The 57,671-nt window shown below is 60.0% G+C and carries 49 protein-coding genes and 1 pseudogene (1 of these 50 running past the window's edge); 14 read left to right on the top strand and 36 right to left on the bottom strand.

Annotated elements, in window-relative coordinates; all coding sequences use genetic code 11:
• Positions 1–76 precede the first annotated feature (76 nt).
• From L904_RS16920 to L904_RS16930, 3 genes are all read right to left on the bottom strand, one after another.
• Positions 77–1,003 carry a methylenetetrahydrofolate reductase gene (locus L904_RS16920; protein WP_245285039.1) on the bottom strand — a complete coding sequence of 309 codons (927 nt, stop codon included), beginning with the start codon at positions 1,001–1,003 and terminating at the stop codon, positions 77–79.
• Between the two features lie 177 nt (positions 1,004–1,180).
• The gene (locus tag L904_RS16925) at positions 1,181–2,578 is read right to left on the bottom strand and encodes an aminomethyl transferase family protein (protein WP_233283576.1); all 1,398 of its coding nucleotides are present in this window, start codon (positions 2,576–2,578) and stop codon (positions 1,181–1,183) included.
• Between the two features lie 152 nt (positions 2,579–2,730).
• Positions 2,731–3,924 (bottom strand): ABC transporter substrate-binding protein, encoded by a 1,194-nt coding sequence (locus L904_RS16930; RefSeq protein WP_035263486.1) that lies wholly within the window; start codon positions 3,922–3,924, stop codon positions 2,731–2,733.
• Between the two features lie 198 nt (positions 3,925–4,122).
• Here L904_RS16930 and L904_RS16935 point away from each other — a divergent pair, with 198 nt between their 5' ends.
• Complete coding sequence (locus tag L904_RS16935; protein WP_051671897.1) at positions 4,123–4,743, top strand: TetR/AcrR family transcriptional regulator; 621 nt, start codon at positions 4,123–4,125, stop codon at positions 4,741–4,743.
• Between the two features lie 48 nt (positions 4,744–4,791).
• Here L904_RS16935 and L904_RS16940 read toward each other — a convergent pair whose 3' ends face one another.
• The 9 genes from L904_RS16940 to L904_RS28175 all read right to left on the bottom strand — a co-directional run bounded on the left by L904_RS16940 (position 4,792) and on the right by L904_RS28175 (position 13,715).
• Positions 4,792–5,493 (bottom strand): ABC transporter ATP-binding protein, encoded by a 702-nt coding sequence (locus tag L904_RS16940; RefSeq protein WP_035263453.1) that lies wholly within the window; start codon positions 5,491–5,493, stop codon positions 4,792–4,794.
• On the bottom strand, positions 5,493–6,242 hold the full coding sequence (locus L904_RS16945; protein WP_035263454.1) for an ABC transporter ATP-binding protein: 750 nt from the start codon (positions 6,240–6,242) through the stop codon (positions 5,493–5,495). The genes L904_RS16940 and L904_RS16945 overlap by 1 nt, the downstream gene beginning before the upstream one ends.
• A complete protein-coding gene (locus L904_RS16950; protein WP_059762618.1) occupies positions 6,239–7,249 on the bottom strand; it encodes a branched-chain amino acid ABC transporter permease in 1,011 nt (336 codons plus the stop codon). The genes L904_RS16945 and L904_RS16950 overlap by 4 nt, the downstream gene beginning before the upstream one ends.
• 4 nt (positions 7,250–7,253) lie before the next feature.
• Positions 7,254–8,168 carry a branched-chain amino acid ABC transporter permease gene (locus L904_RS16955; protein ID WP_035263488.1) on the bottom strand — a complete coding sequence of 305 codons (915 nt, stop codon included), beginning with the start codon at positions 8,166–8,168 and terminating at the stop codon, positions 7,254–7,256.
• 44 nt (positions 8,169–8,212) lie between these two features.
• Positions 8,213–9,397 carry an ABC transporter substrate-binding protein gene (locus tag L904_RS16960; RefSeq protein ID WP_035263458.1) on the bottom strand — a complete coding sequence of 395 codons (1,185 nt, stop codon included), beginning with the start codon at positions 9,395–9,397 and terminating at the stop codon, positions 8,213–8,215.
• 32 nt (positions 9,398–9,429) lie between these two features.
• A complete protein-coding gene (gene maiA, locus L904_RS16965) occupies positions 9,430–10,080 on the bottom strand; it encodes a maleylacetoacetate isomerase (protein WP_035263460.1) in 651 nt (216 codons plus the stop codon).
• On the bottom strand, positions 10,077–10,805 hold the full coding sequence (locus tag L904_RS16970; protein ID WP_035263462.1) for a fumarylacetoacetate hydrolase family protein: 729 nt from the start codon (positions 10,803–10,805) through the stop codon (positions 10,077–10,079). Before L904_RS16970 ends, maiA begins: the two co-directional genes overlap by 4 nt.
• Before the next feature lie 88 nt (positions 10,806–10,893).
• Positions 10,894–12,561 (bottom strand): benzoate-CoA ligase family protein, encoded by a 1,668-nt coding sequence (locus tag L904_RS28170; protein WP_051671898.1) that lies wholly within the window; start codon positions 12,559–12,561, stop codon positions 10,894–10,896.
• A gap of 11 nt (positions 12,562–12,572) precedes the next feature.
• Positions 12,573–13,715, bottom strand: coding sequence for an FAD-dependent monooxygenase (locus L904_RS28175; RefSeq protein ID WP_035263492.1), 1,143 nt, complete (start codon positions 13,713–13,715; stop codon positions 12,573–12,575).
• Between the two features lie 82 nt (positions 13,716–13,797).
• Between L904_RS28175 and L904_RS16985 the strand changes: the two genes are divergently transcribed.
• Together L904_RS16985 and L904_RS16990 are read left to right on the top strand one after the other, a co-directional pair.
• Positions 13,798–14,199, top strand: coding sequence for a thioesterase family protein (locus L904_RS16985; RefSeq protein WP_035263464.1), 402 nt, complete (start codon positions 13,798–13,800; stop codon positions 14,197–14,199).
• Positions 14,196–15,026, top strand: coding sequence for an IclR family transcriptional regulator (locus L904_RS16990; RefSeq protein ID WP_035263466.1), 831 nt, complete (start codon positions 14,196–14,198; stop codon positions 15,024–15,026). The genes L904_RS16985 and L904_RS16990 overlap by 4 nt, the downstream gene beginning before the upstream one ends.
• 76 nt (positions 15,027–15,102) lie before the next feature.
• Here the strand turns inward: L904_RS16990 and L904_RS16995 are convergent, their stop codons facing one another.
• The 12 genes from L904_RS16995 to L904_RS17055 form a co-directional block, all read right to left on the bottom strand.
• Positions 15,103–15,888, bottom strand: a complete 786-nt coding sequence (locus tag L904_RS16995) for a maleylpyruvate isomerase family mycothiol-dependent enzyme (protein WP_051671899.1) — start codon at positions 15,886–15,888, stop codon at positions 15,103–15,105.
• Between the two features lie 22 nt (positions 15,889–15,910).
• Entirely contained in the window at positions 15,911–16,978 is a 1,068-nt protein-coding gene (locus tag L904_RS17000; RefSeq protein ID WP_051671900.1) for a cupin domain-containing protein, read from the bottom strand.
• A gap of 322 nt (positions 16,979–17,300) precedes the next feature.
• A complete protein-coding gene (gene cysG / locus L904_RS17005) occupies positions 17,301–18,758 on the bottom strand; it encodes a siroheme synthase CysG (protein ID WP_035263469.1) in 1,458 nt (485 codons plus the stop codon).
• Positions 18,730–21,378 (bottom strand): nitrate reductase, encoded by a 2,649-nt coding sequence (locus tag L904_RS17010; protein WP_035263471.1) that lies wholly within the window; start codon positions 21,376–21,378, stop codon positions 18,730–18,732. Before L904_RS17010 ends, cysG begins: the two co-directional genes overlap by 29 nt.
• Before the next feature lie 214 nt (positions 21,379–21,592).
• Positions 21,593–21,928: a nitrite reductase small subunit NirD gene (gene nirD, locus L904_RS17020; protein WP_035263475.1), complete on the bottom strand. Its 336-nt coding sequence runs from the start codon at positions 21,926–21,928 to the stop codon at positions 21,593–21,595.
• Between the two features lie 5 nt (positions 21,929–21,933).
• Positions 21,934–24,381 carry a nitrite reductase large subunit NirB gene (gene nirB / locus L904_RS17025; protein ID WP_035263477.1) on the bottom strand — a complete coding sequence of 816 codons (2,448 nt, stop codon included), beginning with the start codon at positions 24,379–24,381 and terminating at the stop codon, positions 21,934–21,936.
• Between the two features lie 5 nt (positions 24,382–24,386).
• Positions 24,387–25,184: an ABC transporter ATP-binding protein gene (locus L904_RS17030; protein ID WP_035263479.1), complete on the bottom strand. Its 798-nt coding sequence runs from the start codon at positions 25,182–25,184 to the stop codon at positions 24,387–24,389.
• A 14-nt stretch (positions 25,185–25,198) separates the two neighbouring features.
• Positions 25,199–26,092: a nitrate ABC transporter permease gene (ntrB, locus tag L904_RS17035; RefSeq protein WP_035263481.1), complete on the bottom strand. Its 894-nt coding sequence runs from the start codon at positions 26,090–26,092 to the stop codon at positions 25,199–25,201.
• A 115-nt stretch (positions 26,093–26,207) separates the two neighbouring features.
• On the bottom strand, positions 26,208–27,500 hold the full coding sequence (locus L904_RS17040) for a CmpA/NrtA family ABC transporter substrate-binding protein (RefSeq protein WP_035263483.1): 1,293 nt from the start codon (positions 27,498–27,500) through the stop codon (positions 26,208–26,210).
• A gap of 380 nt (positions 27,501–27,880) precedes the next feature.
• Positions 27,881–29,167 carry a CmpA/NrtA family ABC transporter substrate-binding protein gene (locus tag L904_RS17045; protein ID WP_059758325.1) on the bottom strand — a complete coding sequence of 429 codons (1,287 nt, stop codon included), beginning with the start codon at positions 29,165–29,167 and terminating at the stop codon, positions 27,881–27,883.
• A gap of 34 nt (positions 29,168–29,201) precedes the next feature.
• Positions 29,202–29,789, bottom strand: a complete 588-nt coding sequence (locus tag L904_RS17050; RefSeq protein WP_035260459.1) for an ANTAR domain-containing response regulator — start codon at positions 29,787–29,789, stop codon at positions 29,202–29,204.
• Positions 29,790–29,890: 101 nt separating this feature from the next.
• On the bottom strand, positions 29,891–30,556 hold the full coding sequence (locus tag L904_RS17055) for a GntR family transcriptional regulator (protein WP_035260455.1): 666 nt from the start codon (positions 30,554–30,556) through the stop codon (positions 29,891–29,893).
• 266 nt (positions 30,557–30,822) lie between these two features.
• On the opposite strand from L904_RS17055, the gene L904_RS17060 reads away from it, so the two are divergent.
• The 6 genes and pseudogenes from L904_RS17060 to amyA all read left to right on the top strand — a co-directional run bounded on the left by L904_RS17060 (position 30,823) and on the right by amyA (position 38,684).
• On the top strand, positions 30,823–32,064 hold the full coding sequence (locus tag L904_RS17060) for an NRAMP family divalent metal transporter (RefSeq protein ID WP_035260452.1): 1,242 nt from the start codon (positions 30,823–30,825) through the stop codon (positions 32,062–32,064).
• 133 nt (positions 32,065–32,197) lie between these two features.
• A pseudogene (locus L904_RS17065) lies at positions 32,198–32,805 on the top strand (LamB/YcsF family protein); the annotation flags it as partial.
• Positions 32,806–32,921: 116 nt separating this feature from the next.
• On the top strand, positions 32,922–33,731 hold the full coding sequence (locus tag L904_RS17070) for a putative hydro-lyase (RefSeq protein WP_035260448.1): 810 nt from the start codon (positions 32,922–32,924) through the stop codon (positions 33,729–33,731).
• 7 nt (positions 33,732–33,738) lie between these two features.
• Positions 33,739–35,334 carry a 5-oxoprolinase/urea amidolyase family protein gene (locus tag L904_RS17075; RefSeq protein ID WP_035260446.1) on the top strand — a complete coding sequence of 532 codons (1,596 nt, stop codon included), beginning with the start codon at positions 33,739–33,741 and terminating at the stop codon, positions 35,332–35,334.
• Between the two features lie 17 nt (positions 35,335–35,351).
• Positions 35,352–37,085, top strand: a complete 1,734-nt coding sequence (locus tag L904_RS17080) for a biotin carboxylase N-terminal domain-containing protein (protein ID WP_059762615.1) — start codon at positions 35,352–35,354, stop codon at positions 37,083–37,085.
• A 111-nt stretch (positions 37,086–37,196) separates the two neighbouring features.
• Positions 37,197–38,684, top strand: a complete 1,488-nt coding sequence (gene amyA / locus L904_RS17085) for an alpha-amylase (RefSeq protein WP_035259975.1) — start codon at positions 37,197–37,199, stop codon at positions 38,682–38,684.
• A 30-nt stretch (positions 38,685–38,714) separates the two neighbouring features.
• On the opposite strand, the gene soxR is transcribed toward amyA, so the two are convergent.
• Complete coding sequence (soxR, locus tag L904_RS17090; protein ID WP_003519761.1) at positions 38,715–39,170, bottom strand: redox-sensitive transcriptional activator SoxR; 456 nt, start codon at positions 39,168–39,170, stop codon at positions 38,715–38,717.
• A 159-nt stretch (positions 39,171–39,329) separates the two neighbouring features.
• The gene (locus L904_RS17095) at positions 39,330–41,438 is read right to left on the bottom strand and encodes a TonB-dependent siderophore receptor (protein WP_059762614.1); all 2,109 of its coding nucleotides are present in this window, start codon (positions 41,436–41,438) and stop codon (positions 39,330–39,332) included.
• Between the two features lie 147 nt (positions 41,439–41,585).
• Here L904_RS17095 and L904_RS17100 point away from each other — a divergent pair, with 147 nt between their 5' ends.
• Positions 41,586–43,055, top strand: a complete 1,470-nt coding sequence (locus L904_RS17100) for a glycosyl transferase family protein (RefSeq protein ID WP_035260547.1) — start codon at positions 41,586–41,588, stop codon at positions 43,053–43,055.
• A 7-nt stretch (positions 43,056–43,062) separates the two neighbouring features.
• Here L904_RS17100 and L904_RS17105 read toward each other — a convergent pair whose 3' ends face one another.
• The 6 genes from L904_RS17105 to repA all read right to left on the bottom strand — a co-directional run bounded on the left by L904_RS17105 (position 43,063) and on the right by repA (position 49,017).
• Positions 43,063–44,262, bottom strand: a complete 1,200-nt coding sequence (locus tag L904_RS17105; protein ID WP_035260549.1) for a low temperature requirement protein A — start codon at positions 44,260–44,262, stop codon at positions 43,063–43,065.
• Positions 44,263–44,308: 46 nt separating this feature from the next.
• Positions 44,309–44,593, bottom strand: a complete 285-nt coding sequence (locus tag L904_RS17110) for a hypothetical protein (protein WP_035260558.1) — start codon at positions 44,591–44,593, stop codon at positions 44,309–44,311.
• Between the two features lie 67 nt (positions 44,594–44,660).
• Positions 44,661–44,873, bottom strand: a complete 213-nt coding sequence (locus L904_RS17115; protein ID WP_035260560.1) for a hypothetical protein — start codon at positions 44,871–44,873, stop codon at positions 44,661–44,663.
• A gap of 456 nt (positions 44,874–45,329) precedes the next feature.
• Positions 45,330–46,607: a plasmid replication protein RepC gene (gene repC, locus L904_RS17120; protein WP_080707229.1), complete on the bottom strand. Its 1,278-nt coding sequence runs from the start codon at positions 46,605–46,607 to the stop codon at positions 45,330–45,332.
• A 185-nt stretch (positions 46,608–46,792) separates the two neighbouring features.
• On the bottom strand, positions 46,793–47,806 hold the full coding sequence (repB, locus tag L904_RS17125; RefSeq protein WP_035260553.1) for a plasmid partitioning protein RepB: 1,014 nt from the start codon (positions 47,804–47,806) through the stop codon (positions 46,793–46,795).
• Positions 47,803–49,017: a plasmid partitioning protein RepA gene (repA, locus tag L904_RS17130; RefSeq protein ID WP_026363408.1), complete on the bottom strand. Its 1,215-nt coding sequence runs from the start codon at positions 49,015–49,017 to the stop codon at positions 47,803–47,805. The genes repB and repA overlap by 4 nt, the downstream gene beginning before the upstream one ends.
• Before the next feature lie 434 nt (positions 49,018–49,451).
• Between repA and L904_RS17135 the strand changes: the two genes are divergently transcribed.
• The 4 genes from L904_RS17135 to L904_RS17150 all read left to right on the top strand — a co-directional run bounded on the left by L904_RS17135 (position 49,452) and on the right by L904_RS17150 (position 54,265).
• Positions 49,452–50,837, top strand: coding sequence for an FAD/NAD(P)-binding protein (locus L904_RS17135; protein WP_020809624.1), 1,386 nt, complete (start codon positions 49,452–49,454; stop codon positions 50,835–50,837).
• Between the two features lie 362 nt (positions 50,838–51,199).
• Entirely contained in the window at positions 51,200–51,595 is a 396-nt protein-coding gene (locus tag L904_RS17140; RefSeq protein ID WP_020809625.1) for a RidA family protein, read from the top strand.
• 31 nt (positions 51,596–51,626) lie between these two features.
• Positions 51,627–52,715, top strand: coding sequence for a D-TA family PLP-dependent enzyme (locus L904_RS17145; protein ID WP_031233684.1), 1,089 nt, complete (start codon positions 51,627–51,629; stop codon positions 52,713–52,715).
• A 71-nt stretch (positions 52,716–52,786) separates the two neighbouring features.
• Positions 52,787–54,265, top strand: coding sequence for a M81 family metallopeptidase (locus L904_RS17150; protein ID WP_020809627.1), 1,479 nt, complete (start codon positions 52,787–52,789; stop codon positions 54,263–54,265).
• 57 nt (positions 54,266–54,322) lie between these two features.
• Here the strand turns inward: L904_RS17150 and L904_RS17155 are convergent, their stop codons facing one another.
• From L904_RS17155 to hutH, 4 genes are all read right to left on the bottom strand, one after another.
• A complete protein-coding gene (locus tag L904_RS17155; RefSeq protein ID WP_020809628.1) occupies positions 54,323–54,892 on the bottom strand; it encodes a HutD family protein in 570 nt (189 codons plus the stop codon).
• A gap of 63 nt (positions 54,893–54,955) precedes the next feature.
• Positions 54,956–56,629: a urocanate hydratase gene (gene hutU, locus L904_RS17160; protein WP_020809629.1), complete on the bottom strand. Its 1,674-nt coding sequence runs from the start codon at positions 56,627–56,629 to the stop codon at positions 54,956–54,958.
• Between the two features lie 11 nt (positions 56,630–56,640).
• Positions 56,641–57,444, bottom strand: a complete 804-nt coding sequence (gene hutG / locus L904_RS17165; RefSeq protein ID WP_020809630.1) for an N-formylglutamate deformylase — start codon at positions 57,442–57,444, stop codon at positions 56,641–56,643.
• A gap of 210 nt (positions 57,445–57,654) precedes the next feature.
• Positions 57,655–57,671, bottom strand: the end of a protein-coding gene (hutH, locus tag L904_RS17175; protein ID WP_020809631.1) for a histidine ammonia-lyase. The gene runs 1,528 nt beyond the window's last position; 17 of the gene's 1,545 nt are visible here — the last part of the coding sequence; its start codon lies beyond the right edge, outside the window; it ends in the stop codon at positions 57,655–57,657.

A 57,671-nucleotide genomic window follows, 5' to 3' on the forward strand; every position in this document is an offset into this window, starting at 1 on the left:
CGGTCAGAACATAGGATGTCATTCGTTTTTCCGTTGTGAAGCAGGTTCATTGGATTGTGTGAGGAATCTCTGCAGATCAGGTCGCGACACGCGCCTCCTCGCTCAACTGGCCGTTCATCCAGTCGGCACCGGCAGCGATACCGCCGAGCGGAAAGACGTGTATCTGCGCAATGCGGCTTTGTGGATGGGCCGCCTTATAATCTGCTATATCCGTCAGGACTTCCGCCGGTTCGTAAGGCTTCAGAAGCTGGCTGAGGTCGAGTGCGCGCCTTTGCAGCACGGCAAGCGATGGGCCAACGCCGCAGGCAATCGCAAATCTGATCAACGTCTGCAATTTGGTCGGGCCGGCAATGCCGACATGGATCGGCAAGCCAATACCGGCTGCGGCTATGCGCTCCGCCCAGGCGACCACGGGGCGGGCGGCGAAGGCGAATTGTGTCACGATGGCCATGTCCGCATCCGTGCGCTCGCAATAGCGCTGTTTGAGGGCCAAGGCTTTATCGACGATGCGGGTGGAACCGTCCCTGTCAATCGCTCCATTGCCCTCCGGATGCCCGGCGACATGCAGCCGCCTGAAACCGTGACGGTCGAACAGGCCGGTCTCGAGAAGCTGGATGGAGCTGTCGAAATCTCCCGCCGGCGTGGTAACACCGCCGCCGAGAAGCAGGGCCTCCTCCACACCGGCCTCATTTTTATAGCGCGTGATCCATTCTTCCAGCGTCGCCACATCCGCAATCAGGCGGGATGGAAAATGCGGCATGACCGGAAAGCCGTCCTCGCGAAGACGCCTTGCCGTCGCCACCATGTCATCGATCGGCGTTCCCTCTATATGGGCGATGTAAACCCGCGTACCGGCCGGCAGCAAAGCCTTGAAATCATCGATCTTTGCCGCCGTTCTCGGCATCACTTCAATGGAATATCCGGAAACGATATCCTTCAGATGGGCCGTATCGGAAGATTTCTCCCCGCGTCTGCCTTTCAACAGGTCCAGTAGTGCCACCATGTGTCCTCCGGTAGGTCTGAAGAGAATGCGGCAGGCTTGCCGGACCTGCCAGCACATACCGAACTCCATGAATTATTGAAATATTTTGATACCCAGCGACCTCTTTCATCGGGCACGCCGCAACGAAAGAGGTCACGATTTCAAGGTCCACACAGGCGCGGGCGGAACTGCCCGGGGCTAGATCACCGCACGCAGCTTTTCCTGCGCCGCCTTGGAGTATGGAATGGACGAAACCCTCGCCCTGATCGTCGTTTGCGCGTGGCGTTCGACATGCGGCTTGCGCGAACCGCCGTTCACCTCGCCCCATGTCAGCACGACCTCGGTGCCGACATCCGCATAGGCCTCGTCTATGCCGCAAAGCGAGATCATGTCGCGCTCATTGATGTTGTAACCGCAATATTGCGACATGCCGATCAGCCTGCCATCTTTCGCACGGACTTCATCGGCCTGCGGCCAGCCGAAATAGGCGGTCGGCATATCGATCGCCTTGTAGATCGGGCCATCCCCCAGCTGAGAGGCGAATATCTTGAGAACATCTTCCTTGTTCCATTGCAGCGCGCGCTTGACCCGGCGCGGCTGCTTGAGCTGCGCTTCCAGCGCCTCCCGGCCGATAAAATCGTGGTCGAATTTCACCAGCCGCTCATAACCGAGCGCCCAGGGCGTCCAGTAATAATCCTCGATATTGCTGGTGTAGAGGCTGCCGCCGAGCTGCATATTCGCTTCCCAGCTGTCGGCCGGAAGCCATTCGCGGTAGGAACGCAGTTCCTCGCCAGAATAGATGCCGGGCAGCGGATAGGGTATCCAGCCATCCTCGAGCGGCGTGCTGTAATAGGTTCGGGTGCCGGCTTGAAGCAGGCCGTATTTTTCGCCCGCCTTGAGGATAGCGTCGCGGACGATATCCATCTCCGCAAAAGCGCCGGATATTTCCGCGCCGGCATGGCCCGCCATGCCATGGCGCAGCACATGCACCCTGCATCCGGCAATGGTGACATAGGCCGTATGGAAGAACTTGATTTCCGGCCAACCGCCTTCGCAGATTTCTTCAAGAATATCGCGGGCGTTCGGCCCTTCGATCTGGAAACGATATTTCGTGCGTTTGCCGTCCGGGCTGTAGGGTGTGGTCGGATCGAAACGGAATTCGACATTATAACCGCCGGTCTCGCCATTATAGCGAACCCAGTTCAGAACCGGCATGCCGCTGATGAGTTCGAAACCCTCATCCTCGCCGTAATAGTTCAGGATGCAATCGCCGATATGATGGCCGCGCGGCGTGCAGGCGATATATTGCTTGGCGCGACCGGTGGAGAGATTGGCGAACGAGCAGGGGGAAAGGTCGCTCAGAAGCTTTTGCGCGTCCGGACCTTTCACATAAAGAACCGGCATATGATGCGATTGGTTGAAGAGAACGGCGCTTTCACGCCAGGCCCTCTGCTCTTCGCGCCAGTTGCTATATTCCGGCGCGATCAGCGTCGCAAAAAGGCTGGTCCGCGATTTGTGATACTGGGAAATCGTATCGTTGTAGAAATAGTCGACCAGGTTCTGTTTGGAATCGATCAGTTCTTGCAGATTTTTCATGGTATCAGCCTTCCTGTTCATGATGCTTGATAGGGTTGCCACGCAAGTGCAGACGGTTCTTACGCAGGCGGGAAAATTGCGTAGGCTGCGCCGCTCCGACCCGGACCGGTTCCACGGCCGGGGCGGTTTCAGTCATACTGGAATGCCGGCGATTACTTCACGGCGGGCATGTCGCAGGCGGAGACGTAAGGGTCCTCGCCCCGCTCCATTGCGATCCGCGGCGCACCCATGCGCCATTTGCCTTCCGGCCCCGCTTCCACCTCAAGGGCGTAATAATTATCGAGCGGCATATGGTTCCTGCCAAAAGTCAGCTTGCCGCGAACGGACTTGAAATCCGCCGCCTCCAGCGCGGTGCGAAGGGCGGCCTTGTTCTCAAGGTCTCCCTTGGCGGTTTCCACGGCGGATTTGATAAGCTGGATGGCGTCATAGGCGGCGGCGGCATAATTCGAGGGATCCCGCCCGTATTTCTGCCGGAAGTCGGCGACGAAACGCCGGTTTTCGGGCGTATCGAGATCGGGATACCAATAATCCGTTAACACGGAGCCGAGCGCACCCGTCGCATTGCCTTTCTGAAGCGCCGGCAGGGCGATCTGGTCGAGCGTATAGACGGTATAGAGCTTTACCTTGCCCTTGAGGCCGGATTGCTCGAACTGGGTCATGAAAGCGGCAGAACGACCGGGATAGAAAGCAAAGAGCGCTTCCGCGCCGCTCGCGGCCACCTTGCTGAACTCGGCGGAGAAATCGAGCTGCGGATCGTCACCCCATTTGGTGAAATCCTGGCCGACGACCTTGCCCTTGAACGTATTTAGCAGACCTTTGACGACATCCTGCCCGGCGGCGTAATTCGGCGCCATGGTATAGATCGCCTTTACGCCACGCTTGTTGAGTTCTTCACCGAGCGCCATGGACATCACGTCGCCCTGCCCGCGCATGCTGTAAAAATTCGGATTGCACAGCTTTCCGGCCATGTCGGACGGCGCCGCATTCGTGCTGATGACGATCGTGCCGGAATCGAGCGCGCTTTTGCGCGAGGCAAGCAGAACATTCGACCAGATATAGCCGGTGATGAAATCGACCTTGTCCTGGCGCACGAGCTTCTCGGTCTTCTGGCGGCCGACATCGGGCTTCAGGGTATCGTCCTCGACCACGAGTGCGATGGGCCTGCCGGCGATCTTGCCGCCCGCATGATCGACCGACAGCCGGATCGCATCTTCGACATCCCGCCCGATGACGGCAGCCGGCGTCGTCAGCGTGGTAACGAGGCCGATCCTGATCGGCTGCTCCGCGGATAATGGCTCTGTGAGGCTGAATAGGGCGGCAACGGCCGCGAGATATTTGATTGTCATTTTCCCCTCCATGCCGGCTCCTCTCCGGCTTCATTTACATACCGCTTAATCGGTATGTTTTCAATAAAAAGATTCTCTGCTATGGAAAGTTTCGTCTATTGAATACGGGAATAGCTCCGGAATTTGCGACGGAGCAGAGTGCGAAGATGGCGAAAGCAAGAGCCCTGCAGGGGCACAACAGGATAGTGGCATCAGGCAATGCAGAAAAAGCGACGCACACAGGCTGAACGAAGCGCCGAAACGAAGGAGAAAATCCTGCAGGCGACGATCGACCTGCTCTTCGAACAGGGCAATGCACGGCTGACGACGGCGCTGGTCGATGAGCGGGCTGGCGTCTCGAGCGGTGCGCGGGTGCATCATTATCCCGCCAAGATCGATCTGGTCGTGGCCGCGACCGGTCATACTTACGAGCTTGCCGCACAGCTCGGCCGCCAGCGGGCGCTTTCTGCGCGCAACTCGCCGGAACCTCTCCGGGAATATGTGAAGGATTGCCTGTCGATCTATTTCGACTGGCCGTTCATCGCCGCGCTCGAGGTCGTCATCGCCGCGCGGACCGACGAGGTGTTGATGGAACGCCTGCGCCCGGTTCTCGAAAATTTCCATGGCGCCATGAAGGCGACATGGATCGAGACATTCGTGGCGACCGGTTACACACCGTCCGAAGCGGAAGAGGAACTCGCTTTGACGCTCAATCTCATCCGGGGAATGGCCGTCAATAAAATCTGGAAAAGCGGCGATGCGGCCTATGCGCCATTGCTGGATGCCTGGTGCGCAGACCGCGCCGCGCGACGCAAAACCGCGGCGGCGCTCAAGGGATAATTATGGACCATTCGCATTGAGATGGCCGGAAGCGAATGCCGAAACGGATCAGACGCTCAGATATTGCTTGACCGTTTCTTCCTCGGCACGCAGCTTCTCCGGTGCGCCCGTCCAGACCACGCGTCCCTTCTCAACCACATAAAACCTGTCGGCGACGCCGAGCAGCCGCTTGATGTGTTTGTCGATGACGACGATAGATTGTCCCAACTCCCGCAGGCGGGCGATGCAGTGCCATATCTGGTCGCGCACGACGGGTGCCAGTCCCTCCGTCGCCTCATCGAGAATAAGCAGCCGTGGGTTGGTCATCAGCGCCCGGCCGATTGCCAGCATCTGCTGCTCTCCTCCGGAGAGAAGATTGGCATAGGAACCGTTTCGCTCGGAAAGCCCCGGAAAAAGCTCATATATGCGCTCCACCGTCCAGCATTGCGGCTCCGCCCGGCGGTTGGCGGCCGCCACCTTCAGATTTTCATGCACGGTGAGATTTGGAAAAACCTGCCGCCCCTCCGGCACCAGGCCCAACCCCGTCCGGGCGACGCGGGCGGTCGAAAGGCCATCGAGCCGTTTGCCCTCGAACTCAATCACGCCGTCCCATGCCGGCAGCAGCCCCATCAGCGCCCGCACGGTGGTCGTCTTGCCCATGCCGTTGCGGCCCATGAGGCAGACCACCTCGCCGGCATCGACCTCGAAGGACATGTCGAACAGAATCTGGCTGCGGTCGTAACCGCTCTTCAAATTGCGGACTTTCAGCATCAGGCATCCTCCCCGAGATAGGCTTCCCGGACCCGCGTATCGTTGCGGATGTCTTCGGGCGTGCCAACGGCGACGATCTCGCCGCGCACAAGCACGGTCACCCGGTCGGCCAGTTCGAACACGGCCTCCATGTCATGCTCGACCAGAAGTATGGTGATGAGGCCTTTGAGACCGGCAAGGAACCGCGTCATCGCCCGGCTTTCCTCCGAGCCAAGCCCGGCCATCGGTTCGTCGAGCAGAACAAGGGCCGGATTGCCGGCAAGCGCGATGGCAAGCTCCAGCATGCGCTGCTCGCCATGGCTGAGATCGGCCACTTTTCGCGACATATCCATGCCATTCAGGCCGATGAGCGCGAGCATCTGCGCCGCACGCGCCTGCAAATCCGCATTGCGGTCGACCCGCCGCCAGAAGCGGAATGCATGGCCATCGCTTGCCAGAAGCGCCAGGATGAGGTTTTCCCCCACGCTCAAATCCCGCACCAGTGTCGTGATCTGGAACGACCGCGCCATGCCGAGCCTCGCCCGCTCATGCGAGGGGCGGTTGGTGACATCGACGCCGTTGATGAGCACGGCGCCGGACGTCGGCAGGATTTCTCCGAAAAGCTGGCTGATCAGCGTCGTCTTGCCCGCCCCGTTGGGGCCGATCACCGCATGAAGCTCGCCCTTGGCGAGTGACATGGAGAGATTGCGGGTGGCGTGCAGGCCGCCGAAAAATTTTTGCAGATTGCGAACCTCAAGCACCGCGTTCATGCGCGCCTCCCCGAACAGATGAGACCGACGAGGCCACCCTTGGCGAAAAGCACGACGGCGATCAGGAACAGACCGAACCAGAAGTGCCAGTAGACCGTCAATCCGCCGAGAAATTCCTCGATCAGGAGAAAGACCAGCGCCCCGACGACGGGACCGGCCACCGTGGACACGCCGCCGACGATGACCATGAAGATAAGCTCGGCGGAACTTGTCCAGCTCATCGATTCCGGTGTCACGAAACTCGTGAAATTCGCATCGAGGAAGCCGGCAAGGCCGCAGATCACGCCAGCGGCGATATAAGCGGCGAGGCGATAACGATAGGGATCGAACCCGACCGCCCTCACCCGCCGTTCATTGCCCTTCGCCGCCTTCAGGAGCAGGCCGAAATCGGATTGCCGGATACGGGCGAAACCCAGCATCACAAGCGCCAGCACCGCCAGCACGACGTAATAAAGGACGGACCTGTCACCGAGATCGACCACCGTGCCGAAGCTGCTCGGATAATTGATCGTCAGCCCGTCATCGCCGCCGAACTGCCTGAGGCCGATCATGGTGAAATAGACCATCTGCGCGAAGGCGAGCGTGATCATGATGAAATGAACACCGCGCGTTCTAAGCGCGACGAGGCCGGTCAGACAGGCGAAGAGCCCGCTGACGCCTACCGTGACCAGCAACTGGATGACACCGTTGTCAATGTCGAAATCGGCGAGGATGCCGACGGAGTAAGCGCCGATGCCGAGAAAGGCCGCGTGACCGAGACTGACCAGCCCGCCGAGGCCGATGATGAAATTGAGGCTGACGGCGGCAATGCCGAGGATCATCGCCCGCAGCAGGACTTCCACCCAGAAATCGTGGCCGAGCGCCGAAAGCACTGATGGCGCCACCGCCAGCAGGAGAAGGACGGCAATCGCCGTCAGCAGATCGCGATCCACCGTTCTGCCCGATGCGGTCTCCCGCTTTGAAGCCGGCTGCACCGATTGAGCGATTACCGAAGTGGTTTCTGTCATCACATCACCTGCTTGCTGGCGGGAAGAGGCCCTCGGGCCGGAATATCAACACCAGAGTCATGGTGAGATAGATCAGGATGGAGGCGAGCGACGGCCCCGCCGAAGAGGCGACTTCCGGCGGAAACACCGCATTCAGCAGCGACGGCAGATAGGCCCGCCCGAGCGTATCAATCAGCCCGACGCCCAGAGAGGCGATAAAGGCGCCGATGATCGAACCGATGCCGCCGATGATGATCACCACCAGCGCCAATATGACGATCTGGTTGCCCATGCCGATAGAAGCACCGGTGATGGGGGCCACCATGATACCGCCGATGCCGGCCAGAACCGCACCGATGGCGAACACCAATGCGAAGACCATGCGCGTTTCTATGCCGAGCGCCCGTGCCATTTCCTCATTGGAGGCGGAGGCCCGCACCATCATTCCGACCCGTGTGCGGGTGATGACCTGCCAGAGCGCAATCGCCACGAGAGCCGCGACGACAACGATAAAGAGGCGGTAGGACGGCAGGGTGACGCCGCCAAGCGCGATCTGCCCGCTGAGCCAGGCCGGCAGGGGAACCGACAGTCCTTCCGGCCCCCAGAGATATTTCACCGCCGTATCCGCGCAGAGCACAAGGCCGAATGTCGCCAGAACCTGGTCGAGATGATCGCGCTTGTAGAAATGCCGGGCAATCAGCCATTCGGCAATAAAACCGGCCGCCAGCGTCGCCGGCAGGGCGATGAGCATGCCAAGCACAAAGGAATCGAGCGCAATGGCGACGGTGGCACAGATATAAGCGCCGATCATGTAAAAAACGCCATGCGCCAGATTGATGAAGTCCATGATGCCGAAGACCAGTGACAGGCCGGCGGCCAGCAGAAACAGGATCAGCCCGAGCTGAACCCCGTTCAGAAGTTGATTGGCAAACAGGATAATATCCATTTTCTCCTCCCAGAGCCGTACCGCCGAACGATGTTTTCTCACCCCTCGTTGCGGCAGGCTTCCACATAGGGATCGGTCAGGTCTTTCATTTCGAGACCGTCCGACCTGAGGCTCCAGACACCGTTCGCATCCGGTGCCACTTCAAGGCTGAGATAGCGATCGATGGGGAAATGATTGCGGGCAAGCTTGTAGCGGCCACGCACGGAGTCGTAGTCAGCCTTGGCGAGCGCCGCACGCACCGCATCGGTCGCGGAGATATCGCCGCCCGCCTGCTCCACCGCCGCTTTGACATAGGGGATAAGATCATAGGCGGCCGCCGCGTAATTCGAAGGCACGCGGTTATATTTCGCCTTGAAATCGGCAACGAAGCGCTGGTTGGCGGGCGTTGCAAGATCCGGCGACCAGTAATCCGCCGAGCTTGACCCCAGAACCGCATCGATCTTCGCTTCCTGAAGCTTCGGCAGCGCGATCTGGTCCATGGTATAGACGCTGTAAAGCTTGACCTTCTTGCTCAGCCCCGATTGTTCGAACTGGCGCGCGAAAATCGCGGCGCGGCCGGGATAGAAGGCGAAAAGCGCGTCCGCGCCCGATGCCGCCACCTTTGCGAATTCCGCCGAAAAATCGAGCTGCGGATCATCGCCCCATTTGGTGAAGTCGCGACCAGCCACTTCCCCGCCAAAGCTGCTTTCCACCCCGGCGGCCATGTCCTTGCCGGCGGTATAGTTGGGCGCCATCACGTAGAGCTTCTTCACGCCGCGCTCGTTCATGACCTTGCCGAGCGCAATCGGCACCATGTCGTTCTGGCCGCGCAGCGAAAAGAAATTGGGGCTGCAAAGCTTGCCGGCAAGCTCGGAAGGCCCGGCATTGGTGCTGATCAGAAACTTGCCGGAATCGAGCACCGATTTGCGCGCCGCCATCAGCACGTTGGACCAGATGAAACCCGCGACGATATCGACGCCGTCCTGGCGCACCAGCTTCTCCGCCTTCTGGCGGCCGAGTTCCGGCTTCAGCCCGTCATCTTCGAAAACGACCTCGATCGGATGGCCGGCGATCTTGCCGCCGGAATGTTCGACCGCGAGCTTGACGGCATCGACCATATCGTTGCCGATGGATGCGGCGGGCGTGGTCAGCGTGGTGATGAAGCCGATCTTGATCGGCTCCTGTGCGCCCGCCGTTCCGCTCATGAGCAAGGCGGACAGGGCCGCTGCTGCGATACGTTTCATTGTGTTCTCCCTCCCTGAAAACATCTGTTTCGTTATTCGTTATCCGGCTGATTGGCCGGCGCCGCCTTGCGGAACGCCTCCAGTTCCGAAAGCGCCTGCCCAATCCTGCCGATATGCGGATAGGCCTCCATATCCACATCGAAACGCCTGTTGTTGACGAGCTGCGCCGCAAGGCAGATATCCGCCAGCGTCACGCTGTCGCCGTGGCAGAACCGGCCGGTTTCCGGCTCTGTCGCAAGCCGGCGCTCCAGCGCCGCGAAGGTCTCGGCCACCCAATGCCGGAACCACGCGGCCTGCGCTTTTTCGTCAGCGCCGAAATGCTCCTTGAGATAGGCCAGCACCCTGAGATTATTGATCGGATGAATGTCGAGGGCGATCATCTGCGCAAGGCTGCGCACACGCTGACGCCCTTCGGCATCCCTCGGCAGCAAAGCCGGCTCCGGAATTTTCTCCTCCAGAAATTCGATGATCGCGAGCGACTGCGTATAGGTTTCGCCATCGGTCCAGGTGAGCGCCGGCACGAGGCCCTGCGGATTGAGCCTGAGAAAACGGTCGGACCGCTGCTCGCCCTTGCGCAGGTGGAACGCTTCGTAATCATAGTCCACACCCTTGAGCGTCAGCGCGATCCTGACGCGATAGGAGGTAGAGCTTCTGAAATAATTATGCAGGATCGGCCGGTTCATGCGGCTTTCCCCGCGCGCCGGGCGGCGGATGCGGGCTCCACGATCTCGATGGCGATCTCGCCCAGCCCGTCGATACCGCCGGTCACCCTGTCTCCCGGCACAATCGCGCCGACACCCGCAGGCGTTCCCGTCATGATGATATCGCCGCGCTTCAGCGACATGGAGCGCGACAGGATGGAAACGATTTCCGGCACATCCCAGATCAGCTCGGCAATATCGGCTTCCTGCCGGCTCGCACCGTTGACCGCAAGCCAGATCCGCCCCTGCGACGGATGCCCCACTTGCGCGGCGCGGCGGAGGGGCGCGATGGGTGCGGAGAGATCGAAGGCCTTGCCCCAATCCCAGGGCCGTCCCTTGTCGCGCGCCGCCAGTTGCAGATCGCGGCGGGTAAGGTCGATGCCCACGCCATAACCCCAGACCATATCGAGGGCCGCTTCCTGCGGCACATCCACGCAATCCTGACCGATCGCCACGACAAGCTCGATCTCGTAGTGAAAATCCTCGGTCTCGGGCGGATAGGGTATCGTGCTGCCAGTATCCACCACCGCGTCCGCCGGCTTGGTGAAAAAGAACGGCGGTTCGCGATCCGGGTCCTTGCCCATCTCACGGGCATGGGCGGCGTAGTTTCGGCCGACGCAGAATATGCGCCGCACCGGGAAACGGCTCTCGCTGTCATGGATGGCAATGGATGCCGGTGCCGGGGGATCGAATTCGAAATCGCTCATGGGTTTTCCAATCTGTCCTTTATCCGGGTCTGAAAGCCGTAAAAGCGGCGTCAGACCATCTCGTGGTCCTGTCGGGGCCAGCGTGTCCTCAATGGACGCGCTCAGCGCTCAGATCGATTTTCCGCAAGGTCTGCCGATCGATCTTGCCGGTTCCCGTCTTCGGCAATTCCTGGAAGAAAATGACGCTGCGGGGATATTTGTAGGGCAGCAGCGTCTTCTTGACGTGTTGCTTGAGCGTCTCGGCGGCGCTCGCCTCATCCGCATCCGGCTGTTCTAGAACGACAAAAGCCTGAAGCGTCATCCGCCGGTCGGCCATTTCCACCGCCAGCACCGCGCATTCGCGCACCATCGGGTGGTCAGCGAGGCAAAGCTCCACTTCCAGCGGATAGACCCACTGGCCCGAAACCTTGACGAACTCATCGGCGCGGCCGAGGAAATAATAGAACCCGTCCGCATCGCGTTTCATGCGGTCGGAGGTGTAGATCCAGCCATCGCCGCGCATGGTTTCAGCGGTTTTGTCGGGTCGGTTCCAGTAAAACGGCGCGTTGGAATCGCCGCGCACCCATAGGACACCGCTTTCGCCATCCGGCACCCCATTGCCATCGGGATCGCGCAGCGAAATCTCGTAACCCGGCACACGCAGCCCGGCAGCGCCCGGCCGCCGCGCCTCTTTCGTGTTCGAAAGATAGATATGCAGCACCTCGGTGGAACCGAGACCTTCGACAATGTCGTGACCCGACAGTGCCCGCCAGGCTTCCGCCACCTCATTGGCCAGCACTTCCGCCGCCGAAAGGCAGAGTTTCAGGCTGGAAAGATCGGCTCCGGCCGCCTCCGGCGCATTGATGAGCGACGTATATAGCGTCGGCAGCCCGAAGAAATGCGTCGGCCGATAACGTCGGATCGCATCGAAGACCACATCGGCCTTCGGTTGCCCCGGAACGAGAACGCTGGTCGCCCCGACCGAAAAGGGAAAGGTCAGCGAATTGCCGAGACCATAAGCGAAGAAAATCTTCGGAACCGAAAAGCAGATATCGTCGGGCGAGATATCGAGCACATGATGCCCGAAGGATTGCGCCGTGAAAGCCATGTCGTGCTGTAGATGGACGATGCCCTTCGGACGCCCGGTGGAACCGGAGGAATATTGCCAGAAGGCCATATCGTCACGCCGCGTCGGCGCCGCTTCAAGCTCCGTGCCGGCATCGGCGAGGAATGTCTTCGCTTCGACCGCCGGCACCGGGCAAGCGGCCGGAACCGGACCGTTCGTGACGACCACCTTTTCCAGCAGCGTATCGGTGCAGGCGACAGTGTCGAAACGGGAAGCGAAAGCGGCATCGACGATGGCGATACGTGCAGAGGAATCCTGCAGATAGAAATTCAAGAGGTCGGGCGGCGTCAGCGTGTTGATGAGCAGCGGCACGAGGCCGGCCCGAAGCGCACCGAACAAAGCCGCCGGACAGGCGGGCGTGTCATCGAGAAACAGCAGCACCCTTTCGCCATGGCCAAGACCGGCTTCAATCAAGGCATTGCCGAAACGGCAGGCGTCGGCGCAGAGTTCGGCATAGCTGCGGGTTCCGGCTGGGCCAATCACGGCCGGATGGTCACCTCGGCCCCTTTCCAGATTATCGAAAAGGATAGCGCTGGCATTGTAGATTTCCGGCACGGAAAAGCCGATTTCGAGACTGCCGGCGGCATTGCGCGGCACCCCGTCTTCTGGCGGCTGCGGCAGGGTTTCGTAAAGCTTGGCCTGAACGGTCATATCTTCCTCCTTCAGGCGGCCGGGCGCGGACGCGAGGCGTCGTAGCGCTGCATGAAACGCGGGGACATCGACCGCAGCCGCTCATCGTCGATGCGGCCGGAACGGGTGATGTAGCTATGGGCGAAATCGACCGGCGAAAGGCGCATATGTTTTGGAACATCCGCATACCAGCCGGCGCTTTCACGCGCGGCCCGCACCAGCTTTTCCACCACCGGCTGCCTCTCGGCCTGATAGTGCTCAAGGGCATCGCGCACATCGCCAGAATGCGCCTCGAGCGCCTTTACCAGCGCCAGAACATCCTCGAGCGCCAGCCGGGTACCGGATCCGATGGAGTAATGCGCGGTGTGCAAGGCGTCGCCGATCAACACCATGTTGCGATGCGACCAGCGCCCGTTCCATATCCACGGGAAATTGCGCCAGGTGGACTTGTTGGCGACTAGCCCGTGGCCATCGAGCGTTTCGGCGAAAATCGCCTCGCAGCGCGCCTTGCTGTCTTCGGGGCCGAGCCGATCGAAGCCGGCTTTCAGCCAACTTTCACGATCGCACTCGACGATGAAAGTGCTCATGGTCGGTGAATAACGATAGTGGTGGGCATTGAAAGCGCCGAATTCTGTCTCGACAAAAGTCTGTGTCAGCGTTTCGAAGCGCTTGGTGGTGCCGAACCAGACGAATTTCTCATCGAGATAGGTAAGCGACGTCTGGAAATCGCCTTCAAAGGCGCGGCGCACCAGCGAATTGACGCCATCGGCGGCAACGACAAGGTCGTAACCATCGAGTTCCGACACCGACTGCACTGTCGTTGAAAACGAAAGCTCCACACCTGCAGCGCGCGCCCTTTCCGTCAGCAGCAGGATAAGGTCGAGGCGGCCAATGGCCGAAAACCCTACGCCATCCAGCGCGACACTCTCACCACGATGGACGAGGGTGATATCCGACCAGGTCTCCATGCGGGCCGTGACAAGGTCCGCCGTTTCCGGATCGTCGGTACGCAGGAAATCCATGGCCTTTGCCGAAAACACGACACCGAATCCGAAAGTCGCACCTTCCGGATTGTGCTCGAACACCTTCACGACGTCGGCCGGATGCCGCCTTTTCCACAGACCGGCGAAATAAAGCCCTCCTGGCCCGCCGCCGATAACAGCCACCCGCTTCATGCGCATCCTCCCTCACGCAATTGCTTTTCATCAATCTAGCGGATATTACGTATAGTGCAATAGGTTTTATGGAGTGCAACGAATGAAAACCTTCGAAACGGAAATCACGGTGGAATGGGGGGATTGCGACGAGGCGGGCATCGTTTTTTATCCGAACTATTTCTATTGGCTGGATTGCACCTTCCAAAGGCTGCTGCGTTCGCAAAATCTGGGGCAACGGCAGAACAGGGCGGAATTCGGTGCGGTGACGCCGCTGGTGGATGTCGGCCTGCAGTTCAAGGCGCCGGCCCGCTATGACGATACACTTCGCATCGAGGCCACCATCGTGGAATGGCAGGAACGCAGGTTCCGCATCGCCTACCGCATTTTTTCCGGTGAAAAGATCATCGCGGAGGGTTATGAGGTTCGGGCATGGGCGACCATGACGGATAATGGTCTCAAGGGCGCGCCCATATCCGAGGAATTCAGGAGGCGACTGCAATGAACGGAGAGGACGATGTCGACAACGAGGCTTCGGGCAACGGCAATGCCCGCGGCGGCATTCAGGCTCTCGATGCGGCGCTGACCGTGCTGCATGCGCTTGCCGATTTCGAAGGGCCTGCCGCATTGATCGACATCGCCCGGGCGGTATCCATGCCGTCCAGCAAGGTGCATCGTTATCTCGCCAGTTTCATCCATGCCGGTTTTGTCCGGCAGACCCAGCGATCCGGCCGTTACGAGCTGGGGCCGTTTGCGGCTTCTCTCGGCATTGCCGCGCTCGGCCGCAGCGATTTTGTCAATCAGGCCGCCGATGCGCTGCCGGACCTCGTGGAACAGACGGGCCTGACGGTGCTGCTTACCGTATGGGGCAGCCAGGGCGCGACCGTGATCCGCTGGTGCCGGGCGCCGAGCCCGATGGTGACATCCTTCGGCCTCGGCAGCAGCCTGCCGCTTCTCACCTCATCGAGCGGCCGGGTCTTTCTCGCCTTTCTACCGCGCCATGTCACCGCCGCCCGGCTTTATCTCGAGGTCGAACGCGCGATGGATGCGGGTCTCTCCTGGCCCGACCTCGATCTTAGCGGCGCAAGCATCGACCGGCTGGCGGAGACAATTCGCGCCGATGGTTTTGCCAGCGTCGACGGCCGCTACGTCCCCGGCCTTCGGGCGGTGGCGGCGCCCGTCATCAACTGGCAGGGCGAGGCGGAAGCCGCCGTTACCCTGATCAGCAACTCCGAGCAGATCCTGTCGGCGGATAATCCGGCCGTGCGCCAGCTGCTTGATTTTACAACAGCCATCTCCAGCCGGCGGCAATGGCCTTCATCGAAGGCCTAAAGCGCGTCGCGTTTAATCTCTTTGTTTTATGCATGTCGTTATCCCGAAACCGCTGCACGCTTTCGGGCGACATGTATTAAGGCTTCTCCGGCCAGAAGGGCGGATCTGCAATTTCGCGGTCGAAAACGAGGCTGCGGCGCGGGCCGCGTCCCGTCAGCCAGCGAAGCAGGTCGGCGGCTGGCCCGCTGACCGTGTTTTTGCCGGAGCCGATGATGGTGGACCCCACCCCGTCCGTCGGCTTCAGCATCAATGAGAACGGCTGGCCGCGCATGTCCAGCGCCTGCGCCGCCTCTCGAAGAAGGCGATCCACCACTTCGGACGGAACATCCAGCAGGGAGGCCCCATTGTCGAGATCGACGGCGCGGAGCCATATTTCCCTAGTCCGCAGCCAGGGTGTCTGAGCGATCTCGACAAGACCGCCATTCAGCGGCTCCACCTGCGCCCGCCACCCCACCTCATCGAGATCGCGCCACTCGACATCCAGATGCACCTGCGAATGTTTGAAAAGATAGCGCAGCGCATGGGCCGGCAGGCTTGCGCCGAAGGCGATATCCTCGTTCTGCGCTTCCGGCTCTTCCAGCATTTCCCCTCGCCGCCCAAGGCGCGCCGCCTCGACCAATCGGGCAAGCGCCCGTGCCTGAAAACCGACATGGGCGATCACGTGTCGCCTGGTCCAGCCGGGAACGAGCGAAGGAAGAGCGAGTTCGCCATCGGAGAGTTCGTTCAGTTTTCTCGCGAAATAAGCGGTCCCCAGCCGTGCATATCGCAATTCGGCGGCCGGCGCCGCAGACGAATCGTAACGGGCGCCAGCCCCCAGACGTTGGCGCAATTCCAAACGGGCATCGGTGAGATCAGAAGACATCGTCCATCCCCTCCCGGTCGCGTCACCGGTCCCGCTCTTCCACATGGGTGCGGGCGAAATGAAGCCGCTCCATGATCGGCGCGTCCGAAAAACGGAAAAGATCGAACTGGCTTTCCGCCCGCAGTGACCATTGCACCCAGGACGGCACGACGAACATATCGCCCTTTTCGAGCCTGTGTTCCTTGCCGTTGAGCACGACGGAGCCCCTGCCATCGAATACCTGAAAAACCGATGAGCCCACCTCGCGCCGGCCGGGCGTGACGGCACCTTCCCGCAGGCGATGAAATTCCGCCCGGATGGTTGGCATGACGTCACCGCCGGTGGTGGGGTTGATGTAGCGCACCGCCGCGTGCCCCGGCCCCATGGTGGCCGGCTGCCCCTCCTCCTCCAGCAGAAGCTGCTCTGTCAGGGCGCGGTCGGTATGTTCCCAGCGATAGGCGCCGATCGGCGAGGATACGGTTGCCGCAAGGCCGGAAAGCGGCCGCAGGCCCGGGTGACACCAGAGCCTTTCGCCGCGCGAAAATTTCGGCGTCGCATAGTCGGTGACGCGGTCCGACCCGAATTCGAAAAAGCCGACATCGTTCTGGTAGGAAAAGGGGATGTCGAGCCCGTCGATCCAGGCCATGGGGTGGTCGGTATCGTTGTGATGGCCATGAAAATGCCAGCCCGGCGTCAGCAGAAAATCACCCCGGCTCATCCGCACCGGGTCGCCATTCACCACGGTCCAGACCCCTTCGCCTTCGACGACGAAGCGGAAGGCATTCTGTGCGTGGCGATGTTCGGGCGCCGTCTCACGCGGGCCGAGATACTGGATCGCGGCCCAGAGCGTGGGACTGATATAGGCCCTGCCGCCAAGACCCGGATTGGCAAGCCCGATCGCCCGCCGCTCCCCGCCACGCCCGACCGGAACGAGATCGCCCGACCGTTTCGCAAGCGGATAGAGCCTGGACCACTTCCAGACATGCGCCACGGCCTTGGGATTGGGCACCACCGGCATCAGGTCGTCTATCTGAGTCCAGAGCGGTTTTAGATGTTCCGCTTCGAAATCCGCATAAAGCTGGCGAAGTTCCGGCGTGTCGTCCGGCACCATCATGTTGCTTTTCGTCTCGCTCTGCACGGTTTCGTTCCTCCCTGTCGTCTTCTGCGGCGGCGCTTCAGGTCGGGAGCATCGCCTCATCCCAGTATAGCCATCGCCCTATCCACTTCTTATTACGTACAGTAAAATATATTGCACTGAATGCAACATCAAAAAGCATTGCACGAAAACCTCCATGGCCAGAACCATGGAGGACCGCGATATCGATCTGTGATTTGGATGGCTTTGCCCGGACCGCGCGAAGAGGCGGACGAGCTTTTACGGCATCGTGCCACGATGCCCGTAGGCTAGAACGGGGTTTTGCGCCCTGCCTGTCTTAGATTGCGGTTCGTGCAGGCTGCCATTCAAGAGCTTTCGAGGATGCGGCGCTGAACACATCGCCGATACCGATCAGCACAGGTTCGTTCACGCCCAGTCTCTCAACGGCGGCACCGAGTTCCATCAGGGGGCCGCACCAACGCTGCTCATTCGCACGGCTGACGGAAATCATGACCGCAACGGGCGTTGAAGCGGGCATGCCGTGAGCGAGCAGGCAAGCCTCTATGCTGGCTGCGGTTCGCCCGCCCATATAAAAAACGGTGGTCACGGAGGGGTTCGACAGGGATTGCCAGTCGATATTCTCCGGCAGCTTTCCCTGCCTGGAATGGCCGGTGATGAAGCGTACCGACTGGGCATGGTCGCGATGGGTCAGGGAAACACCCAGGCGCGAGGCCATGGCGCTTGCGGCGGTAATGCCGGGCACGATCTCGACCGGGATATTTTCAGCCTCCAGCGCGGCGATCTCCTCGCCGGCGCGCCCGAAAATCATCGGATCGCCGGATTTCAACCGCACCACCCGTTTGCCGGCCTTGGCGAGACGGATCATCATGTCATTGATGTCTTCCTGCCTGCAGCTTTCCCGGCCGCCGCGCTTGCCGACCAGCATGCGCTTCGCCTCCCGCCGCGCCAGTTCCAGCACCTCGGCTGAAACGAGATCATCGAACAGGATGACATCGGCCGCCTGCAAAGCGCGCACCGCTTTCAGCGTCAGCAGTTCGGCATCGCCCGGTCCGGCACCCACAAGCGTTACAAGGCCGCGCCCCGATCCTGCCCGCGCAGCCTGCATTCCGATATCCGCAAGCAGCCGTTCCTCGCTGCCCTCACCCAGCCTTTCGGTAAAAGCCCGATCGACGAATTTTTCCCAGAAAGAACGCCGCGACGCACCGGGAGCGAGCCGCAAATTGACGCGCTCTCGGATTGTCTGGGCAAGCGCGCCCCAGTCCTTCAGCGAAAGCGGCAACAAGGTTTCGATGCGCCGGCGGATGGCCTGCGCCAGAATGGGTGCTGCGCCATCGGTGGAGATCGACACCACCACCGGCGAGCGATTGACGATGGAGCCGAACTGGAACTGGCAGAATTCCGGCTTGTCGATGACATTGACGGGAACGCCGGCCGCCCTTGCGGCATCGTAGAAGCTCTCGGCTTCCGCATCGCTCTCGCAATCCGCCAGCGCCAGTTCCGCGCCCTCGAAGATATCCGGACCCCACGGACGGTCATGCCATCTCAGCATCGGGCTTTTTGCGACAAGCGCTGCAAAGCTTTCCGAAAGCTCGCTTGCCTCGCAATAAAGATGCAATTCCGCCCCGCAGGCGAGCAGCAGTTCCGCTTTCCAGGCGGCTCCATCCGATCCGCCCGCCAGCACCACGCGCTTGCCCTCAAGCCCCCAGAAGACCGGCAACTTGGCTAATCTTTCCATGCGGGCCGGTTCATTCCGCTGCGGTTTTAAGGCATCCATCGATGATCCCCCTGATTTCAGCGCGGCAGGAGCCGCAATTGGTTCCGGCATTCAACGCCTTGCCGATGGCTTCGACGCTGTGGCAGCCTTCGCGGATGGCGGCTGTGATCTGGTTCACCCCGACGTTAAAGCAGGAGCAGACGGTGGCGCCCGGATCGGCGCGGCCGGCGCCGGGGCGACCGGCAACCAGCGCAAAACGCATGCGCAGATCCTCATGACGTTCGGTCAATTGCGAGATCGCCCAGTTGCGGGCAACGGCAACCGGCTGCCTGGCGATGAACAGCGCCGCCAGCAGGATATCGCCGTCGAAGAAGGCGAGGCGCAGGTCACCCGTCTGCCGGTCGCTGTAACCCAGCGGCTCAACCCTGGCCTCGATGCCGAAGACCTGCCGCGCCCAGAGTGTCCAGTCCTGCGGCTCCTCGGCAAAGGCAAGCTCCATACGATAGCCGCCATCCGCTTTGGCCGTGGCCCAGTAAGCACAGTCCGGCGCATCCGGCCGGATGCGGGAGATGGCGAAACCATAGGCCTTCGCTTCGAACCGCCTTGCCCTTACCGCCACATTTTTCGAAGCGGGCTGACCGGAATGCGGGTCCGTCACCGGGGCAACCACGACATCGATGCGCGCCTGCGAGGCGAACTGGTCGTTCCAGTGCATCGGCGCAAACACCGAGCCGCGCGCCTGCCTTTCGCTCACCAGCGCCCGCAGCAGAACCTTGCCATGGGGACTTTCCAGCTCCACCAGATCGGCGCTTTCTATTCCCAGCGCCTGCGCATCGCGCGGGTGAAGCTCGGCGAAGGGTTCGGCGATATGGGCAGTAAGGCGCGCACTTTTGCCGGTGCGGGTCATGGTGTGCCATTGATCGCGGATACGGCCGGTATTCAGTGTCAGCGGATAATCCGCCGATGTCCTGCCGGTCTCCGGCAGGGCGGTGGCGATGAACCGCGCCTTGCCATCGGCATGGTAAAACCGGCCATCCGCGAAAAAGCGGGTAACGACAGCATCGCCCGACCCAGCCTTCGGCCATTGAAAGGGCGTCATCGCATCATAGGAATTCCGTTCGACACCGCTGATATCGAAATCGCGACTGCCCACATTCTCGAAACCGGAAAGAGCGGCATGTTCGGCAAAAATCTCCGATGGCTGGCCATAGGCGAAGGCCGTGCCGAAACCCATGCGCCGGCCCACTTCCGCCATTTGCCACCAGTCCGCTTTCGCTTCGCCGGGCGCATCGAGAAAACCGCGCTGACGGGAAATGCGCCGCTCGGAATTGGTGACGGTGCCGTCCTTTTCACCCCAGCCAAGCGATGGCAGAAGCACATGGGCATGGCGGGCCGTATCGGTACTCGCCATGACATCGGACACCACGACGAAAGGACAGGCCTTGATGGCCGCCTCGACGGCGCCGGCATCCGGCATGGAAACCACCGGATTGGTCGCCATGATCCACAGCGCCTTGATGCGGCCGTCAGCCACCGCCCTGAACATGTCCACCGCCTTCAGGCCGGGTTTTTCCGCAATGGCGGGCGCGGCCCAGAAACGCCGCACGCGGTCGCGATCCTCGGCATTTTCGATAGCCATATGGGCGGCCAGCATATTGGCCAGCCCGCCGACCTCGCGCCCGCCCATGGCGTTCGGCTGGCCAGTTAGCGAAAACGGCCCCATGCCCGGTCTGCCGATGCGACCCGTGGCGAGGTGGCAGTTGATGATCGCGTTGACCTTGTCCGTGCCGCTTTGCGACTGGTTGACGCCCTGACTGTAACAGGTGACGGTTTTTTCGGTGCGTTCGAACAATTCGTAAAAGGAAATCAGTTCGGCGACTGTCAGGCCGGTGGCCTCGGTGATCTCCGGCAGGCTATGCGCGCTTGCTGCCTGCATCGCAGCATCAAAACCAACCGTGTGACTTTCCACATAACTGCGATCGATTGCAGGACTATCGGAAAGATGCGCCAGCAGACCGGTAAACAGCGCCACATCTCCATCCGGGCGGATGGCGAGGTGCATATCGGCAATATCGGCGCTCATCGTCCGGCGCGGATCGATGACAACAACTTTCATAGCCGGCCGCGCCGCCTTTGCGGCGGCAAGGCGCTGATAAAGTACCGGATGGCACCAGGCGAGATTGGAACCCGTGAGGATCACCAGATCGGCAAGCTCCATATCCTCATAGGTGCCCGGCACCGTATCGGCCCCGAAGGCGCGGCGATGGCCGGCGACGGAAGACGACATGCAGAGCCTTGAATTGGTATCGATATTGGCCGAGCCGATGAAACCCTTCATCAGCTTGTTGGCGAGGTAATAATCCTCGGTCAGCAATTGGCCGGAGACGTAAAAGGCGACCGAATCCGGGCCGTGTTCGGCGATGGCTTGAGAGAACCGGGAAGCGACGAGATCGAGTGCTTCGTCCCATGCCGCCCGCCTGCCGGCGATTTCGGGGTGGAGCAGGCGACCGTCGAGATCGATGGTTTCGGCCAGAGCCGAACCTTTGGAACACAGCCGGCCAAAATTGGCGGGGTGATCTTGATCACCCCTGACGGACACCGCGCCATCGTCGTTGACGGTGGCGATGACGCCGCAGCCGACGCCGCAATAGGGACAGGTGGTTTTTGTTTCAGTGGGCATGGGTTTGCCCTCTCGGTGCGTGGCGTTTACCCCCCTCTGTCCTGCCGGACATCTCCCCCTCAAGGAGGGAGATCGACAAGCGGAAGGCTTGCCGCTTCATCTCTGCGACCGGCGACGCAAGCCGTGAATAGAAATTCGCGCCGCGAGTGATCTCCCCCCTTGAGGGGGAGATGTCCGGCAGGACAGAGGGGGGTAACGCCACCGCCATCGCAATTCACTCCGCCGCAATCATCAAGGTTTTGAGCGCTATCGAAAGCCTCCCATCCAGATTGCGCACCGGAATAGTCCGCACCTCGCCCTCATCCGCCCCCAGCGCCTTGCCGGTTTCCAGCGAAATGACCCAATTATGCAGCGGACACGTCACCGAAGCCCCATGCACGATGCCCTGGCTCAGCGGTCCGCCCTTGTGCGGGCAATGGTCCTCAATCGCGAAGACCTGATTTTCCGCCGTGCGGAACACGGCGATCTTGCCCATCGGCGTTTTTACGCAACGCGCGCCGCGCAGGGGAATGTCGGAGATATCGCCAATATCGATCCAGTTGCTGTCCATCGTTCTCACTCCGCCGCCTCACTGAAACCGATTGCCGCCATGGGCCTGAATTCGTGCTTGTCGTGGCCGGATACGCGTTCCGACCAGGGATCGACCTGCGCGAATTTCTGGCTGAAGACGAAGCGGTCGAAATAGGCCTTGCGCTTTTCCGCATCGTCCATGATCTGGCGGCGGATTTCGTCGTAACCGATGCGCTTTGCCCATTTGTAGATACGCTCGAGATAGCGCGCCTGTTCGCGATACATCTGCGTCAGCGCCACGATATGTTCCAGCGCCTCATCCTCGGCTTTGACGAGACCCAGAACTTCCGTGCCCTTGATATCGAGACCGGCGGCACCGGCAAAATGGATCTCGAAACCGGAATCGACGCAGATGACGCCGATATCCTTGCAGGTGGCCTCCGCGCAGTTGCGCGGACAGCCCGAGACGGCGAGCTTGAGCTTGGCCGGTGTCCATGAGCCCCACATGAATTTTTCGATGCGGATGCCAAGTCCGGTGGAATCCTGCGTGCCGAAGCGGCACCATTGCTGGCCGACGCAGGTTTTGACCGTGCGCAAACCTTTGGCGTAGGCCTGGCCGGAAATGAAACCGGCCTTGCCCAGATCGGCCCAGACCGCCGGCAGATCCTCCTTCTCGATGCCGAGAAGGTCGATGCGCTGGCCGCCTGTCACCTTCACCATCGGGATTTCGAATTTGTCGACCACATCCGCAATAGCCCTCAGTTCGGAGGAAGAGGTAACGCCGCCCCACATGCGCGGCACGACGGAATAGGTGCCGTCCTTCTGGATATTGGCGTGGACGCGCTCATTGATGAAACGCGACTGGTAATCGTCGGCATATTCATCCGGCCAGTCGCAGACGAGGTAATAATTGAGGGCCGGCCGGCACTTGGCGCAGCCGCAGGAGGTCTTCCATTCCAGTTCCTGCATCACGGCGGGAATGGTCTTCAGCCCCTTCGCCTTGATGAGACGGCGCACATCGTCGTGGCCGAGATCGGTGCATTTGCACATGGGCTGCACGGCAGCGGGGTTATAGCTGTCGCCGAGCGTTATCGTCATCAGCTGCTCGACAAGGCCGGTGCAATTGCCGCAGGAGGCCGACGCCTTCGTGTGGGCGCGCACATCGTCCAGCGATGTCAGCCCCTTGGAGGTGATTGCCGAGGTGATCTTGCCCTTGCAGACGCCGTTGCAGCCGCAGATTTCCGCATCATCCGGCAAGGCTGCAACGGCCGCCATAGGGTCCAGCGGCGACCCTCCCTGATAGGCCTGGCCGAAGATCAGGGTTTCGCGCATGGCGGAAATATCGGTCGATTTCTTCATCAGATCGAAGAACCACGAGCCGTCCGCCGTCTCGCCGTAAAGCACCGCGCCGATGATGCGGTTTTCCTTGAGGATCAGGCGCTTGTAGACGCCGGCGGTGGCATCGCGCAGCACGATTTCCTCGCGGTCGTCGCCTTCGGCGAAATCGCCGGCGGAAAACAGGTTGATGCCGGTGACCTTCAGCTTGGTATTGGTGACGGAGCCGTGATATTCGGCCGAACCGCCGCACAGCCGGTCCGCCAGCACCCGCGCCGATTCATAAAGCGGCGCGACCAGTCCGTAGCACATGCCGCGATGTTCGGCGCATTCGCCAAGCGCGTAGATCGAGGCGTCCGACGTCATCATGCCGTCATCCACCACGATGCCACGATTGACAGCGATGCCGGCCTCCTTGGCAAGACCCGAGGCAGGACGGATGCCGACCGCCATCACCACCATGTCGCCCGTGATGACCCGACCATCTTCCAGCTCGATGCCCTCGACCTTCTCCTCACCCAGAATGCATTTGGTATTGGCCTTGGTGATGATGTCGATGCCGCGCTCATTGAGCGCTTTTTCCAGAAGATAGGCCGCTGCCGGATCGAGCTGACGCTCCATGATCGTCGGCATCAGGTGGATGACGGTGACATCCATGCCCTGGCGCTTGAGGCCATAAGCGGCTTCCAGCCCGAGAAGACCGGCGCCGATGACGATGGCGCGGCCCTTGCCCTCGGCGATCGCCAGCATCTTCGTCACATCGTCGAGATCGCGGTAGGCGAGCACGCCTGGCAATTGATGGCCGGGGACGGGAATGATAAAGGGCAACGAACCGGTGGCGATCACCAGCTTGTCGTAGGAAACCGTGATGCCGTTTTCGCTGGTCACGGTCTTTCTGTCGCGGTCGATGCCGGTGACCTTCGCGCCCTTGTGCAGCGTGACATTGTTAGCCGCATACCATTCGTCATTGTGGATGACGATGTCTTCATAGCTCTTTTCGCCAGAAAGCACCGGCGAGAGCATGATGCGGTCGTAATTGACGCGCGGCTCGGCGTTGAAAATGGTGACGTCGTAAAGGCCGGGAGCGGTTTCGAACAGGTTTTCCAGCATGCGCCCCGGCGCCATGCCATTGCCGATGATGACGAGTTTTTGCGTCATGGGCGTTACTCCGCAGCTTCGACGAAGCGGTGACGTTCGTAGAGGAACTTCAGCACGGCCTCGCGGCATTTGAGGTAGGTCTTATCGGATGCGAGCTCGATGCGGTTGCGCGGGCGTGCCAGCGGCACCTCCAGCACTTCGCCGATATGGGCGGCGGGACCGTTGGTCATCATCACGATACGGTCGGAGAGCAGCACCGCCTCGTCGACATCATGGGTGATCATGACCATGGTGTTGCCGAGCCGGGCGTGGATTTCCATCACCGCATCCTGGAGATGGGCGCGGGTCAGCGCGTCCAGCGCACCGAAGGGCTCGTCCAGCAGCAGGATCTTCGGCTCCATGGCAAGTGCGCGGGCAATGCCGACACGCTGCTTCATGCCGCCGGAAATTTCGGAAGGCTTCTTGTCCTTGGCATGGGCCATCTGCACGAGATCGAGATTGCGCATGACCCAGTCATGCCGCTCGGCCCGCGTCTTGCTATTGCGGAAGACCTTCTCGACGGCGAGGTTGACGTTTTCATAAACCGAAAGCCAGGGCAGCAGGCTGTGGTTCTGGAAAACGACGGCACGCTCCGGACCCGGCTCGTTGACCTCGCGGTTTTCGAGCAGAACGGCGCCGGCAGACACTTTCGTCAATCCGGCGATGAGATTGAGCATGGTGGATTTGCCGCAACCGGAATGGCCGATGACGGAGACGAATTCGCCTTTTTCGATGGTGAGGTTGATGCCTTTCAGCACCTCGGCGCGCGAACCGCCCTTGTCGAAATATTTGTCGATGTGATCGAGCTTCAGATAAGCGTTCATAATGGTTCGCCCTTTCAGTTCGCCGCAGCGCCGCGGGTGATGACCTTGCCGAGCGCCGCCACCAGCTTGTCGAGCACGAAGCCGACGACGCCGATGTAGACGAGCGCCACGATGATGTCGGGCAGGCGCGAAGAGTTCCACGCATCCCAGATGAAGAAACCGATACCGACGCCGCCGGTCAGCATTTCCGCCGCGACGATTGCGAGCCAAGAAAGGCCGACACCGATACGCAGGCCGGTGAAGATGTAGGGTGCCGCCGAAGGCAGCATGATCTTGAAGAAGAATTCCAGCTGGTTGAGCCGCAGCACCTGCGCCACGTTGCGGTAATCCTGCGGAATATTGCGCACGCCGACTGCGGTATTGATGATGACCGGCCAAATGGAGGTGATGAAGATCACGAAAATGGCCGAAGGATTGCTGTCCTGAAAGGCGGCCAGCGAAAGCGGCAGCCAGGCAAGCGGCGGTACGGTGCGCAGCACCTGGAAGATCGGATCGAGACCGCGCATGGCCCAGACCGACTGACCGATGACAGCGCCGAGAATGATGCCGGCAATGGCGGCGAGGCCGAAACCGTAAGCCACACGCTCCAGCGAGACCAGAACGCGCCAGCCAAGGCCGATATCCTGCGAACCGTTATGGAAGAACGGCGATACGATGAGATCGTAGCTCTCCTCGAAAACCTGGCTCGGGGGCGGCAGCGATGAGCCGGGGGCGGAACAGAGCAATTGCCAGACGCCCAGCAGAATGGCGAGAACGATGAACGGCGGTACGATGTTGCGGGCCGCCGCCGCACCCCATTTGCGCAGATCGATCCGCGGCGACTGTTTCGGCGCAAGCGACACGACGTTTGCCTTCTGCGCTACCGGCTGCTGCGGCTCTTCGTTGAATTTTCGGGCCAATGCGGACATGGGCGTTTCCTCTTGATTTCGGTTGCGGTCTGGGGTTCGCCCCTCATCCGGTCTTCAGTCGCGCCGGTTGGGCAGCGCATCTGGCAGATGAGGGGCGACACCCCGGGTCTCCTCCTCAGGAGGCCGCCTTGATGGACAGGCTTTCGAGATAGGCCGACGGATTTTCCGGGTCGAAGACCTTGCCGTCGAAGAAGGTTTCCTTGCCACGCGAGGTGGAGGCGGGAAGATCGGCGACGCCGAGATCCTTGGCCGCCGCGCGCCAGATATCCTCGCGGTTCACCTTCTCCACCAGCGCCTTCACATCCGTATCGGGCGCGAATTTGCCCCAGCGGATATTTTCCGCGATGAACCAGCTGTCGTGGCTGCGGAAGGGATAGGAGGCATGGTCCTGCCAGAACTTCATCTGCAGGCCGGTATTTTCGAGCACACGCCCGTTGCCGTAATTGATATTGCCCTTCAGGCGACCAAGCACGTCCTTCGGCGGCACGTTGAACCATTGGCGTTTGCCGAGGATGGTGGACATTTCTTCCTTGTTCGCCATTTCATCGCACCATTGCTGCGCCTCCATCACGGCCATCAGCAGCGCCTTGGTGGCGTTGGGGTTCTTCTCCACCCAGTCCGCACGCATGCCGAGCGCCTTTTCCGGATGGCCCTTCCAGAGTTCGCCAGTGGTACAGGCGGTGAAACCGATGCCCTGATTGACGAGCTGCTCGTTCCAGGGTTCGCCCACACAGAAGACGTCCATATTGCCGACCTTCATATTGGCGACCATCTGCGGCGGCGGAACGACGATGGTGGAGACGTCCTTGTCCGGATCGATGCCGCCGGCGGCAAGCCAGTAGCGAATCCAGAGATCATGCGTGCCGCCGGGGAAGGTCATGGCGGCCTTGATTTCCTTGCCTTCGGCCTTCTTTTTCTCGAAAGCCGCCTTCAGCTTGGAGGCATCCAGCTGAACGCCGGTTTCGGCATATTCCTTGGCGACGGAAATGCCCTGACTGTCGAGGTTGAGGCGGGCGAGGATGGTCATCGGCACCGGCACATTGTTCTGGGTCACCTTGCCGGTATGCATGAGATAGGGCATCGGCGTCAGGATGTGTGCGCCATCGATGCCGTTCGATGCGCCGCCAAGCACGAGATTGTCGCGCGTCGCACCCCAGGAGGCCTGTTTCAGAACCTCGACATCCGGCATGCCGTGTTTGGCGAACAGGCCCTTTTCCGCCGCAATGATGAGCGGGGCGGCATCGGTGAGCGCGATAAAACCGATTTTCGCGCCTTTCACTTCTGGCTCAGCGGTGGCTGCGAAAGCACCGGACGGAAAGGCCACGCGCACGGCGCTGACAAGGGCGGCGGTGGCTGTCGTCTTCAGTATCGTGCGGCGGCTGACATCGCCGGAGAATATCTTTTTCATTCGCATGTTCCCCTTATTGGGCCACCTCGGCGGGTGACGTTTTCGCTTGCGAAAAAACCTGAAAATAAAAAAACGCCGCTCGGTGCTTGCGCCTGCGGAACGGGAGGTGTTCCGGGCAGCAAAACCTTGCGACGTCTGTGTCTTGTGAAAGCGCCTATGCCGCGCCTTGCTTGCCCCGATCGCCGTTGACCGGTGCAAAAAACAAGAAGCAAGAGGCGTGCCAGTTTATAAAAGAAAGATTATATTATTGAAAATAAAAGAGTATTTTTGAAAATCGATCTACTGATTAAATTTTAACCAGCGCGTTTTCTGTCTTCCATTTGTGCAAAGAGAAGAATCCTGCGCTTGAAATTTGCGCAGCCTGTAAAGCATGACGCCGCTTACGTCTCGCCTGAAGTCGGAGAAAACGGTGCGGCGGTGCGCACGGAAAAGGCGTTTACGTAGCCTGTAATGTCGGCGGGATCGAATACGAGGCCATCCACGAAACGGTCCTGCTCTTCCTGCCCTTCGATGCGGATATCGGCATCATCAGGTGCATTGGCGTCGCCCAGCGCCGCCCGATAAATATCCGGCCGGTAGGCAGACAGGGCGGCCTCCACACCGGCCTGTGAAAACTCGGCCTGCCCCCAGCGGATCATCTGGCTGTAAATCCACAATGCCTGGCTCTGGCGCGGATAATTGGCGTGACCGCCGTGGAAGATGAAATAATTGTCGATCACCCGGCGGTTGCCCTGGCTGTCGATACTGAATTCACCAGCAAGCACACGGCGGATGATGCCTTCCGGTGCGCCGATATAGCGGGGATCGGCAAGGGCTGCGCTGAGATCATCGTGATTTTCGGCAAGGTCGCACCAGCGCGCGGCGGCATCGAGCGCCGTCAGCAGCCGTCCGACCGTTTCCTGCTGGTTTTCCGCCCAGTCGGGTCGCATGCCGATGACCTTTTCCGGTGCGGAAGGCCACAAATCCTGCTTGGCCGCAACGATGCGACCGACACCGCGCTCGGCGGCGACGATGTTCCACGGCGCTCCGACGCAGAAACCGTCAATGGCCCCTGCGGCAAGCGCATCCGAGGTCAATGGCGGCGGCACCACCACAAGCTTGACATCGTGATCGGGGTGAATGCCGCCGGCGGCAAGCCAGTAGCGAAACTCGTAATTATGCGATGAAAACGGATAGGTCATGCCAAGCGTCGGCGGCGGTTCGCCGCGGGCGCGCATATCATCGAGCACCCGCTTCAACGCCTCGGCATTTTCGAGCGCTCCCGCCGTTTCGGAAAGCCCGGTCAAAGCCTTCATCCGTGCAAACAGCCGGGTCGAAAGCGTGATCGCATTGCCGCCGCGTCCGAGTGAAAAAGGCGTGATGGTCGGCGACGGATTTGAGCCAAGCCCGAGCATGGAGGCGACGGGCATTGGCGACAGCATGTGGGCGATATCGAATTGCCGAAACGCCAGGCGGTCGCGCACATTCGCCCAGGAAACATCCTTGACGAGATCGAGCGAAAGGCCTTCGCGTTCTGCGAAACCGAATTCGGCCGCAGCAATCAGGACGGATGCGTCGACAAGGGGAATAAAGCCAGCGCGCAGGATTTTCTGCCGGTCGCTGCCGACGATTGCCGGTGCTTGCGTTACTCCGCTGTCTGATCCGGCCGTTTTTTCCGGTGCCGCCATATCATTCACTCCACACTGTCCGACCGGCGGTTCGTCACATCAACAAACCGGCCGCGGTGACCACGCTTTGCGCGATCTCGGAAATCTTCTTCTTCTCGTTCATCGCCGTTTGCCGCAAAAGCGCAAAGGCCTCCTCTTCGGAAAGGCCGCGCATCTTCATCAGAATGCCCTTGGCACGCTCGATGACCTTGCGTTCCTCAAGCGCCGATTTCGCTTCGGCAAGTTCCTGCTGCAGACGGCTGAAGGCATTGAAGCGGCTGACCGCCATATCGAGAATGGGCTTGACCCGCTCCTTCTTCAGCCCGTCCACCACATAGGCGGAAACGCCCGCCTCGACGGCCGCCTCAATGGACGCGGTATCGGAACGATCGACAAACATGGCGATCGGCCGCCCGACCGTGCGGGTAAGCTGGAACAGATGCTCCATCATGTCACGGTTGGGGTTTTCGAGATCGATGAAGATGACATCGGGCTGCAGCGTCTCGATGGTGCGCGCCACCCCGTTCACCTCATGGATGACGGTGACACGATGATAGCCGGCCTCGCGCAGCCCCTCCTCGATGATGGAGGCGCGGATCGCGTTTTCGTCGATAACGAGAATGGTCAGGTCGCGAAGCGTCATGTCAGCATTGATGACGCAGCGCAGCAAACTTGGCAATCGGCTGCGGCTGCAAAAAATGGCGGGAGCGGCAAGGGTCGTTTCCTGCCCTGCCGCCCGTCATGTCAGGAAGCGTGCTCGACAGCGCGTTCAAGCGCCTTCAGAACCGTCCGCTCGGACAGATTGAGATAAATTTCCATCTCGTCGCCGGCCTCTTGCGCCTTACCTTCTTCCATCAGCGACAGGATCTTGCTGTTCATGTCCACGAAGGGGGAATGAAGCTGTTCGGGATCTTTCAGCAAGCCGAAACAAAGCCTGAGTTCAGCGGCGATACGCTCGTAAAAATCGCTGAGGCGGGCGCTGTCGAGAAGATCGACGACGGCGGCGTGAAATTTCATGTTGGCGCTGCCCACACCCAGCCAGTCGGCATCTTCACGCTTGACCTTGGCATCCTCGACCGCTGCCCGCATCGTCTTGATTGCGGGATGCTTGTGCCAGGCCTGGCGAAGTGCGCCGCATTCCACCATGCGTCGCACGCGATAGATGTCGATCACGGATGCCATCGTGGGAACAGCAACGAAAACCCCGCGATTGGCCTCGTGGCGCAAGAGTCCATCCTTTGTCAGCAGACGGAAGGCTTCGCGCAGGGAATTGCGAGAGACATCAAAGCGCTCGCTGAAGGCTGCCTCCGATAAACGCTGTCCCGGCATCAACTCGCCGGAGATCAGCAGGGTGCGAATACCCTTGGCCAATCGATCCGCAAGCGGCAGACCCTCTATCGTTTCGGTCATGGCGCTCCTTTCCTTAAGAGCAATGCAGCATCGGGAATTCCGTGACAGGCATGTTCGGACACGGCATGATTGCCCATAGCACAAAGCATTAGCAAAGCACGAAAAAAACGTGATTAAATCCTGCTCATTACGTCCAACAAATGGACAAAATGAAAGAACGATAACTTTATATTGTTGAACAAAGTTGACAATTTCGCAGAACACGACAAGATCGGCGGCATAAAGCATCCGCGAGGGGCGGATTGCGACAGGAGCGGAGAAAATCCATGGAGCAGAAAAAGCTCACCCCGACTGCCGATATGAAAATGTCAAAACGCGCATCCCTGATGGGTGCGATCTTCCTGATGGCGACATCCGCCATCGGTCCCGGCTTCATCACGCAGACGGCGACATTCACCACCCAGCTCGGTGCCGCCTTTGCCTTCGGCATCCTCGCCTCCATCCTCATCGACTTCGTCGTCCAGCTCAACATCTGGCGTATCGTGACACTGACGCGCATGCGCGCATCCGATATTGCCAATGCCGCCATTCCCGGCTCCGGTTATCTTCTGGCCATTCTCGTCATCATCGGCGGCCTGTTCTTCAACATCGGCAATATTGGCGGCACCGGCCTTGGCCTGAACGCCATTTTCGGGCTGGACCCGAAAATCGGCGGCGCCATCAGCGCGATCTTTTCCATCGCCATCTTCGTTTCCAAACGCGCAGGCCTTGCCGTCGACCGGTTCATCATCTTCGCCGGTATCCTGATGATCGTGCTGACGCTTTATGTGGCCTTCGTTTCCGCACCGCCGGTGGGTGACGCCTTCCGCCAGACCTTCCTGCCGGACACGATCAATTTCGCAACCATCACCACCATCGTCGGCGGCACGGTCGGCGGCTACATCACCTATTCCGGCGCTCATCGGCTGCTGGACCGGGGCATGGTCGGCATCGAAAACCTGCCTGCCGTCAACCGCGCGGCGCTAACCGGCATCGCTGTCACCGGCGTCATGCGCTACGTGCTGTTCCTCGCCATTCTCGGCGTCGTCGCCAGCGGCGTCATCATCGATACGTCGGGCCAGGCCGCCAACCCTGCCGCACAGGCCTTCCGTTCGGCTGCAGGCGATCTCGGCTTCCGGCTCTTCGGCATCATCTTCTGGGCCGCGGCTATCACCAGCGTCATCGGCGCGGCCTATACTTCCGTTTCATTCCTGCCCGTCTTCAAGCAGGACATGACCGAACGCGCCCGCAACATGGCGACGATCGTTTTCATCGCCGTCTCGCTCGTCTGCTACCTGCTGATCACCACACCGCCCGCCGCCATGCTGGTCTTCGTCGGCGGCCTGAACGGCCTCATCCTGCCCATCGGCCTCAGCATCTTCCTGTTCGCCGCATGGAAACGCGAAGATCTGATGGGCGGCTATCGTTACCCGCGCATCCTGCTTGTGCTTGGCGTTCTGACCTGCGCATTGACATGGTACATGGGCTACAAGTCCGCCGGCACCATCTTCGGCCTGCTCGGCCTGTAATAAACTAGTGTTTTTACGCATTTTCCGGACGCAAAACCGCTACGCACTTTTGCTGGAAATGCTCTAAAGGGAGGCAAACATGGCCGCTATCGATCTCAACAGCGATCTTGGCGAAAGTTACGGCGCATGGCGCATGGGAGACGACGAGGCGATGCTCGCCATCGTTTCCAGCGCAAACATCGCCTGCGGATTTCATGCCGGCGATCCGGCCGGTATCTACCGCACCGTCAAGGCCGCCGCCGAGAAGGGCGTGATCGTCGGCGCCCATGTCTCCTATCCGGACCGCGTCGGCTTCGGCCGCCGCGATCTGGACACGACCTCGGAAGAACTGATCGCCGATGTCATCTACCAGATCGGCGCACTGAAAGGCGTCGCCGCCTCTGCCGGCACAACGGTGCGTTACGTCAAGCCGCATGGCGCGCTTTACAACCGCATCGCCAATGACGCGAAACAGGGGCAGGCGGTCATTGACGGCATCAAGGCCATCGATCCTTCGCTGGTGCTGATGGGTCTTGCGAACGCGCCTATCCTCGATCTTGCTCGTAAAGCAGGCCTTGCCGTTGTCGCAGAAGCTTTCGCGGATCGCGCCTATACGCCTCAGGGCCAGCTCGTCTCCCGCCGCGAAGCCGGTGCCGTGCTGCACGACGCGGCCAAAATCGCCGACCGTATGGTGCAGCTTGCCCGCGAAGGCACGCTGAGGCCATCGATGGCAGCATCATAAAGATCGAAGCGCAATCCATCTGCGTGCACGGCGACAGCCCCGGTGCCGTCGCCATTGCCCAGGAAATCCGCCGCCGTTTCGAGGCTGATGGTATCGACATCCGCTCTTTCGCATCCGATCGCTGAAAGGATAGCCGATGACGATACCGACATCCTATCTCAACCACACGGACGCCGAAGCCGCGCGCCAGGCCCGTGCGACCTATCGCGACGGCCTCGTCGCCCCAACTTCCGGCATTGCACCCGGCTTCACGCAGGCGAACATGATTGTGCTGCCGCGCGACTGGGCCTTCGATTTCCTGCTTTACGCGCAGCGCAATCCCAAACCTTGCCCGGTGCTGGATGTCTCCGATCCCGGTTCGCCCACCACGCTTCTGGCACCCGGCGCCGATCTCAGAACCGACCTGCCGCTCTACCGCATCTGGCGGGACGGCAAGCTCGTCGAGGAAACGGCTGACGCCACCGCCGCCTGGGCGGAGCGTGACGATCTTGTCGCCTTCCTGATCGGCTGCAGTTTCACCTTCGAAACGCCGATGGTGGAAGCGGGCATCGAAATCCGCCACATGACCGACAAGAGCAATGTGCCGATGTATCTCACCAACCGGCCCTGCCGCCCGGCCGGTCGACTGAAGGGCAATATGGTCGTTTCCATGCGACCGATCCCGGCGTCGCGCGTCGCCGATGCCGCGACGATTTCCGGGCGTTTTCCGGCCGTGCACGGGTCACCCGTGCATGTCGGCGCACCGGAGGAGATCGGCATTACCGATCTTGCAAAACCCGACTTCGGTGACGCGGTACGGATCGAGCCGGGCGAGGTTCCGGTGTTCTGGGCCTGCGGCGTCACACCCCAGGCCGCCGTGATGGCGTCTGGCGTGCCCTTTGCGATCACCCATGCACCGGGGCACATGTTCATCACCGATATTCCCGATTCAGCCTATCACGCGTGAGGACATGATGCGTTTTCTCCCCGTCAGCCTCACCACCATTCTTGTCGAACTCGCCGATCTCGATGAAACGCTGGCGCTTTTCGCCTCGCTTCAGAACGATCCGGTGGAAGGTATCGAAGAGACGGTGCCGGCTGCCCGCACCCTGATGATCCGCTTTCGCCCTGAAAAGATCGGTGCCGAAGCGCTGGCCGCGCGGCTGGCAAGCCGTGATCTTTCCGCGAAAATAGCGCCTTCGGACAATCTCGTGGAAATCCCCGTCCACTACAATGGTGAGGACCTCGCCGATGTTGCCGAACTGACCGGCATGAGCGTCGAAGAGGTCATCCGCCGCCACACCGAAAGCGAATTCACCGTGGCCTTTTGCGGTTTCGCTCCCGGCTTCGGTTATCTGGTCGGCGGCGATCCGGCGCTGCATGTGCCGCGCCGGCAAAGCCCGCGCACCCGCATTCCGGCTGGTTCAGTGGCGCTGGCCGGCGCCTTCAGCGGCGTCTATCCGCAAAACAGCCCCGGCGGCTGGCAGATCATCGGCACCACGCCGGTCAAGATGTGGGATATAGACCGCGATCCCGGTGCACTTTTTCAGCCGGGTTACCGGGTGCGTTTCTTCGACATGGACAAGGCCGGCAAAACGGTCGACATCCCCGTCTCGGCACCGCGCAGCGCCGGGAAAGACCGGGCAAAAGCAGGACCGCATTTCGAGGTGCTCGCAGCCCCCATGCCCGCCATCTTCCAGGATCTCGGCCGCTTCGGCCAGACCGGTCAGGGCGTTTCGGCCTCCGGCGCACTGGATCGCGGCGCGTTCAATGCCGCAAACCGCATAGTCGGCAACCCCGTCAACACGCCCTGTCTCGAACTGACGCTCGGCGGATTTTCCTTCCGGAGCACGAGCCGTGCCGTCATCGGCGTTGCAGGAGCGCCCTGCCCCGTCACCATCACCACAACGGATCGCAGCTTCGCAGCAAAGACCCATGGCCCGGTGTCGCTCGAACCCGGTGATGTGGTCACTTTCGGCCAGCCGCCGAAGGGCATGCGCTGTTATCTTGCGGTGCGCGGCGGCTTCGATGTCGAGCCCGTGCTGGGCAGTTTCGCAACGGATACACTGGCTGTCGTCGGCCCAGAGCCGGTGGGTGGAGGCGCCATCCTGCCGCTTAAGGGCGAGAAGAGCGGCCTTTCCAGCGTATCGATCGATGAGGTTCAGGCCTTCGAAGCGCCGGCAACCGGCGAGGTCGTCACGCTGGACGTCGTTCTCGGACCGCGAACGGACTGGTTCACGCAAAAGGGCATCGAGACGCTGACCGGCCAGCTCTGGCAGGTCACCCCGCAATCGAACCGGGTCGGCATCCGCCTTGCCGGCGACGTGCCGGTGGAGCGCAAGGACAGCGCCGAATTGCCGAGCGAAGGCACGGCGACCGGGGCGATCCAGATTCCCCATAGCGGCCAGCCGGTTCTCTTCCTTGCCGACCATCCGCTGACGGGCGGTTATCCCGTCATCGGCGCTGTCGCCGAATATCATCTCGATCTTGCCGGGCAGATCCCGGTGAACGCCAAAATCAAATTCCGCCCGATCGGCCCCTTCGCCGAAATCGCGGCCAAGAACACATAATTCCGAGGAGAAGAGCGATGAAAAAAGTGCTGATTGCCAATCGCGGCGAGATCGCGGTGCGCATCATCCGCGCATGTCGCGATTACGGCCTGCAATCGGTCGCCGTTTATGCCGATCCCGATCAGGATGCGCTCTTCGTCCGGCTCGCGGATGAGGCCTATGCGCTGGAGGGCGTGCGGCCGGCCGAGACCTATCTCGATATCGCCAAGCTGATTGCGATTGCCAAACGCGCCGGCGCGGATGCCATTCATCCCGGTTACGGTTTCCTGTCCGAACGCGCCGAATTTGCGCGTGCCGTTCTCGATGCCGGCCTCATCTGGATCGGCCCCGACCCGCACGTCATCGAGGCACTGGGCGACAAGGTAGAGGCACGGCGCATTGCCACCGGCGTCGGCGCACCGCTGGTCGCCGGCAGTGACGGCCCGGTTTCTTCCGCTGCCGAAGTCACGGCCTTCGCCGAAGAACACGGCCTGCCCGTCGCCATCAAGGCGGCCCATGGCGGCGGCGGTCGCGGTCTGAAGGTTGCGTGGAAGATGGAAGAGATCGCCGATCTCTACGAATCCGCCGTGCGCGAGGCAACGGCCGCCTTTGGCCGCGGCGAGTGTTTCCTTGAGCGCTTCCTCGACCGGCCGCGCCATATCGAGGCGCAGGTTCTGGCCGACAAGCATGGCAATGTGCTCGTCCTTGGCACCCGCGATTGTTCGCTGCAGCGCCGGAACCAGAAGCTGATCGAAGAGGCTCCCGCCCCGTTCCTCTCCGCCGAACAGCGGCAGAAAATCCATGCGGCTGCAAAAGCTATCTGCGCCGCTGCCGGTTATTCCGGCGCCGGCACGGTCGAATTCCTGCTCGGCGTCGATGGCACGATTTCTTTCCTCGAGGTCAATACGCGCCTGCAGGTGGAACATCCCGTTACCGAAGAAACCACCGGTATCGATCTCGTCATCGAGCAGTTCCGTATTGCTGAAGGCCAAAAGCTGCGGGTTCTCGAAACGCCGGAACCGCGTGGCCATTCGATGGAATTCCGCATCAATGCCGAAGATTCCGGCCGAGGCTTCCTGCCGACCCCCGGCTCAATCTCGCTTTTCGACGCACCCTCCGGTCCCGGCATTCGCGTGGATAGCGGCGTCGTCAGCGGCTCCAGCGTGCCGGGTGTGTTCGACTCGCTGATGGCGAAGCTGATCGTAACCGGTGCCGACCGCGATCAGGTTCTGCGCCGCGCCCGCCGCGCGCTGAAGGAATTCCGTATCGAAGGCATCGCCACGGTGCTGCCCTTCCATCGGGCCGCAATCGAAACCGAAGACTTCGTCGGCACCGACGGTTTCAAGGTTCACACCCGCTGGATCGAGACCGATTTCGCCGCCATGCCGGATGCCATGGAGCGCCCGGCACCGGCCGACGACCCTTCCGTCACCCGCACTTTTCTGGAAATCGACGGCAAGCGTGTATCGGTCGGTCTGCCCAGCCTACTGCTCTCCAGCCTCGGTGCGGTTAGCGGCAACAGCGGGGCTGTTCCCGGCACCGCCGCCCCCAAGGAAAAGGAAGGCGAAATCACCGCCCCGGTTTCCGGCACCCTGCAATCCTTCAAGGTAAAAGACGGTGATGCGGTGTCGCAAGGCGATCTTCTGGCCGTCATGGAAGCCATGAAGATGGAGACGCAGATTGTCGCCACCAAGGCGGGCAAAGTCCGCCTCATTGTCAAGGAAGGCGACTATCTGCAGGCGGGCGCAGCCCTTCTCGAGATAGCCGGCTAATATACGGACAGGCCACCGGCCTCACAATTGCAGATCGCGCATGGCCGGCGGCGGAACCCTTTCGCCGCCGGGCCGTTTATGGCGCGACCTGCTAACGACTGTGAGGGAAATATGGCCGGACGCACCTTGCTTCAGTTCTTCCATTGGTATTATCCGGACGGAGGGAAATTATGGAGCGAGGTAGCCGAAAAGGCCGAAAGCCTTGCGAAAATGGGCATCACCGATATCTGGCTGCCGCCCGCCTATAAGGGTGCTGCCGGCGGTTATTCGGTCGGTTACGATACCTACGATCTTTTCGATCTCGGTGAATTCGACCAGAAGGGCACCGTCGCCACCAAATATGGCGATCGCGCCGCCCTCGAACATGCGGGCCGGACGCTGAAGGAAAACGGCATCCGCGTCATTCATGACGTGGTTCTCAATCACAAGATGGGTGCGGATGAAAAGGAAAAGGTACGGGTTCGCCGCGTCAATCCCGAAGACCGTACCGAAATCGACGATGAGGACTTTCAGGCGCTGGCCTTTACCCGCTTCACCTTTCCCGGCCGCAACGGCAAACACTCCAAATTCATCTGGGACCTGAAGTGCTTCAGCGGTGTCGACCACATCGAAGAGCCGACCGAAGACGGTATATTCCGCCTCGTCAATGAGTATGGCGATGGGGAATGGAATGAGGAAGTCGATCAGGAAAACGGCAATTTCGATTATCTGATGGGTGCCGATGTCGAGTTCAGGAACCGGGCGGTTTACGAAGAGCTCAAATATTGGGGCCGCTGGCTCTCCGAGCAGGTGCAGGTCGATGGCTTCCGTCTCGATGCCGCCAAACATATTCCGGCCTGGTTCTTCCGCGACTGGGTCGGCCATATGCGCGAAACGGTCGATCCCGATCTTTTCGTCGTGGCGGAATATTGGCACCCCGATCTCGAGGCGCTGAGAAGCTATCTCGAACTCGTCGATAAGCAGCTGATGCTTTTCGATGTCGCGCTTCATCACAGCTTCCACGACGCCTCGAAACAGGGCGGCGATTTCGATATGCGCAGCATCTTCGATGGTTCGCTTGTGTCCGCCGTTCCCGACCATGCCGTCACGCTGGTCGACAATCACGACACGCAGCCGCTGCAATCGCTGGAAGCGCCGGTGGAACCCTGGTTCAAACCTCTTGCCTATGCGATCATCCTGCTGCGCGAAGAAGGTGTGCCCTGTGTCTTTTATCCCGATCTGTTCGGCACGAGCTATACCGACACCGGCAATGACGGCAACGAATATAAAATCGATATGCCCGCCATTGAATGCCTGCCGAAGCTCATCGAAGCCCGCAGCCGTTTCGCCAACGGAGCCCAGACGGATATTCTCGACGATGCAAGCTGCATCGCCTTTATTCGCCACGGCACTGCCGATGCGCCGGGCTGCGTGGTGGTGATGTCGAACGGCGAGCCGGCGGAAAAGCAGATCGATCTCGGTCCCGATCACGCCAGGGCGGTCTGGCATGACTTTCTCGGGCACCGTGAAGAACGGATTACCCTCGATGAGAGCGGCAAGGGCGTCTTTCCCACCAATGGCGGCAGCGTCAGCGTCTGGGTTGCCGCCGATTCCGAGTGAGGAACAACCGTTCCGGTTCGGAAATCCCGTTCATTCCGCAGAAACGAGGCGGCGCGGACCTGCGCCGTCATCGGCCAGAACATCGTTCGGATTGCGCAACGGACAATCATCCAGCGAAAGACACCCGCAACCGATACAGCCGGTAAGCTGATCGCGCAGCATGATCAGGCTGTTGATGCGAAGCTGCAGCATTTCCCGCCAGGATTGGGAAAACCTGCGCCAATCGGCCGTCGTTGCCACCCGATCCTGCGGCAGATCGGCCATCGCATCCCTGATGATGCTGAGCTGTATACCCGCCCGCTGCGCGATGCGGATGATGGCGATACGCCGCAGGACCGCGCGATGATAACGACGCTGGTTACCGGCGGTTCGCCAACCTTCAATCAGCCCCTTCGCCTCATAAAAATGGATGGTGGACACGGCGATGCCGCTGCGGCGGGCAACCTCCCCAACCGTCAGGCTGTGCTTGAATACGGTATTTTCCATTCTGGCTCCTGCTTCCGTCACGATTTCCGCTCGGAAACGCGGAAACATAGTAAAGAGCAGCCGGTATAATTCCTCAACCATAGTTGAGGTCAATAGGCGATAGCCCAAAAAAAAGAGGCGCCCAAAGGCGCCTCCAAATTTCGTGAATGTGGCCACGGATCAGAACTTCGCTGTCATGCTGATCCAGAAACGGCGGCCTTCCATGACGGTGTTGAAATCGTCGGTGCCGACATCCTTGTCGAAGACATTATAAATGGCGGCATTGAGATCGACATTTTCGGCAACCGCATATTTCGCGCCGATATCGAGGGTCGTGTAGGCGTCATATTTACGCCCGGCCTTGCCGTTGATCGTCACAGGCGTGCCGTTGGTGCCGATGCGTGGGCCGGCATTGATTTCCGATCCGTGGTAATTCAGCGAGGCCCAGGCTTCCAGACCGTCGATTGGGGTCACCCAGTCGCCGCGCAGATTGGCCATATGTTCCGGCGTGCGCGCCAGCGGGAAGCCTTCATAATCGCCGGTTTTCTGTTCGGAATGGGTATAGGTATAGTTGCCGCGCAGCGTCAGGTCCGGCGTCGCATACCATGTCGCCGTCAGTTCCACGCCCTGAATGACCGCATCATCGATGTTGTAATTGTACCAGAGACGATAGTTGCGGTCTTCGCTCCAGCGGGCAGGCGTTCCATCCGGATTGAGCACCAGCGCGTTGGAAATCTTGTCCTTGAAATCGGTATAGAAATAGGTAGCGCCGAGAGCGACGTCGCCATTGTCCCAAAGCGCAGCCACTTCATAGCTCGTGCTCTTTTCCGCCTCGAGGTTGGGATCGCCGATGATCACGCCGCAGGTGCCGCTCGGGCCATAGGTGCAACCGCCACCACCCGTCGTATAGGCGTAACCCGGTGCGATCTGGCGGATTTCCGGGGCGCGGAAACCGGTAGAGATGCCGCCCTTGATGGTCAGTTCCTCGGTCGCGCTCCAGACGCCATAAAGGCGCGGGCTGAAATGATTGCCGTATTTCTCGTGATTATCGAGACGAAGACCGCCCGTCAGCGCAAAATTATCGACAATGCGCCATTCATCCTCAAGGAAGAGCGCCCATTGCGTCGCCGAAAATGTCTCGTCGCGGCCGGTGCGGCGTCCCGGGTTCTGGTCGGTCAGCCGCGCCTCGAAATATTGTCCGCCTGTGACCAGCGTGTGGTTGCCGAACAATTCGAACGGCGTCGTGAACTTGCCATCGAGAACGGTGTTGCGCACTTCCGGCGAGCGCGGGTTTTCTGTCACGCGGCCGGTGCGGATATTTCTGGTGAAGTTGGTACGCTCCGCCCATTCCTGCTGGAACGAGAATTCGGATGTGGTCGGCCCCCAGCGGCCGGTATGCGACAAAGACCAATGGTCGCGCGTATTGGTATTGTAGGTGCCGTTGGCGTCCGTCGCCGCCAGCGTGTCGCCGGGCTCGGCGCTGCGGCGCAGCCGCGTCTTGCCGCCTTCGAGATAGATGTCGTGATCTTCGTTCGGCGTAAACGTCAGACGACCGTTGAAATCATATTCCTTGGCGCCCGTGGTGCCGCTCAAAATACGGTCTTCGCCGCGTGTGAAACCCCTGCCCCAGAGCTGCAGACCGAGCTGGTCCTTCAGGATCGGTCCGTTGGCGTACCAGGAGACCTGGCCGCTATTGCCGAATTTGGAATGCTGTTGAACCGTGCCCTCGGTGGTGACGGAACCTGACCAGACATCGCCGACCTTGCGGGTGATGATGTTGATGACACCGCCCATGGCATCCGAACCGTAAAGCGAGGACATCGGCCCGCGCACCACTTCGATACGCTCGATCGCCGAAACCGGCGGCACGAAACTCTGTTCGAAGCCGGAATTGCCGTTGGTGCGGGCATCGCGCGTACTCTGCCGCTTGCCGTCAACCAGAACCAGCGTGTAAGCACCAGGCAAACCGCGAATGAAAATATCCTTTTCATTGGCAATGCCGGTGACGGATACACCCTGAACTTCCCGCAGGGCATCGGTCAGATCGCGATAAGACCCCTTTTCCAGATCTTCCCGCGTCACAACCGTGATGCTGGCCGGAGCGTCCTTCACATTCTGCTCGAAACCGGATGCGGTGACGACGATCTGCTGAAGAACCGTGTTCCCCTCAGACGCCTGCTGCGCAAAAACGGGCAGAGCAATGCTAAGGGCCGTTCCCGCCATTGCTGCCGAAAGACCGGCCTTTATTATCGTCGCGGACTTTTCGTGGCCGCGGTACTTCAATTCCATGTTATGCCCCCGCATTTAACTTGAGAATTTAACCCCACTTATTTAGGAGGGAGTGCGGGCGCAACGCGTTTGTTTTCGAACAGTTCTAAATTCCAGAAATTGCAAAAAGGGCTCCCCGGACGAGCGGCGGAGTAAAAAAATCGCAAGATGACAACCGGCAAGAGAAAAGATGAACCCGCTTCCACGACAAGGCCAGACAGGCTTGGGCTGCTGAAACTACTTGTCGCTTTCGATGCGTTGTTGCGGGAAGGCAGCGTCAGCCGCGCGGCGGCGGGCATGGGACTGCCGACATCTTCCATGAGCCGGATATTGCAGCAGCTGCGCGAAAGATACGGCGACCAGCTTTTTCTGCGCACCGGTCAGGGCCTGCGTCCCACCCCCTTTGCCGAAAACATGCGGCTGCGCATTCGTTCGCTGGCGGCGGAGGCCGAGAACCTGATCGACTATTCGCAGGAAAAACCCGCCGCCCCGGCCAACGCCAGTGCAAGCGGCTGGGAGCGGCCTGTGCTGATGAAGGCGCCGCCGCTTTCGCTTCGCCCCAGCGTTCTTCTGGAAGGTCAGCCGACACCGGAAAACATCGCCGACCGTCTCGCGCGTATCGGCCACAATGCCGATCCGCAGCAGAGGCTTGCCAAATATATTGCAACCTCGGCGATGGGCATCGGCAACAGCCGCCCGCTCAGCCAGGTGGAAGCGATGGATGCGCTCTCGATCATTCTCGATGGCGACGCCGACCCTATACAGATAGGCGCGCTGCTCGCCACCATGCATTATCGCGGCGTGACCGCGGCGGAGCTTGCCGGTTTCATCGAAGCCATGTGGCGACATATAGAGAGGAACCAGCAAGGGCCTGCATCGGCGGATCTCGACTGGCCCGCTTATATGTCGCCGAAACATCGCGATGCGCCATGGTTCCTCCATTCCGCCCGTCTTGTCGCCATGGCGGGGTACAGCGTTCTGCTGCACGGGCATGTGGGGCAGGGAGAAAACGGCGGCAAGCTTGAACTTGCAGCACAGGCCTGCGGCATCCCCCTTTGCCACTCGCTTTCGCAGGCGGCGAAAGCCACAGCCTCGGAACGCATCGCCTACCTGCCGATCGGTGGTCTGTCCCTGCAGTTTCAAAGCCTTCTCGGCCTGTACGGCATTCTGGAGATGCGCCTGCCGCTCAACACGGTCGTGCATCTTCTCAATCCGCTTCGCGCCAGAAGCACGATCATCGGCGTCGCCCGCCCGTCCTATCAGGAACTTCATCGGGACACGGCGCGGCTGCTTTCGGTGGAAAACCTCGCCATTCTCGGCAATACGCGGGATTTCGCGCAATTCACGCCGTTTCGCAGCACCCGGATTTTCGGTCTTTCGAAGGGCAGGGATGTAGAATTCATCGTTCCCGCACGCGAAACGCCGCCCGCCGAAATGCCGACCATGTTCACAACCTTCGAATATTGGCGGGCGGTCTGGACGGGTGCCGCAAGGGACGAAAGGGCAGAAACCATTATCATCTCCACGACCGCCATCGCGCTGATGCTGGTCAACGATATGGCTCTGCCCTTCGAGGAAGCCTATGCCCGCAGCCTTCGGCTCTGGAACGACAGGGCGCGCAATCTCGTCAACGCCTGATCAAGGGTCAGGCATTGGCGACCGCCCTTTTCAGCGCCAGATATTCCCAAAGGGCGACAAGCAGAAGAATTGCCGTGCTCGCCAGTTGCAGCACGAAAAGGGGAACACCCGGCACCGGCAAAAGCAGGCAGAGCGCCGCCACGCCGGCAAAGTGCGACACCGGTCGCTGATAGGCGACGGCGATCTTGACGCCGATATTGCCGGCCAGAAACAGGACCGGACCGCCGAGAATGGCGAGCGCCTCGCGCATCGTTGCGCCTTCTCGCGCATGGGAGAGGCTGAAATCCTCACCCACCGCCGTCAGGATGATACCGGCCACGATAGGCAGATGCCCGTAGTTAAAAAGATTATGGGCGATCTTCGCTTTTTCTTCGGCATTCTCGGCTTTTCTCGAAGCCTCCTCCTGCCCGTGATGGAAATAAATCCACCACATCGCCACGGTACTGACGAAAGCGGAGCAGAAGACGATGAATGTCAGGCCCGAATTCATATATTCGGTGGCCGTGCGTCCCGTGGTCAGGATCGTTTCGCCAAGGCAGATGATGACGAAAAGCGCACATCGCTCCGCCAGATGCTCACCGGAAAGATGCAGCCTGTCCTCGTCGCTCGAGGCTACGCCCGGCACGACATAACGGCAGGCGGGGCCGGCATATTCGATTGCAAGTGCGATGCCCCACAGGAGAATGCGATCCGCCAGATCGACGAGCCCACCGGCCAGCCAGAACAGGCTCGATACCACGAGCCAGATCGTCACGCGCACGAAGACCAGAAAAGACTGCCGGTCTTCACCCCTGAACGCATAGAGGGCGAACAGGCTTCGGCCGACCTGCATCACGCTGTAGATCAGGGCGAAAACAAGGCCCTGTTCCGCAAAAGCCTCCGGCAGCGCGATGGCCAGCAGAACGCCGCCGAACATCAGTACAAACAGCAGAATCCTGACCGGCTCCTTTTCCGTGTTCAGCAGGTTTGTGATCCAGGTGGTGTGTATCCATAGCCACCAGAGCGACAATATCAGGATGCCGGCCTCAATCGCCGCCGTCGGCCCAAAATCCTTGGCGAGCGCGTGGGAGAGCTGGATCAGCGCGAAAACAAAGACCAGATCGAAGAATAATTCGGGGAAACTGGCCTTGCCGGCGTCCTGGCCCTCCTGCCTTATCCAGCTTTCCGCATCCGCTTTGCGTCCTTGAAGCTCACCCCCGGTTCTCATTCCACCTCCGCCGCAATATTTCGACCGGTCTTCTCACCATGCCCCCTCACCGTTGCGACAAAGCCTCTTCGCTGCCCGATGCAACCGGGTTCGACCTTCGGCCGGGAAACTCCAGCGCCCGCGCACTGTCGGGATAAAAGCGCGGCCCAATCAGACGGACTTTCTTCCCAGACACGTCGGTAATGTAGTTCGGGGTCGCGGCCTCTGGCGAAAGTGGAATGCTGTCGGCACTGGAAACCGCAAGCGTGCTGACCTCGAGAGGCTGGGCAATTGCCGGCAGGCTCGTCATCGCGGCGAGTGCGGCTGAGAGAAGAAATGATCTTGGAAACATGGGACGCATACCTGGCACAATTATCTGCGCCATAAACAGCCCTCGCCCGCTTTGGTTCCGCCGCTCGTCAGCTATCCCCATCAAGATAGGAGCTATATTGAACATAGTCCGCGCTCGGTTGCCCACCGACGATCTCCGGCGGCCGCCCTTCGCCACCGGGCAGATGGCCAGTGTTTTCGAGTTCCGCCCTCAGGAGCTTTTCGATAGCCCTTTCCCGGGGCAAGGCGTTATCCGCCATGTAGAGGGCGACGGCCAGTTCCATGTCATCCGGAAAATTCATCAGCTCAGCCATCCGTTCCAGCAATCAAGCGCAAACGCAGGACCTTGCAGAAAGTTCAACTTCGTCGCCTCGGCGCAAAGTTTCGTCAGTTCACCGTCCAGTCACTTCCGATGGATCCCGGTTCTGTGGTGCTCGGGCATGCACTTCTATTCAGTACCACACGCCTGTTTTGCCAGGTGCTCCGCGCATACAGATTGCGCTTTTCCGCTCTTCTCGTCGCAATTTCGACGAAAAACACCCTCGACTCAAGCGATTGAAACCAATCACGGAAAAACGCAAACGAAAGCTAAACAGAACTTAGTTTTCATTACCTTGCACTAACCATAGAAATCCACCGGCTGCACTGTTGCTACAGCAGCCTCATGCGAATCTCTTTCTACTTGCGGAAACGGCGTTAATGTAACTTCCGTCTGCTTTTTCCGCAAGCGATGACCATTTCCCGAGGCCCATGTGAACTCATGAAAGCATGTTCGCCTCCATGGTGTCCTTGCGCCCTCGCAACTGCGCCAGAAGCATAGTCTGCACATCGAAGCCGCCTTCCTGCGCCTTACGGGTCAGATTACGCAGATATCCGCCGAGCGAGCTTATCTGGTCCGCTTTCTGCAAAAGGCATGCGAGAATGGCTGCCGTTCCCTGTCGGCCGAATGTGACAAGCGCATCCTGATACGCCGACTGGCTGATGTTGAACATGGTTTTGATAACAGATGTCGCCACTTCGAGATCGCGCCATCCGGTAACCGCTCCGCCTGGGGCATAGAGCGAGATATCCGGGCAAGCCTTCAAAACCAAAACAATATCAGGAACAAAAAATTGCTTATGAAGAACAGGCTTTGCTGACTGCGGTGGAGCTTTTGCACTGACGGGTGCCACATATGCCGGCTGGGTGCTTGCCGTGCTGGCAGGTGCAACGGTTACCGGTTCGCGCAAATCTTGCCGTTCAGATATGGATTCGGATTCTGAATTCTTTATGAGGCGCTCATTTTGGCAGTCATTGCCGCCCATTTTTTCCGATTTTTCAATATTTTCCAGATAGTTGGTCACTTCTGCGCGCAAAGAGGCCAAAAATCCGGCGATTTCCCGAAGCTCAGCAGGCTTGGAATTGCGGCCGAGAGAGCCGGCAATGGCATTGTAGCGGGTCTGAAACCCTTCGAAGGTTTCGACTTCACCGCTCGCGGCAATCATCTCGCAGAGTTTCTGGATATCGCGGCGGCAAAGGCTGATATTTTCACGAAGCCGCTGAAGATCGAGCCGCTCGCTGACGATGCGTTCGGCCAGTTCCTCGATTTCCGCTTTGCGGGCAAGAAGCGGCGCCAGCGAAAAACCGTAAGCCTCGCTGATTTCCCCTCCCCTATGCTTGCGGGCGTATCGTTTTCCGTTCGGGCTGTCCTTGCGAATGATGAGACCGGCTTCGACAAGAGCCGAGAGATGCCGGCGCAATGTCTGCTCGGCCATGCCATGGGCCCTGAGTGACAATTGCGTATTCGACGGGAAGACGACCAATCCGGCTTCGCTGGAAAGCTCGTTTTTCGGATAAAAACTCAAAAGCGCGTTCAGGACCGCAAGCGAGCGATCAGTTACGCCGAGCAATGGCCTGGCTTCGCAGACCGAACGATAGAGTTTCCATTTATCGACCGCTTCGACTTTCTTGTTTTTCTGGGTGGCGAACTGGGTCGCGAGGACGCCAAACGACATCGCTCGCCGCCCAAAGGGCGTCGTTACACATGTGCTGTCCATGTCTTTCACCTTTCACAAGGCAAAAGAAAATCGCTCACCGAAAAATTCGATGCCAAGACTCTTGACTATGATTCGCGGAAATGAGATTCTTCGGGTGCTTAAATCAAAGAAAGGCTTCCGCGCGGCAACGTTCGGGGGCTTTTTTCTTTTGTGATGCGTCTCCTGTTAGTCGTTCGAGTTAAAAATCACTGCTTGGACCGGTATTCGGCAAACAGCGTCTGAAGATGTTCGAGAACGAACTCGGCAAATTCCGGGGCTTCGTTCTTGTCGATAGAGATATCCAGCTTGCGGTCGCTCTCGACCACCTTTGCCAGCCGGCCGCCGGTTTGCGATGACCAGACGCCGGTTTTTTTCGCCTGCGCCTTGGGCTTCAGAAAATCCAGAAGCGACTTGAAACGTTCTTCCGATGGCAGGGCGGCAACCGATGCATCCTTGACATAGGCGCGGGCTGCTTCCTTGACCTGCGAGGAGGAAAGCTGATCGGCAAGATCCATCCAGTTACGACGGCCGACAGTCGGAGCCGGGCCAATCAGATCGACCAGATCTTCGGGAATGCGGCCGACAACCGAAAGCATGTTGGAGAGATCGCCCTTGTGCAGCGACATGGCGGCCATGATCGTATCCCGAGGAAACCGCATCTGCAGTTTCTGGGCAAAACGTGCCTTTTCGATATAGGTGAGGTCGCGACGCTCGTTGTTTTCCTGTCCCTGGGCAACGACGAGCTGCTCATCGCTGAGATCGCGAACGACAGCCTTGACCGGAATACCGAGGCTGGAAACGGCGCGCAGGCGGCGATGGCCGAAGGCGACCTGATAACGGCCGGGGAATTCGGGATGCGGGCGCACCAGAATGGGAACCTGCTGGCCCTGTTCACGAATGGCCTCTACCAGGCCAGCATCCGCCTCTTCAGAGGCTGGCATACGATCCGGTATGAAAGAGGGATCGATATCGGCAGGGCTGAGCGAAACGATCGTAAGACCTTCCGCGAGCTGCTTTTCGATCTCTTCTGCGCGCTTGGCGCGTTCCGATACTTCATTGAGCGACTGGCCGATCATGCCGACCGGGGAATTCAGAACATCCGTTACGAGTCCCGGAGAACCGAGGATAGGCCGGATACGCGGACGCGACCGCTCGGTGGCAGTCTCGTTGCTGTCGGTGCCCGGCGTACCGAGATTGGCGAAGATCTGTTTTCTGCTCATGCTGCCCTACCCCACGCTTTTTTAATCAGTCCTTCGATTTCAGCGTTTACGTTGTTCATGGCCTCCAGCGCGCGGTCATAGGTGGACCGGGTGAACTGGGTTCTTTCCACTTCGAAAAGTGTCTGGTTGGTCAGTCCGGCATCCGAGACGGCCGTACTCTTCAGCATCGGGTGGATGAGGACGTTTTCACCGAAAATTGAGCGCAGGAACGCGACCATCTGGTTTTGCGGTCCATCGCTCGGTTCAAAACGGGTGATCAGGTAACGCATCCAGTTATAGTCGGAACGCGCTCCCGCCCTGCCGATTTCAGCGAGAAGATCGCCGGTCATGGCAAGGAACTGGTTCATCGACATCACATCAAGCATTTGCGGATGAACGGTGACGAGAACCGATGTGGCGGCCGTCAGCGCCGAAAGCGTCAGGTAACCAAGCTGCGGCGGGCAATCGATCACCACAACGTCATAAAAGTTCTGCGCCTGGGCTATCGCCTGGCCGATGCGGGCAAAAAACAACGTATCGCCCGGCGCGCGACGCATCAGGGCGCGGGGCGTGTCGTGTTCGAATTCCATAAGCTCCAGATTGCCCGGAACGATATGGAGATTGGGAATATAGGTGCCACGAACGATCTCGGCGATCGGCCGGCGTTCATCGTCGTAACGGATCGCGCCATAAAGCGTTTCATTCGGACCGACATCGATCTCCGGCTGATGACCGAAAAGAGCGGACAGACTGGCCTGCGGATCGAGATCGATGGCAAGTACCCGGTAACCGCGCAGCGCCAGATATTGCGCCAGATGCGCCGATGTCGTGGTTTTTCCCGAGCCGCCCTTGAAGTTCATGACCGCGATGACCTGCAACTCTTCGCCGTCACGGCGATGCGGCAGATAGCGGCGTGTGCCACGCGCGCCCTGATCGAGGAATTTTCTGATTTCGTCCATATCCTCGACGGAATAGGAACGACGACCGGAAGCCTGCGCCGCGTCGAGCTCCGGACGCTCGGCGGCGATCTGGCGAAGATAGGCTTCGCCGATGCCGATCAACCGTGCTGTTTCCGCCGGCGAAAAATGGCGCATGCTCTTTTCGGTGTGCGGGGAAAATGTATTTGCATTATGAGCCTGCAATTGGGCTGACAACGCAGCCGAATGCTGTTGTATAAGACTCGTCAGGTCGGGTGCTCCTGCGGCACGTCTTAAGTCGGCACTCTGTGTCATCGGTCTTCTTTCGCTCGAAATTGCAGTAGCGGTTTTTTTCGAAAAAGGCGGTTTTTTCCGCAACTGAGATATAAGCGCCGATTCTCTTTTTGGCGCAATAGGCTTTTTTCTCAGGTTGAAAAGTGCCGCTAAAGCATTGTGGAAGAATCACATTTGCTTTTTGTGACGGTTTGACGGTTAGCCGCGGCTAACTTCTCGTTGTCGATCATAATGAAGGGCGTTGTCGCGTCTTTTGGTGCCCCGAATATCCGCCCTGTGCGGAAGTTTGCCGCGGCTAACTTTTGGGTTTGATCCCCTATGCCTCCGCTAATCCCGGCACCAGAAAGTGAAGGGTAGACATTCGCATCTGTTTAATCTCTACTCGTTGACTAGAGTATCGTTGGGTTCGACACCCGTCGTCTGGCTGTTCAAGCTGTCGCAGGTTGGAGGAATGAATGTCCTATGATGTCGCTCTCGTCGGGTCGGGTTTTTCGGCCATCTGTACCGCCGCCCATCTTTTATCGTCCCTGCCGGCGGAAGCCTCTATCGCTATCGTCGGCGATGAGTCGGATTTTGGGCGCGGCACCGCCTATCGTACGGAACTGCCTTATCATCGTCTGAATGTGCCGGCCGGGCGAATGAGTGTCTTCCCTGACAGGCCTGATGACTTTGTCGACTGGTTGGCGGAAAACGGGATCGCGGACAATCCCCTGCTGTTCGCCTCGCGCGGTGACTATGGTCTTTATCTTCGCGACAGACTGGCCGGCCTGCTTAGAAGCAGGGAGCAACGGGCCCGAGTAGACTTCGTTCGGGCCAAGGCTTCGGCCTGTCGGCCGGATGGTGCAGGCGGATTTTCTTTTACACTGGAAAATGGTGAGCAGCTGCGCGCGCAGAATGTCGTTCTGTGTCTGGGTGTTGGCGCTGCGAGTTTGCCGGTGCAAACTGTCGCAAAGGAAGAAGAGGGCCCGCAACGTATCATTGGCCACTGCTGGCAGCCGGGATGGTTGTCCAAAATTAAAGCCGGGGATCGCATCTGTATTCTGGGGTCGGGCCTGACGATGATCGATCAGGTTTTGACTCTGAGGGGAAAAGGACATCAAGGGCCAATCCATGTCCTGTCCCGTCGTGGTCTGGTGCCGCATCCGCATGTCAGCCCGCCGTCATCGCCCGTGGAGCCGAATTTACCTGAAGACTCGATGGAGATTAGCCGGTTGCTGCACTCTCTGCGCAGGCAGGTGCGCGATGGGGCGCCGTGGCGCACCGTCATGGATGGTTTGCGGCCGCAAACTCAGTCGCTTTGGCAACGTCTTACACCTGCGCAACGCAGCCGGTTTCTTCGGCATGCCTTGCCGTGGTGGAACATCCATCGGCACCGTATCGCGCCTGAAGTGTCTGGTGCTTTCGGGAAGTTGCTTTCAGATGGTGTTCTTGAAATTCATGCGGGTTACCTTCGTTCCATAGAAGAAGGAGAGGAGGGGATCGCCGTGCGTTACCGCCGCAGGCATACGCAGATATTGAAGGAACTGCAGGTCGATTGGGTCGTCAATTGTACGGGGATGGAGCGGGCCGGCATCGGCCATTCGCGGCTTCTTGAAACGATGCGCGGCGATGGCGTTATTTTACTCGATCCCTTCGGGCTCGGGGTGGAAGTCGATGGCCAGTCCCGTTTGCTTCGGACGGACGGACGAAGCTGGCCCGGTCTTTTCGCCGCCGGTGCGCTGACGGCGGGCCGCTTCTGGGAAATTACCGCTGTTCCGGATATTCGCGTGCAGGCGCAGAAGATCGCGCAAGAGATCACGGGCAGAGTGACAGCGAGCGATCGGGTTTCCGCACGGGGGTGAGCTGGTTGAAGGACCGGCCGAAGCGAGACGTGTACAGTACCTCTCCTAAGAGGTTAGCCGCGGCAAACTTGTTCTCTGAATAATGTGCTGGAAATTCCATGGATGCCGAATTTGGCGAGTGGAATGCAGCGCGAATGCCGACGGGAACCGCATGATAAGCGTGCTGTTCCTCCGTGAATCATGGCATATGCCGACCATAAGCCGTACATTTCCCAATAATCATCAGCGGTAAGCATGGCGGCGGATTTCGCACGTAATGTGTGCGATTGCTAAATAATTTACATTGCTTATGGAAATGCGCCATGAAATCGGCTACAAATCGCGAAAATTTCTGAAATTATGAAAATAATTTGCGAGGATTCATGCAAAAGCCGAAAATGATACGTTATGAGGCGGCGGACAATCAGGCTGGTGGACAGCGGCGACCATTTGCCAAGGCCGTCCGGGCCGGCGATTTCGTTTATGTGTCCGGGCAGGTGCCGACCGTCGATGGCGAGGTGGTGACCTGCGGAATCGTGGCGCAGACCGAGCAGGTGGTTGCGAATATCAAGGATGTTCTGGCGCTTGCCGATTGTACGCTTGCGGATGTGGTCAAGGTCAATGTCTGGCTGGACGATGCCCGGGATTTTTCGAGCTTCAACGCTGTCTTCCAGAAATATTTCATCGATCATCCGCCGGCACGCTCCACCGTGCAATCTCCGTTGATGGTCGATGCCAAGGTGGAAATGGACGTTATCGCCTATAAGCCGCTGGCCTGAAGCCCAATTTGCCGATGTTTGAGAGTAGATGATGACCTATCCCTGGCCTGATGCGGGCACACCCCTCAATGCGATTTCGACGCCGATGCCTGTCATCGACGAGGACAGGCTCGCCGCCAATATCCTCAGGGCGCAATCCTATCTGAATGATCACGGCAAGGCCTTTCGGCCGCATATCAAGACGCACAAGATACCCGCTGTCGCAAAGCAGCAGCTTCAGGCCGGCGCTATCGGCATTAATTGCCAGAAAGTCAGTGAGGCGGAGGTTTTTGCGGATGCCGGTTTCGACGACATTCTGATCACCTATAATATTCTCGGTGCAGCAAAGCTGTCGCGGCTGAAAGCGCTGAATGCGCGCATCGGTCGGTTGAGCGTGGTTGCCGATAGCGCGGTCACGATTGCCGGTCTTGCCGATACATTCGATGCGGCGAGGCCGCTTGCCGTACTGGTCGAATGCGACACGGGCGGCAAGCGCTGCGGTGTGCAGACGCCGGAAGCGGCGCTGGCGCTTGCGGAAAAGATCGCGGCGGCACCGGGCCTCACATTCAAGGGCATTTTGACCTATCCGGCACCGGGCGGAGCCGCGACGGTGGAAAACTTCCTTCGCGAGACCATGGCATTGCTGGCGGCAAAGGGCATGGATTGCCCGGTGCGATCCAGCGGCGGTTCTCCGGATTTTTACGCCGCGCATCTCGTTCCTTCCGCCACCGAACATCGGGCCGGCACCTATGTCTATAATGATCGCGCGATGCTGCGCGCCGGACATTGCACGGCGGGCGATCTCGCCATGCATGTTCTTGCCACCGTCGTATCGCGACCGACAGCCGATCGGGCTGTGCTGGATTGCGGTTCCAAGGCCCTAACCTCGGATCTTCTGGGTTTCAGCGATTACGGGCTGCTCGAAGGCTACGAAGGTGCGAAAATCATCTCGCTTTCGGAAGAACACGCCGTTGTCGATCTATCCGGCTGCGCCTCGGGCCGGCCTGAAATCGGCGATGTGGTCAAGGTCGTTCCGAACCACACCTGCGTCGTCAGCAATCTTTTCGACAGGATGGTTTTCCATCGAAACGGCGTTGTAACGCGGGTTGAGCAGGTCGCGGCGCGCGGTACGGTCTGGTAAAATTACCCGGCTAATTAAATTCTGAAATAAAGCTGCCGAAGGGCAGACTGCGGTAACGAGAATCTAGAGACATGCGCATCTTCACGGCGTCACTCGCCACCGAAACCAACACGTTTTCACCCGTCCCGACGGATATGGACGCCTTTCGCGCGGCTTTTTATGCCGGGCCGGGGGAGCATCCCGAAACGCCGACGCTCTGCTCGTCGCCAGTGCCGATCTTGCGCCGTCGCGGTAAGGCGGAAGGGTTCACGGTAATAGAGGGAACTTCCTGTTGGGCGGAACCGGCGGGCCTCATCCAGCGCCAGACCTATGAAACGCTGCGGGACACCATTCTTGCCGAACTCAGTGCCGCCCTGCCGGTCGATGCCGTGGTGCTCGGTCTGCACGGCGCGATGGTGGCGCAGGGTTATGACGATCCGGAGGGGGATTTCCTGTCACGCGTCCGCGCGTTGGTTGGACCGGATGTACTGGTCGCGGCGGAATTCGATCCGCACAGCCATCTGACTGCGCTTCGGGTCAAAAATCTCGATATTATGGCGACGTTTCTGGAGTTTCCGCATACGGACTTCGAAGAGCGCGGCGAGCATGTGGTGGAAATGGCGCTGCGCACGCTTCGGGGGGAGATCAAGCCAGTCATCTCCACTTTCGATTGCCGCATGATCACCATTTATCCCACCAGCCGCGAGCCGATGCGCTCTTACGTCGACCGGCTGAAGGCGATGGAAGGTAAGGATGGCATCCTGTCGATTTCCGTCATTCACGGTTTCATGGCGGGCGATGTGCCGGATATGGGAACGCGCATCGTTGTCGTGACCGATAATGACAGGGCAAAGGGCGATGCGTTGGCCGAAAAGCTCGGCCATGAGCTTTACGCCATGCGCAAGCTGACCGCCATGCCGATGCTCGATACGGAATCCGGTCTCGACCAGGTTCTTGCCATTCGCAGCAACAATCCAGACAGGCCGGTCGTCGTATCGGATATCTGGGACAATCCGGGCGGCGGTGTCGCCGGTGACGCCACCCATATTCTGCGGCGCATGGTGGAGCGCGGCATGGACAACATCGCCGTCGCGACGATCTGGGACCCGATTGCGGTGTCTTTCTGTCACGCGGCGGGCGAGGGGGCCGAGATCGATCTGCGCATCGGCGGCAAATCCAGCCCGGAAGGCGGCGAGCCGCTCGATTTCCGCATAAAGGTGATGCGCACGGCCGAGGCCGGCTGGCAGAGTTTCCGCAACAGCCGCGTAACGCTCGGCCGCGCCGCTGTCGTTCGGCCGCTCGGTACGCAGATCGATATCATCCTCATCACCAGCCGTACGCAAACTTATGAGCCGGATATCTTTTCCAATCTCGGCGTCGATTTCGCAAAAAAAGACGTGCTGCTGGTCAAGTCCACCAACCATTTCCATGCGGGGTTTGCGCCGGTCGCCTCCGAGATCGTTTATATCGCGGCCCCGACGTCTTATCCGACCGATCCGGCGAAAACGCCCTATCGCAAGGCGAGCCTTGAGCTTTGGCCACGGGTGGCCGATCCGCTGGGCCTGGACTGAGGCGGAAGCGGTTTGAGCATTATCTGGACGGAACTTGTGAAGCCTTTTCCGGAGGCTTCAGAGACGCTCGAGGGTGATCAGGAAAAACGTGCTTTCGCTTCGATCTCCTTCGACGGTGAACGGTAAACCGCCTTCGATCAGCAGACCGTCCAGCTTCCCCAATCGGTCCTTGCCTTCACCGGTTAAAATCGTCAGCGGGTCGAGTGCCAGCACAAGCGTCGTGTTTCCGGCGGCTTTTCCCGAAAACGGGCCGGAATGCCTTTTAACGACATGACGAAAGCGCGAGCGGCGGGTCATGACGTTCAAATCGGTGATCGCGCCATCGGGCAGGGTCGCATTCACGGGAACATCGGCCGGAAAGGGCAGGGGTGGGCTTTCCATTGTCAGCAACAGCGGATCGCCCGCCGCAATTGCCAGCGCCATGCCGTTTCCCTCAAGAATAGAGAGGGTGCGGTCTATGCCGGGGAAGATCGAAAACGGCCCGTCGCTCGCCACCGTCGCCATGCTGATGCGCCAGTCGAAATTCTCGACGGAAGACGCGGGTGGAAAGATGGCGATTTCCACCGTCTCGCCGCCGCCGTTTTTCCAGGGCATTCGCTTGTAGTCGCTTGCGCGCAGCAGGGTCATGGTTTTCCACTTTTGAGAGGGATCGGCCGGAAAGAGGTGTTTCTCTTTCCGGCCGAAAGAGGATCAATTGCCGAGAATGCCGGGCAGGCGCAGGCCCTGTTCCTTTGCGCATTCCACGGCGATGTCGTAACCGGCATCGGCATGGCGCATGACGCCGGTTGCCGGGTCATTCCATAGCACGCGTTCCAGCCGGCGAGCGGCATCGTCGGTGCCATCGGCGCAGATGACCATGCCGGAATGCTGCGAGAAGCCCATGCCGACGCCGCCGCCGTGGTGCAACGACACCCAGGTCGCGCCGGATGCGGTGTTGAGCAGCGCATTGAGAAGCGGCCAGTCGGAAACGGCGTCCGAGCCATCCTTCATGGCCTCGGTCTCGCGGTTGGGCGAGGCGACGGAGCCGGAATCCAGATGGTCGCGTCCGATGACGATCGGCGCCTTCAGCTCACCGTTCCTGACCATTTCGTTGAAGGCGAGGCCGAGACGGTGGCGGTCGCCAAGGCCGACCCAGCAAATACGCGCCGGCAGGCCCTGGAACGCGATGCGCTCGCGCGCCATGTCCAGCCAGTTATGCAGGTGCTTGTTGTCAGGCAGCAGTTCCTTCACCTTGGCGTCGGTCTTGTAGATGTCTTCCGGATCGCCGGAAAGGGCCGCCCAGCGGAACGGACCGATGCCGCGGCAAAATAGCGGGCGGATATAGGCCGGTACGAAGCCCGGAAAGGCGAAGGCGTTTTCCAGGCCCTCATCCTTGGCGACCTGGCGGATATTATTGCCGTAATCGAGCGTCGGAACGCCGGCGTTCCAGAAATCGACCATGGCCTGCACATGCACCTTCATGGAGGCGCGAGCGGCAGCCGCAACGGCCTTCGGGTCGCTTTCCTGCTTGGCGCGCCATTCGGCAACGGTCCATCCGGCCGGAAGGTAACCATGGACGGGATCGTGCGCCGAGGTCTGGTCAGTAACGATATCGGGACGAACGCCGCGACGGACGAGTTCCGGGAAGATTTCCGCCGCATTGCCGATCAGGCCGACGGATTTCGCCTCGCCCGCCTTGGTCCATTGGTCGATCAGCGCCAGCGCCTCATCGAGCGTATGCGCCTTCGCATCGACATAACGGGTGCGCAGGCGGAAATCGACGCGGGTTTCATCGCATTCGACGGCGAGGCAGCAGGCGCCGGCCATGACGGCGGCGAGCGGCTGTGCGCCGCCCATGCCGCCGAGACCGCCGGTGAGAATCCACTTGCCCTTCAGGTTGCCGTCATAATGCTGGCGGCCGGCCTCGACAAAGGTTTCATAGGTGCCCTGTACGATACCCTGCGTGCCGATATAGATCCACGAACCGGCCGTCATCTGGCCGTACATGGCAAGGCCCTTCTTATCCAGCTCGTTGAAATGATCCCAGTTCGCCCAGTGCGGCACGAGGTTGGAATTGGCGATCAGCACGCGCGGCGCGTCCTTGTGGGTGCGGAACACGCCGACCGGCTTGCCAGACTGCACGATGAGGGTTTCATCCTCGTTCAGATCCTTCAGCGTCGCGACGATACGGTCGAAATCGTCCCAGGTGCGGGCGGCGCGGCCGATACCGCCATAAACCACCAGCTCATGCGGGCGCTCGGCCACGTCAGGGTCGAGATTGTTCATCAGCATGCGCAGCGGCGCTTCCGTCATCCAGCTTTTGGCATTGAGGTCAGTGCCCTGCGGCGAGCGGACATCGCGAATATTGTGGCGTGGATTGTTCATGTGTTTTCCCCTTATCGTTTCGTGTCGAGCGCAAATTTTTCCATGCGCGTGAGAATGGTTTTGAGATGGGAGCGAAGCCGTTCGGCCTTGCCCGTGTCATAGGCAAAAGGCGGCGTCTCGCTTTGAAGATGGGTGGATTGCGCCAGCTCCATCTGAATGGCGTGCACGTCGCTCTGCGGTTTTCCGTAATGGCGCGTCGTCCAGCCGCCCTTGAAACGACTGTTCAGAATGCTGTCGTAACCCTCCGCTGCGGCGGTCACCTCGACGGCGATTTTTTCGATGGCCGGATCGCAGGTCTTGCCCATATCCGTGCCGATGTTGAAATCCGGCAGCTTGCCTTCGAACAGGAAGGGAATATGCGAACGGATAGAATGGCAATCATAGAGAATGGCGATGCCGTGGATGGATTTGACCCGCTCGATTTCCGCCGCAAGGGCCGCGTGATAGGGCGCGTGGAAGTTTTCCAGACGGTACGCAATATCGTCCGCTGCGGGTTCCTGTCCTTCATTCCAGATCGGCTCGCCGTCGAAATCGGTCTCCGGAACAAGCCCGGTTGTGTTCTGGCCCGGATAAAGGCTGACCCCGGCCGGGTCGCGGTTGGCGTCGATCACATAACGGTGGAAGGTCGCCCTTACGGTTGTCGCATTCTCAAGAAGGCCGGCATAGAGCTCATGGATATGCCAGTCCGTATCGGCGAGAATCTTGCCGTTATCGTTGAGACGATCCCAAATCTCAGCCGGAACATCCGTGCCGGTGTGAGGTAGTCCGAGGATGATGGGCGAGGCGCCCTGGTGAAGCGTGAAGGGTCTGTTCATCGATCGGCCTCTTCTGCCGTGGGGTTACCCCCCTCTGCCCTGCCGGGCATCTCCCCCTCAAGGGGGGAGATCGGCAAGCGGCGAATACCTTGCGCCACAATATCTGGGAACGAGCGGGTGCGGCATCTGATCTCCCCCCTTGAGGGGGAGATGCCCGGCAGGGCAGAGGGGGGTAACCCCATGGCAGTGGAGGATAAAGTACTCATCATCTCAAACCTCCAGCTTCG

This window comes from Agrobacterium sp. LY4, from assembly GCF_001526585.1.
Lineage (GTDB): Bacteria > Pseudomonadota > Alphaproteobacteria > Rhizobiales > Rhizobiaceae > Agrobacterium > Agrobacterium leguminum.

Excerpts from the sequence above, each read along its gene's own strand:
- L904_RS16950 (WP_059762618.1), bottom strand. The coding sequence starts at position 7,249 with ATGACAGAAACCACTTCGGTAATCGCTCAATCGGTGCAGCCGGCTTCA.
- L904_RS16990 (WP_035263466.1), top strand. The coding sequence starts at position 14,196 with ATGAACGGAGAGGACGATGTCGACAACGAGGCTTCGGGCAACGGCAAT.
- repA (WP_026363408.1), bottom strand. The coding sequence starts at position 49,017 with ATGACACAGAGTGCCGACTTAAGACGTGCCGCAGGAGCACCCGACCTG.
- soxR (WP_003519761.1), bottom strand. The coding sequence starts at position 39,170 with ATGGAAAATACCGTATTCAAGCACAGCCTGACGGTTGGGGAGGTTGCC.
- L904_RS17155 (WP_020809628.1), bottom strand. The coding sequence starts at position 54,892 with ATGACCCTGCTGCGCGCAAGCGACTACAAGCGAATGCCCTGGAAAAAC.
- L904_RS16995 (WP_051671899.1), bottom strand. The coding sequence starts at position 15,888 with ATGTCTTCTGATCTCACCGATGCCCGTTTGGAATTGCGCCAACGTCTG.
- L904_RS16925 (WP_233283576.1), bottom strand. The coding sequence starts at position 2,578 with ATGAAAAATCTGCAAGAACTGATCGATTCCAAACAGAACCTGGTCGAC.
- L904_RS17135 (WP_020809624.1), top strand. The coding sequence starts at position 49,452 with ATGTCCTATGATGTCGCTCTCGTCGGGTCGGGTTTTTCGGCCATCTGT.
- cysG (WP_035263469.1), bottom strand. The coding sequence starts at position 18,758 with ATGGATGCCTTAAAACCGCAGCGGAATGAACCGGCCCGCATGGAAAGA.
- L904_RS28175 (WP_035263492.1), bottom strand. The coding sequence starts at position 13,715 with ATGAAGCGGGTGGCTGTTATCGGCGGCGGGCCAGGAGGGCTTTATTTC.
- L904_RS17000 (WP_051671900.1), bottom strand. The coding sequence starts at position 16,978 with ATGGTGCCGGACGACACGCCGGAACTTCGCCAGCTTTATGCGGATTTC.
- L904_RS17060 (WP_035260452.1), top strand. The coding sequence starts at position 30,823 with ATGGAGCAGAAAAAGCTCACCCCGACTGCCGATATGAAAATGTCAAAA.
- L904_RS17080 (WP_059762615.1), top strand. The coding sequence starts at position 35,352 with ATGAAAAAAGTGCTGATTGCCAATCGCGGCGAGATCGCGGTGCGCATC.
- L904_RS17150 (WP_020809627.1), top strand. The coding sequence starts at position 52,787 with ATGCGCATCTTCACGGCGTCACTCGCCACCGAAACCAACACGTTTTCA.
- L904_RS17140 (WP_020809625.1), top strand. The coding sequence starts at position 51,200 with ATGCAAAAGCCGAAAATGATACGTTATGAGGCGGCGGACAATCAGGCT.
- L904_RS17030 (WP_035263479.1), bottom strand. The coding sequence starts at position 25,184 with ATGAACGCTTATCTGAAGCTCGATCACATCGACAAATATTTCGACAAG.
- L904_RS16940 (WP_035263453.1), bottom strand. The coding sequence starts at position 5,493 with ATGCTGAAAGTCCGCAATTTGAAGAGCGGTTACGACCGCAGCCAGATT.
- L904_RS16985 (WP_035263464.1), top strand. The coding sequence starts at position 13,798 with ATGAAAACCTTCGAAACGGAAATCACGGTGGAATGGGGGGATTGCGAC.
- L904_RS16920 (WP_245285039.1), bottom strand. The coding sequence starts at position 1,003 with ATGGTGGCACTACTGGACCTGTTGAAAGGCAGACGCGGGGAGAAATCT.
- L904_RS17040 (WP_035263483.1), bottom strand. The coding sequence starts at position 27,500 with ATGAAAAAGATATTCTCCGGCGATGTCAGCCGCCGCACGATACTGAAG.
- nirD (WP_035263475.1), bottom strand. The coding sequence starts at position 21,928 with ATGGACAGCAACTGGATCGATATTGGCGATATCTCCGACATTCCCCTG.
- L904_RS17110 (WP_035260558.1), bottom strand. The coding sequence starts at position 44,593 with ATGTTTCCAAGATCATTTCTTCTCTCAGCCGCACTCGCCGCGATGACG.
- L904_RS17100 (WP_035260547.1), top strand. The coding sequence starts at position 41,586 with ATGACAACCGGCAAGAGAAAAGATGAACCCGCTTCCACGACAAGGCCA.
- ntrB (WP_035263481.1), bottom strand. The coding sequence starts at position 26,092 with ATGTCCGCATTGGCCCGAAAATTCAACGAAGAGCCGCAGCAGCCGGTA.
- repC (WP_080707229.1), bottom strand. The coding sequence starts at position 46,607 with ATGGACAGCACATGTGTAACGACGCCCTTTGGGCGGCGAGCGATGTCG.
- L904_RS16935 (WP_051671897.1), top strand. The coding sequence starts at position 4,123 with ATGCAGAAAAAGCGACGCACACAGGCTGAACGAAGCGCCGAAACGAAG.
- maiA (WP_035263460.1), bottom strand. The coding sequence starts at position 10,080 with ATGAACCGGCCGATCCTGCATAATTATTTCAGAAGCTCTACCTCCTAT.
- L904_RS17045 (WP_059758325.1), bottom strand. The coding sequence starts at position 29,167 with ATGGCGGCACCGGAAAAAACGGCCGGATCAGACAGCGGAGTAACGCAA.
- L904_RS17105 (WP_035260549.1), bottom strand. The coding sequence starts at position 44,262 with ATGAGAACCGGGGGTGAGCTTCAAGGACGCAAAGCGGATGCGGAAAGC.
- L904_RS17115 (WP_035260560.1), bottom strand. The coding sequence starts at position 44,873 with ATGAATTTTCCGGATGACATGGAACTGGCCGTCGCCCTCTACATGGCG.
- L904_RS17095 (WP_059762614.1), bottom strand. The coding sequence starts at position 41,438 with ATGGAATTGAAGTACCGCGGCCACGAAAAGTCCGCGACGATAATAAAG.
- L904_RS16960 (WP_035263458.1), bottom strand. The coding sequence starts at position 9,397 with ATGAAACGTATCGCAGCAGCGGCCCTGTCCGCCTTGCTCATGAGCGGA.
- amyA (WP_035259975.1), top strand. The coding sequence starts at position 37,197 with ATGGCCGGACGCACCTTGCTTCAGTTCTTCCATTGGTATTATCCGGAC.
- L904_RS28170 (WP_051671898.1), bottom strand. The coding sequence starts at position 12,561 with ATGACCGTTCAGGCCAAGCTTTACGAAACCCTGCCGCAGCCGCCAGAA.
- L904_RS16930 (WP_035263486.1), bottom strand. The coding sequence starts at position 3,924 with ATGACAATCAAATATCTCGCGGCCGTTGCCGCCCTATTCAGCCTCACA.
- nirB (WP_035263477.1), bottom strand. The coding sequence starts at position 24,381 with ATGACGCAAAAACTCGTCATCATCGGCAATGGCATGGCGCCGGGGCGC.
- repB (WP_035260553.1), bottom strand. The coding sequence starts at position 47,806 with ATGAGCAGAAAACAGATCTTCGCCAATCTCGGTACGCCGGGCACCGAC.
- L904_RS17075 (WP_035260446.1), top strand. The coding sequence starts at position 33,739 with ATGCGTTTTCTCCCCGTCAGCCTCACCACCATTCTTGTCGAACTCGCC.
- hutG (WP_020809630.1), bottom strand. The coding sequence starts at position 57,444 with ATGAACAGACCCTTCACGCTTCACCAGGGCGCCTCGCCCATCATCCTC.
- L904_RS17055 (WP_035260455.1), bottom strand. The coding sequence starts at position 30,556 with ATGACCGAAACGATAGAGGGTCTGCCGCTTGCGGATCGATTGGCCAAG.
- L904_RS16945 (WP_035263454.1), bottom strand. The coding sequence starts at position 6,242 with ATGAACGCGGTGCTTGAGGTTCGCAATCTGCAAAAATTTTTCGGCGGC.
- L904_RS17070 (WP_035260448.1), top strand. The coding sequence starts at position 32,922 with ATGACGATACCGACATCCTATCTCAACCACACGGACGCCGAAGCCGCG.
- hutU (WP_020809629.1), bottom strand. The coding sequence starts at position 56,629 with ATGAACAATCCACGCCACAATATTCGCGATGTCCGCTCGCCGCAGGGC.
- L904_RS16970 (WP_035263462.1), bottom strand. The coding sequence starts at position 10,805 with ATGAGCGATTTCGAATTCGATCCCCCGGCACCGGCATCCATTGCCATC.
- L904_RS17145 (WP_031233684.1), top strand. The coding sequence starts at position 51,627 with ATGACCTATCCCTGGCCTGATGCGGGCACACCCCTCAATGCGATTTCG.
- L904_RS17050 (WP_035260459.1), bottom strand. The coding sequence starts at position 29,789 with ATGACGCTTCGCGACCTGACCATTCTCGTTATCGACGAAAACGCGATC.
- L904_RS17010 (WP_035263471.1), bottom strand. The coding sequence starts at position 21,378 with ATGCCCACTGAAACAAAAACCACCTGTCCCTATTGCGGCGTCGGCTGC.